Below are 57671 nucleotides of genomic sequence, written 5' to 3'. Positions count from 1 at the left end.
GATGAAGTTAAAATTGAAACCCCTTAAGTACTAATGATTACGATTAAAGAAGCCATTACCAAAGCTGAATTAAAAGAATACATAAAATTTCCCTTTACCTTATACAAAGACAATCCAAATTGGATTCCGCCTTTGATTAATGACGAATTAACCACATTCGACAAAACCAAAAACCCAGCTTTTACAAGTGCCGAAGCCTATTTTTATATTGCTTACCGCGATAATAAGGTGGTTGGACGAATTGCAGCCATAATTAATTGGGACGAAGTAAACGATCAACAAAAAAGAAAAGTACGTTTTGGTTGGTGGGATGTAATTGACGATATTGAAGTAACCAAAGCCTTACTCGAAAAGGTATATGAATTGGGAAGAAAAAACAATTTGGAATACGTTGAAGGTCCGATGGGATTTTCTAATTTAGATAAAGTAGGCGTTCTCACTTACGGATTTGACCAAATGGGTTCGATGATCACTTGGTACAATTCGCCCTATTACAAAGACCATTTGGAGCAATTGGGTTATGTAAAAGAAAAAGAATATTTAGAAAGTATTTTCCCTTTTGAAAATGTAAAACCCGAGTTTTTCTTTAAGATTCAAGAGTTGATTAAAAAACGCTATCAACTCAGGCCGTTGAATTTTACCAAAACCAAAGACATCATGCCGTATGTGGATCAGATGTTTGATTTGTTCAACGAGTCGTATTCGAATTTGTCTTCATTTGTAGCCATAACCGATGTACAGAAGGAGTTTTTCAAGAAAAAATACATTGGTTTTATCAACCCCGAATTCATCAAATTTGTGCTTGACAAAGACGATAAAATGGTTGCATTTAGCATCGTAATGCCTAGTTTTTCTGAAGCATTGAAAAAGGCAAACGGTAAATTATTTCCGTTTGGTTTTTATCATTTATTAAAAGCTCGTAACAACAGCAAAGAAGTGCTTTTCTATTTAATCGGAGTAGATCCAGAATACCAAAACAAAGGAGTTACTGCTATTATTTTTAATGAATATTACGAAGCATTCAAATTAAAAGGAATCAAAACCTGCATAAGAACACCCGAATTAGAAGACAATGTTGCCATTCATAATTTATGGAAACATTTTGATCCGGTGGTAAATAAGCGTAGAAGAACGTATCGATTGGATTTACCAAAATAACTCAACTTCAATATCTTTTAAAATAAAAAAACCATCCCGAAAAAAGGATGGTTTTCTTTTTAAATCTATTTGTTATTACGAAACGTCTACCGTAGTGGCTTCAGCAATTTTTTTGTACGTTCCGTTTACTAATTTCTCACGAATCGCTTCAAAAGCAGCTAAAGTTTCGTTAATGTCGTCTATAGTGTGCGAAGCCGTTGGAATCATTCTCAACAAAATGATGCCTTTTGGAATTACAGGATACACTACAATCGACAAGAAAATACCGTAGTTTTCTCTTAAATCATTTACCATTACCATCGCTTCCGGAATAGAACCTTCGAGATATACTGGTGTGATGCATGTATTGGTATCGCCAATATTGAATCCTCTTTCTTTCAAACCACTTTGTAATGCATTCACATTTACCCAAAGTTTATCTTTAATTTCAGAGGAATTGCGCAATAACTCCAAACGTTTTAGCGAACCAATAGTTTGAATCATTGGTAATGCTTTGGCAAACATTTGTGAGCGTAAATTGTATTTCAGATAATCGATAATGTCTTTATCAGCAGCGACAAAAGCACCAATATTCGCCATTGATTTGGCAAAAGTAGAAAAATACACATCAATTCCATCTTGACAACCTTGCTCCTCACCTGCTCCAGCTCCGGTTTTACCTAAAGTTCCAAAGCCGTGTGCATCGTCTACCAATAAACGGAAATTGTATTTTTCTTTCATCGCTACAATTTCTTTCAATTTTCCTTGTTGACCGCGCATTCCGAAAACACCTTCAGTAATGAATAAAATTCCACCGCCTGTTTCTTCGGCTAATTTAGTAGCACGTTGCAAGTTTTTCTCCATACTTTCAACGTCGTTATGACGGTACGTAAAACGTTTTCCCATGTGTAAACGAACACCATCGATAATACAAGCGTGAGCGTCAACATCATATACAATAACGTCGTTTTTTGTTACTAAAGCATCGATAATTGAAACCATTCCTTGGTAACCAAAATTCAACAAATAAGCCGCTTCTTTCATTACGAATTCGGCCAACTCATTTTCCAATTGTTCGTGAAATGTAGTATGACCACTCATCATTCTCGCTCCCATTGGGTAAGCGGCACCGTAAGCTATGGCAGCATCAGTATCAGCTTGACGTACTTCTGGGTGATTGGCCAAACCTAGGTAATCGTTCAAACTCCAGTTTAGAATATTTTTCCCGTGGAATTGCATTCTCGGACCTAATTCTCCTTCTAATTTAGGAAACACATAGTATCCTTCAGCTTGTGAAGCCCATTTTCCTAAAGGTCCTTTATTGTTTTGTATTCTTTCAAATAAATCTTTTACCATGATAAATATGTTGTTAAAAAACGATGCAAAAGTAGTGATAAATTTCTTGATTTTGCGAAATATTTTTTCAGCATTCAATTGGCTTAAAAATCAAGTCGAAAAATTAATTTCTGTTCCATTTGAACTCAACCAAATTGAAATCAATAGGTTATAGCAGATGATTTTTCAACCTTATAGTTAAGTCCTTTTTTAATAGTACTCGGATTATAATTGGTTTCACTGATTTTTTTGAATACACTTTCGTGAATGACAGAATCGTCGCTGACCTCTCTTTTGGGCCACAGACGCCAATCGAATTTCATTTGAAAAAACCAGCCATTCGGTTTAAAACGAGGACGCGGAATTAAATCGGCTATTTTAAACTTTAACGTACACGAATTATGAATTTCTTGAAGATAATTAGGCGGTTGATAATTAGAACCCACACTATAAACGTATTTATCTACTCGTGATTTATTGAGTAATAATCCAGCCGCAGAAGCTTCTCCCAGCATCCATTCGAGAGCGATTTTTGACAATCCTTCTTCTCTGTAAGAACCACCAACATCAGAATGCACACCTGCAAAAAAAACTTCTTTAAAATTGGCATGTTCATTAGATACAGGGTAGAAATCATAATGCTTTCTTCTTTCATCAATAGCAATAGCATGACGCACCACATTGGCAATGCCTAAACTTTTTGAAAAGGGAAAACTTTTGTACAAACTCATAATTCCGCCTGCAGCAACCACTGTATCCCAAACTCCAATAAAATGTATTCGGATGGTTTTGGAAAATCGCACTCTAAACGAATTGGCAATCTTGAATAAATCGGCTCCTTCACCTTTGGAATAAATCTCTAAAACATAACGTAAATGATTTGAATTGCCTTTGTGCAATAGACCAAACATTTCTATTAAACCGGAAAGCATCCGCACCGTATAAGCGCCTCGACTGAAACCAAAAAGGTAGATTTTATCACCATCTTCGTAATGATTCATCAAATAAATATAAGCATCCATAACGTTGGTTTCTAGGCTAGATGCTGATAATGAATCCTTAAAAATATACCATTGACGCGCTATCCAATTGCGAATACCATTGGGTGCGATTGTCCCAACACCCGGATTGTAATAGGCCATTTGATTAGAGTTAAAATCCAAACAACTGTACAAATGAATCACATTAGTATTTTCATTAATGGTCAATTTATTATCGGTTCCATCGCAACAGATGACTATATTTTTTGGCATTTTTAATGACTTTAAAAGTTGCTACTACAAATATATATATTTGAACTATGATTACTTTATAAAATAAAAATGCCAAGCCTTTCAACTTGACATTTCCCCCAACTTAACTAAAAAAACTAAAATTTAATAACTATTCAAATTTTATTGTGACTTGTAACACTAACAATTTGTGTTACAATGCTTTTTTCCATATTTTCCACCATGTTTTTGATGGCTGTAAGCGTTTCAATATAGAGTCCATTTCACCATTTGAATTAGGAAATAGAATATCACCGCTTCCGCTCACATCATAAAACCCTACTTGGTGTTTTTGCGCCAACTCCAACATAGTTGGATATGCTTTTTCTGCAACCGCCCATTTAAAAGAAGCATAAATAATATCTCTTCCAATAGAATAATCGGTTACAAATTCACTTTCTAAGTCATCAACATCAAGCGGAGAATAAGGTCCGCTGAGCGCCGGAAACTCCTGAATTATCTCTTTGAACCAACTGTGTAATTCGGTAGTCGTTACTATTGGATCAACATAGTTGTGTTGCTCGTTCCATTCTACTTGTTCATCGTACCATTCTAAAAATTTAGTCTCTGATTGAGGCGCTATTTTAGGGTTAAACACCATTAAATCATAGCTCATAGTTGATTTTCTTTTATTGTTAGTAGTTTCTGTTTTGAATTATAATTTTTGGTTCTTCCGCAAAACTAAATCATTGCGATTTATTAGAATACAGGAAAAACACCCTTTTTTGTTTTTTTAACTCTTTTTTTTAACGATTTATAACGCATAAAATTGCCAAGTCATTCAACTTGGCAATTTTCCCCAAACAAAACCTAAACATAGCAACTACTATTCTTTTTTAACCTGATTTTTAACTGTGCTTAATGTTAACGGTTGAATATCACTAAAAACATGACTTAAATCTCCTGGTGCGAGCGAGTTTCCTCCATTATGACAAGCAAAACAACTTCCGTATTGATTATAAATTGTTCCATTTTGCGCATAGGTTTCCATTGTGCTATTTGCTAACTGACTAGTTCCAATAGCTACGCCTGGAGTCGAGTTAGATGGCGCATAACTTTCTCCATTAGGAGCTGCTCCGTTTGCTGTCCACGTGGCACCGATGAAAATATAATTTTTACGAATATCATTACCCACCAACATTTTTTGTAAACTAGCGTTCAATGAAATGATTTCACTATTTGATGCAGCGACTGAGGCATCTTCTGCATTTGGAATTGTATCTGTGGCAACTCCCCAAGGTTTGGTTCTCACCGTATTGCTTGGTCGAATAGAATCACCTGCTCTACTTACGATTGAATTATTTTTTGCATCATACGTCATGTACGATTTATTGTAAGTTGTATCTGCAGCGTTTGAATTCAATAACCAATCATCTCCTGTATCGGCTGGAACGGTTTTTACATTTTTATTGACATCCAAATACGTATAACTCGCATTCGGAGCATTTTTCTTGTGTTCAAAAGTAGCCCAAACCATTTCAGGATGTCCAGCAGTACTTCCTACAATATGCACTCCAATTAGAGCTAATGTTGCTTGCTTTTCTTTCAAAGGAGTCCAAGTTGTAGCGGTTTTAGTATACGTGGGAATGATGGCATTAATTGTAATGTAATCAGACGCATCGGCAAGTGTACTGGCGTCTACCCAAGAGGTTTTCAACTCCATTGTAAGCGTGTTGGCATCATTTAAAGCAACACCGTTGGCTTGTGCATAAGCAACAATTTGAGCTAATTCTGCCTGAGTAGTCGGAAATGTTGCACCCGATAATTTTCCAGCTGCAACACCCGTTAAAAATTGTGCATACACATCATTTACCATTGATATATAATAAATAAGAGATCCATCTTTTGCCATTAAAACATCGTCGGTGGCTTGACCTTCTTCACTATCAATTAAACCGTCTTTTGTTACATTAGAAACGGCTCTCATAAGCTGTCCTTTTACGTGCGGAATCAAAGTTCGTTTTCCTGATGCATCTTTGGGTGAAACCGTATAAAAAGTTGGCGATTCCATTACTGTTCCAGCATTCGGGCTAGACGAAGTAAGCCACAAAAACATTTGAGCCGACCATTGATAAAAATCGCAATTGTCATTATGAACCAATCCGACGCTTGTAGGAGGATTAACTGGACCGTTTTCGGTTGCCGTTCCGCTTACAAACCACGAATTGAATTGTGAAGATGTCAATGGACACGATTGAAATGCATCTTGCGGCAATGAACTTACTGCAAGTAATTCTTCTTCTGTCGAAGCGTTGGGTTTACAACCTCCAAAAAGCGTTACTATAATCAGTACCGCAAAACCAATTTTAATGTTAGAATTTTTCATACTATCTTGTGTTAGGTTAATGGTAAGTATTTTGAATCAGCATTAGTGAGACAAATTTATTTACCTTCTACCACAAGAAATAGAGTAGTTTTACGGGTTTTTCAAAAAAATTAGGCACAACTCTGAATGGTTTCAAACAAAGTATCTTTATTAACGGGTTTGGACAAGTAATGATTCATGCCGATTTCCTTCACTCGATCTTTAGTTGCTTCCATTACATCGGCAGTTACGGCTATAATGGGTATATTTTTATCATTGATACCCGAATTTCCGCTTCGAATGGCAATTGTAGCTTCATAACCATCCATGACAGGCATTTGTAAATCCATCAATATGACATCGTATTTTTGGTTGTGCAAAAATTCCAATCCTTCTTCACCATTATTGGCATAATCGACCTCTGTATTCAACCATTTTTTGGTGATCATTTTCAACACCATTTGGTTCATGGCATTGTCTTCAACAACTAAAATTCGCTTGCCTTTCAAGTCGTATTCTAAAGATGCAACTGGTTTTACTTCTTCTTTAACCACAACTTCTTCAACGTTGAGTTGAACTTTACAAACGGTTCCTTGATTGACAATACTTTGCATATCAATTTCGCCTTTATGAAGATTGACCAAGGCTTTTACAATATACAATCCTAGGCCTAAACCACCGTATTTGCGCTTGTTATCTATAGTTTGTTGCGAAAAGGAATCAAAAATACTGTTCATTTTTTCTTTTGCAATTCCTTCTCCAGTATCCGAAACGATGAAAGTCAAAGTTACTTTACCATTTACATTTTTCGATTCCACTTTAAATTTCACAAAACCTTCTGATGTAAATTTTATAGCGTTGGAAATTAAATTAGTGATAATTTGTCGTATGCGTTCACCATCACCTTTCATCATTTTTGGCAAGTCTGGTGAAGAAATGTATTGAAAATCCAATCCTTTTCCTTGCGCTAAAATGGTACTATTATTTCTAATTTCGTCAAATAATTTATGAGCATCGAATTCGACTAGTTCCAACTTGATTTCGTCTTTTTCTATTTTAGAAAAATCGAGAATATCATTTACCGAACTTAACAAACTCGTTGATGAACTTCGAATCACTTCGCACTTTTCTTGTATCGAATTACTATCGGTTTCACCCTTAATCGACTCAATAAAATTCATTATTGTGTTTAAAGGCGTACGCAATTCGTGACTTATATTAGAAAGGAAATACGTCTTTAATTCATTCATCTCCTCGGCTTTTTGAAGCGCTAAATTTTGAAGGTTTTCTCGATCTTCTTTCAGTTTTTTAATCAAACTCGCCATTGATAATGACAGGAAAATAATTTCCAAACCAGTTCCTAATTTAGAGCTGTTTTCGGTAATGAAATTATTAGGTAATAATCCGAAATTCTTCAAAATAAAAATCACAAAGCCAATTACCAACGACAAAATTCCCAAAGTGAAAAACTGATAGACTTGTTTGGTTTTGGAATAAATTTCAATCAACGATGTGATAATTAAAATCAGCAAAAACAACCCTAATGCATTCATTGCAGGATAACCGTAATGAAACCATTTTGGTACAAAAACAATAACAAAAAACAAAGCTCCAAAACAAGCGTACAATACATTATAGGCTGTGTACAAACGATTGCTGATTTGTTTTACATTCAAATAATACTGAGCATAATTTCCTAAAAAGAATCCCGAGATTACAGCAAACAACAGCACTGATTTATTGGAAAGCCAACCTGAATTAGGTGTGATGAATTGATAAAAATAACCGTCTAGCGAAAATTGCAACAATCCGATAAAAACCACATACAAACTGTAATACAAAAATACTTTTTGCCTCATTGCATAAAAAAAGAAGAAATACAGTATGAACGCAATGATTAAAATTCCGTAGAAAAACCCAAACACAATTTGTTCAAACGACGAATTCACAATCAAATCATCAGTAGTTCTGAGTAATAAAGGAACATTGATTACTTCACCATCGCTACCTAAATGCAAGTAATAATTACCCGTTTCATTAGGTTGGAGGTTGATTTTAAAAATGGTTTTTCGGTGTTGAAAACTGCGTTCTTTAAAAGGAATTACATCGCCACTTTTCTGAAATGAAATTTTTCCATTGGGATATATCTTATAGAAATGAGCAACATCTACTATAGGTCGTGAGGTTTCTAAATAATAGCTTACCGCTTTTGATTTATTATTTTTGATGGAAAAATGCAACCAATAATTGTCGGTTGTGAATCCTAAATCGGTATTTTCAAAAACAAGTGGTTCAAATTTGTCTTTCGGAATTTGGAGTACTTCTTTAATTGAAATATTCTTGTCCTTCACATTCAAAATTGAAGTGTATTTATGAAGTGACTGGCTTGTAAAGTTGGTGTTCTCTTGGATTAGAAACTGCGAATGCCCGTTAAAACTGATTAAAAATAAAACAATAGTTAACCAAAATAATAAGGTATTTTTTGTTTTCATGTAGGTTGTTTTTTGTTGTTTGGGAATTGTATTTACGCGAAAAAAAAAGTTATGGTTTTAAAAAAATAAAAAAAGTTAATTTATTTTTCTACAAGTGATTAGCTTTGTAAAAAAAAAAAATGCAACTCGTTTTCGCTTCCAACAACAAAAACAAAATCAAAGAGATCCAATTATTAGTACCCAATTCCATTCAAATTCTGAGTTTGGAAGACATTGGTTGCTTTGATGATATTCCTGAAACAGCCGATACTATTGAAGAAAATGCCATTTTAAAAGCCAATTACGTAACTGAAAAATTCGGTTACAATTGTTTTGCCGATGATTCGGGTTTGGAAATTGATGCTTTGAATGGTGCACCAGGTGTTTATTCGGCTCGGTATGCTGGTGAACCCAGAGATGACCACAAAAACATCGAAAAAGTACTCGAAAATCTAAAAAATAAAGCGAATCGAAAAGCCAATTTCAAAACCGTAATTTGTTTGAATCTAAATGGTGAGCAACATCTTTTTACAGGAATTATCAACGGTACAATTATCGAAGAAAAAATCGGAACCAATGGTTTTGGTTACGATCCTATTTTTGTGGCCGATGGCTATGAAAAAACTTTTGCCCAACTTTCAATAGAAGAAAAATCAAGTATTAGTCATCGCGGAATTGCCGTGCGTAAGTTAGTGGATTTTTTAAGTTTCTAAGTTTCAAAGTTACAGAGTTTCAAAGTATCGATATAGGTCTACATTAGCCCCGATTGAAGCTAGCTACCTAGCCTGACGACAAGTAGGCTTGTAGCGCGGAAAGCGGGACAACTGTGGTAAGAACGACAACTTTTCTGCTCCTAAAAATCCCACAAAAAGATCTTAAAATTTAACAGAAACTCAGTCAATCAGCTGCTCAGTCACTCAGCCACTTTGTTAAGCAAAAGTTAACTTTCTAATTACCAGCAACTAACAAATTAGTTTATATGGTATTTAAAGACTACCTTTGCACCCAATTTAAAATACTTTATGAATAAATTTGAACAATTAGGTCTGAATGAATCGTTACTGCTGGCGATCAAAGATCTAGGATTTGAGAATCCGTCAGAAGTGCAAGAAAAAGCGATTCCGGTTTTATTAGAACAAGAAACAGACTTAGTGGCTTTAGCACAAACAGGTACAGGGAAAACAGCAGCTTTTGGTTTTCCGCTGATTCAAAAAATTGATGCTGAAGACCGAAGCACGCAAGCGTTAATTTTATCCCCAACGCGCGAACTTTGCTTACAAATCACAAATGAGATTAAACTTTACTCAAAATATGTAAAAGGATTACATACAGTTGCAGTTTACGGTGGTGCAAGCATAACAGAACAAGCCCGAGAGGTAAAACGTGGAGCACAAATTATTGTGGCTACACCAGGAAGAATGCAAGACATGATCAATCGTGGTCTTGTGAACATTAAAAACATCAACTATTGTATTCTGGACGAAGCCGATGAGATGTTGAACATGGGATTTTATGAAGACATCGTTTCGATTCTTTCGGATACTCCAGACGAAAAAAGAACATGGTTATTCTCGGCAACAATGCCTGCTGAAGTAGCGCGTATTGCTAAGAAATTCATGGCCGATCCAGCCGAAATTACGGTTGGAACTAAAAATTCAGGTTCAGCTACTGTTTCACACGAATTTTATTGTGTAAACGCTCGCGATCGTTATGAAGCTCTGAAACGTTTGGCGGATGCTAACCCAGATATCTTCTCAGTAGTTTTTTGTAGAACGAAAAGAGACACGCAAGCCGTTGCTGAAAAATTAATTGAAGACGGTTACAGTGCTGCTGCGTTACACGGCGATTTATCGCAAGCGCAACGTGATGGTGTGATGAAATCGTTCAGAGGTAGACAAATTCAAATGTTGGTTGCGACCGATGTTGCGGCACGTGGAATTGACGTTGATAACATTACACACGTAGTGAATTATCAATTACCTGATGAAATTGAAACCTACAATCACCGTTCAGGACGTACTGGTCGTGCTGGTAAATTAGGAACTTCGATAGTAATTATTACCAAAAGTGAAATTCGTAAAATCCATTCGATTGAAAAAATCATCAAACAAAAATTTGAAGAGAAAACCATCCCAAGTGGTATCGAAATTTGCGAAATTCAGTTGTTACACTTAGCCAACAAAATTAAAGATACAGAAGTAGATCACGAAATTGACAACTATCTTCCGGCTATTAATGAAGTTTTGGATGGTTTAACCAAAGAAGAATTGATCAAGAAAATGGTCTCGGTTGAGTTCAATCGATTCATTTCGTACTATAAAAAGAAACGCGATTTATCGGGTGAAAAATCAGAAAGAAGTTCGTCTGAACCAAGAGAAATTAGAGCAGGCGATCCGGTTCGTTATTTCATCAACATTGGAGCGAGAGACGATTTCGATTGGATGCAATTGAAAGATTTCTTAAAAGAAACGCTTGATTTGGGTCGTGATGATGTATTCAAAGTAGATGTTAAAGAAGGTTTCTCTTTCTTTAATACCGATGGAGAACATACTGAAAAAGTAATGGAAATCTTAAACGGTTTCGACTTAAACGGAAGACGTATCAACGTTGAAATTTCTAAAAATGACGGCGGAAGTCGTGAACGACGTGACCATAACGGAAGAAATTCGGGCGGTGAACGCAGAAGTTCGGGTGGTTTTGGCGGAAGACGTGATGGCGAAAGAAGTTCGGGTTCACGAGGCGGTAGTTTCGGACCAAGAAGCGATCGTTCGGGTTCAAGTCGTGAAGGCGGATTTAAAAGTTCGGCTCCAAAAAGAGAACCAGGTTCGTTTCAAAGAGAAGAAAGAGCGCCACGTCGTTCGGAAGGAAATTCTGATCGTCCGGCAGGTCGTTCATTCGAAGCTGCAAAAAATAGAAGACCAAGAAGAAGTTAGTTGTAAAAGCTTCATATTCTAATGAATAAAAACTCCAATCTGAATTTATTTTGATTGGAGTTTTTTTACATCATTTTGTTAATTTTCTTATAATTGAGATAAAATATCCGTTGACTTTACTACTTTTAACCATTCAAAACTGACAATGAGATATCTACTAGCTTTCCTACTTCTACTTACCCTAAACACTACTTTTGCGCAAGACACTTCGCTCAAAACTAAAGTTTCTGGAACCATTTTAAACAGCGTTAATTTACTTCCACTATCCAATGTGAATGTAATTAACATCAACAAAGTAAAAGGGTCGACTTCGAACAGTAAAGGTGTATTTGAAATTGAAGCCAGTGTGAACGATACGATTCACATTACTTGCATCGGATATCAATCATTGCGGGTGAGAGTCACCAATGACTGGGTTAAAAACGAAACCACTAAAATCCTTTTAACCGAAAAAGCCATCGCTTTGGAAGAAGTTTTAGTACGTAAATACATGCTTACTGGTTATTTGGAAGTGGATAGCAAATTGATTCCATATAAAGAGAATTATTCGTACAGCATTTCGGGTTTATCAAAATCGTATGAAGTTGGAGAGCAGTCACCAAAAGCCTTTTCGAGAGTGATGAACTCCATTTTCAATCCAGCTGATATGCTGTATAATTTCTTCGGAAACAAACCCAAAGAACTCCGAAAGCTGAAGGAAATGCGTAAAGACGACACGGTTCGAAATGCCTTAGAAACCAAATTTGATCGCGAAACATTGGCGGCACTTTTAGGAATTGACAAAGACGAAATTCCAGAGATACTTCAACACTGTAATTATTCTCAAACCTTTATTGAAACCGCTAATGATCTTCAAATCATGGATGCGATTAGTGGCTGTTATGAGGAATATAAGGTGCTGAGAAAGAAATAGAAATAAACTATTCCTTTTTTTGATTGTAATATCTTTCCTCAATCCGCTTGATATCTTTAATCGAATTGCGCGTCCAGGTCAATCGTTTTTGCAAAATTTCATCTGGCGTTAATTTCCAATCTACTTCCGATTGACGTAATCGATTGGTAATGTCTTGAATAATAATTGCCGCCGAAACCGAAATATTCAAACTTTCCGTAAAACCTACCATCGGAATTTTCAAATAACCATCAGCTTGATCGATCACTTCTTGCGAAAGTCCATCGCGCTCGGTTCCAAAAAAAATCGCACTGCGTTTGGAAATATCAAATTCATGCAACATACACGAATCATTGTGTGGTGTTGTTGCAATAATTTGATAGCCTTTTTCTTTTAAAGAATCCATACAATTTTGCATCGAATTGAACCTGTTAATGTCGACCCACTTCTGAGCGCCCATCGCAATTTCAGTGTCGATTCGTTTACCAAATTTTTGTTCCACTACATTCAATTCCTGTATCCCAAAAACCTCGCAACTGCGCATCACAGCACTTGTATTGTGCAGTTGATACACATCTTCCATTGCAATCGTAAAGTGGTTGGTACGATTTTCTAATATTTTTAGAAATTTTTCTTTCCTACTATCGGTTAAAAAACCTTCAAGGTATTCTAATAAGTCCAAATTCATGGCTCAAAATTAGAATTTCTTACTAAAATTCAAAAAAAAGCATCCCTTTTTTAATTTTCTTAACAAAAGTAGAGTAAAGTAGAAATTTATATTTCTTATCTTCGCAAAAACACTAGGTATGACACAGGAAGAAATTGTAGCACAGATACTGAGGAAGGACTCATCTTCTTTCACGTATTTATACGATCATTACTCAAAAAGTTTGTATGGAGTAATTTTCAATCTAATCAAAAACAAAGAAGAAGCCGAAGATGTGCTTCAAGAAGTATTTGTAAAAATCTGGAATAACATTGATTCTTATAATGAATCAAAGGGTCGATTGTACACGTGGATGCTCAATATTGCTCGGAATACGACCATTGACAAACTCCGTTCTAAAAATTATAAGAAGAGTGCTCAAAACCTATCCACAGATAATTTCGTAAATCTATTAGACGACAATTCGAAAGAAACGAGTAAGATTGATGCAATCGGAATAAAAGCGCTTTTACGACGATTAAAACCAAAATGTATTGAACTTTTTGAGTTGTTGTTTTTCCAAGGATATACCCAACAAGAAGCTTCTGAGGAATTGAATATTCCGTTGGGAACAGTGAAAACAAATAATAGAAATTGCTTAAATGATTTAAGAACTTTTGTAAATGGATAGTAAAGAATATATAGAATCAGGAATCTTAGAACTCTTCGTTTTTGGTACTCTCAACGAGCAAGAAAATAAAGAGGTTCAGGAAATGGCATCACAACATCAAGACATTCGTGATGAAATTGAAGCCATTGAAAAGGCGGTAATTAATTTATCGCAAAGTGTTGCTCCGCATTTATCTGCACGAAATTACGAGCAAATCAGACAAAAATTATTGGAAAAACACAAAGTCATCCAAATGAAACCAACGCAGTCAAGAGCTTATTTAGGTTGGGCTGCTTCCATAGTAATGCTTTTAGGCGCAGGATTCATGTACTTTCAAATGAATTCGTCTAAAGTAGAATTAATTAATAAAAATAAAGAATTAGAAAATTCAGTTACCGTTTTAGAAGGCAAAAAGAAAGCAACAGAGTCGATTTTAGATGTCATCCGAGATCAAAACAATACCGTTGTAGCTCTTGCCGGACAAGCTGTTTCGCCTACTTCGTATGCTAAAGCGTACTATAACAAGCAGACCAAAGAAGTATACATTGATGCAGCAGGTTTACCTGAACCACCAGAAGGAAAAGTATACCAAATTTGGGCGTTGAAACTGCAACCTGTATTGACTCCAACCAGTATAGGTTTATTAGAAAACTTTACGGCTGAAGAAACACGAGTGTTTAAAGTTGAAAATGCCGATGGTGCAGAAGCCTTCGGAATTACACTTGAACCTGCAGGCGGAAGTGCTTCGCCTACAATGGAACAATTGTACACTTTAGGAAAAGTATAACATTAAAAACACCATTTCAAAACCTCATCTGATTGTTCATTTGAGGTTTTTTTATTTATTTTTGAAAATGGAAAAAAAGAAATTGGTAGTATTAACTGGCGCCGGAATTTCGGCTGAAAGCGGAATTAAAACCTTTCGTGATGCAGGCGGATTATGGGAAGGACACGATGTGATGGAAGTGGCCTCTTACGATGGTTGGCGAAAAAACAAAGAGCTAGTGCTCGATTTTTACAACCAACGTCGTAGACAATTACACGAAGTGCAACCTAATTTAGGTCATATTATTTTGGCTGAGTTAGAAAGTGATTTCGACGTTCACATCATCACTCAAAACGTCGATAATTTGCACGAACAAGCGGGAAGTTCAAAGGTGTTGCATTTGCACGGCGAACTATTCAAAGTGAGAAGCGATCGTAATCCTCCGCTGGAAATTTTAGATTGGAAAACCGATTTGAAAATTGGCGATGTAGACCGAGATGGATTTCAACTTCGACCCCACATTGTGTGGTTTGGTGAAGCGGTTCCGGCTTTGGAAGAAGCGGTTGCAATCACTCAACAAGCCGATTATTTTGCTGTGATTGGAACTTCACTGCAAGTTTATCCTGCCGCTGGATTACTACATTATACCAATTATAACATTCCTATTTTTTACATCGATCCCAATCCGGCTACTATTTACGATTTGTCCAATCCGTTAGAAGTAATAGCAATGAATGCAACGGAAGGTGTACCAATTTTGAGAGAGAAATTGTTGAAGAAGTTGTAGGTTTTTGGTTGTAGGTCATCGATTTTCAATTCACTTTTAGATTATAGCCGAGAACCTTTATAGATTAAAAAAAATCACAACTTATAACTCACAACTTACAACTAATAACTAAATTTGCACCTTCAAAACAACAACACAACTCATGCAACTATCCGAATTAAACGCAGTTTCTCCAATTGACGGAAGATACAGAAGCAAAACGATTTCTTTATCGCCTTACTTTTCAGAAGAAGCACTCATCAAATACCGAGTTTTAGTCGAAATCGAATATTTCATTGCACTTTGCGAAGCCAATGTACCTCAGCTTTCGGGTGTAGATGTAACTCTTTTTGACGAGTTACGCAGTATTTATACTAATTTTTCTTCGGAAGATGCTCAAAAAATAAAAGACACCGAAAAAGTAACCAACCACGATGTCAAAGCGGTGGAATATTTCATCAAGGACCAATTTGAAGCACTCAATTTATCACCTTATAAAGAGTTCATTCACTTCGGATTGACTTCGCAAGACATCAACAACACAGCCATTCCATTATCCACTAAAGAAGCTTTTGAAAAAGTATATTTACCGAGCTTAATTGCTGTAATTGCCAAATTAAAAGAATTAGCAATGGAATGGAAAGACGTTCCAATGTTAGCAAGAACACACGGTCAACCGGCTTCTCCTACTCGATTAGGAAAAGAAATTTTGGTGTTTGTAGAACGTTTAGAGGAGCAAATGCGTTTGTTGTTCAACATTCCGTTTGCCGCTAAATTTGGTGGAGCAACGGGAAATTACAACGCACATCATGTGGCCTATCCTAACATCGATTGGAAAAAATTTGGGACGCATTTCGTAGAGGAAGTATTGGGTTTACACCATTCATTCCCTACTACTCAAATCGAACATTACGATCATTTTGCGGCCTTTTTTGATGCTTTAAAACGAATCAACACCATCATCATCGATTTGGATCGCGACATCTGGACGTACGTTTCGATGGATTATTTCAAACAAAAAATCAAAGCAGGCGAAATCGGTTCATCGGCTATGCCTCACAAAGTCAACCCAATTGATTTTGAAAACAGCGAAGGAAATCTCGGAATTGCCAATGCGATTTTTGAACATCTTTCAGCCAAACTTCCGGTTTCTCGTTTGCAACGCGATTTGACGGACAGTACAGTTTTACGCAACATTGGTGTTCCCATCGGACATACCTTAATTGCTTTTGAAGCCACGTTAAAAGGCTTAAACAAACTTCTTTTAAACGAAGATAAATTTTCCGAAGATTTAGAAAAAAATTGGGCAGTCGTAGCCGAAGCCATTCAAACGATTCTTCGTAGAGAAGGCTATCCAAATCCATATGAAGCGCTGAAAGGATTGACCAGAACCAACACAGCCATCACTAAAGCATCGATTCACGAATTCATCGGGACTTTAGACGTTTCGGAGGCCATTAAAAGTGAATTATTGGCTATATCGCCAAGTAATTATTTAGGAATATAAAATTTTCAACCGCAAAGTTCGCAAAGCAAAAACACGAAGAACACTATATAATCATTGCGAACCTTGCGTAAATACCTTGCGAACTTTGCGGTTAAACTATCTTGAATAATTCGGTGCTTCCTTAGTAATCGTCACATTATGCGGATGACTCTCGCCTATTCCACTGGTAGTAATTCTAACAAACTTTCCTGTTTCTTGTAGTGTCGGAATGTCTTTCGCACCACAATAACCCATTCCGGCACGTAAACCGCCAATGAATTGCTGCATACTTTCGTTCAATTCACCTTTGTACGGAACACGACCTACAATTCCTTCTGGAACTAATTTTTTAATATCGTCTTCTACATCTTGGAAATAACGGTCTTTCGAACCTTCTTGCATCGCTTCTACCGAACCCATTCCGCGGTACGATTTGAATTTTCTTCCTTCAAAAATGATGGTTTCACCTGGCGATTCTTTAGTTCCGGCTAACAATGAACCCAACATTACACTATCGGCACCCGCAGCAATCGCTTTCGGGATATCGCCTGTATATCGAATTCCACCATCAGCAATCACCGGAACGCCACTTCCACGCAATGCAGCAGCGACTTCCAATACGGCAGAAAACTGTGGAAAACCAACTCCAGCCACAACACGTGTAGTACAAATCGAACCAGGTCCAATACCGACTTTCACCGCATCAGCTCCATTTTCTACTAAATACAAAGCGGCTTCAGGCGTAGCGATATTTCCAACAACTACATCCAAATCAGGAAATTTCGCTTTTACTTCTTTCAACACTTTTACCACGCCTTGCGTGTGTCCGTGCGCCGTATCAATAATGACTGCGTCTACTCCAGCATTGACCAAAGCTGTGGCTCTTTCCAAAGCATCGGCAGTTACACCCAAAGCAGCAGCTACTCTTAAACGACCGTAACGATCTTTATTCGCAATTGGTTTTTGTGCTAATTTGGTAATATCTCTAAAGGTAATCAAACCAACTAATTTGTAATTGTTGTCTACAACAGGCAATTTTTCAATTTTGTTTTCTTGTAAAATGCCTTCGGCTTCTTGTAGTGTAGTTCCTTCGGCAGCGGTAACTAAATTTTGAGACGTCATCACTTCCAATATCGAGCGCGAATTGACTTTTTCAAAACGCAAATCACGATTGGTCACAATTCCTTTTAACGTTCCGTTTTCGTCCACTACCGGAATTCCACCGATACTGAACTCTTTCATCGCTTGTTTCGCATCGCCCACCGTGGCGGTTAACGGAAGCGTCACCGGATCGATGATCATACCGCTTTCCGCACGTTTTACTTTCCGCACTTTGGCTGCTTGTTGCTCGATGGTCATGTTTTTGTGCAGTACGCCTATTCCACCTTCTTGCGCCATAGCAATCGCCATTGAACTTTCGGTTACCGTATCCATTGCAGCGGAAACGATAGGAACATTCAACATAATGTTACGTGTAAATTTGGATTGAATACTGACTTCGCGCGGTAAAACTTCGGAGTAATTTGGGATGAGCAGAACATCGTCGTAAGTAAGACCTTCTCCAACGATTTTAGAAATGTGTGCCTTCATGTTGCAATTTAGTTGTTGTAGTTAAATTGCATGCAAATGTAGTGAAAAAAGTGATTAGTGAATAGTGATTAGTGATTAGTTTTTTTAGACATCGATTTTTAAACGTCTAACTTGTCATGCTGAGAGCTTGTCCCGACTTCTCGGGAAACGAAGCATCTCATTCACTTGGCTCATTTTGGAACGCGGATTAAACGGATTTGCTTGCACAAAACGCTGATTAAACGGTTTTTTTTTTATTTGAAGCAGCAATTTAGTAATTCTAATAACGCCTCGTCCCGCTTTCCGTCGCACGCGGTGCTTCCTCCAATCGGGGCTAGTTTAGACGTTTTGTATTTCAGTAGTACTTTCTGCCTTCTGTGTTCTGCGTTCTGAACACTGAACACTATCAAAAATAACCCAATCATTTCCCCATAAATCCAATAAAAATCACTACCTTAGAGTACCACAACAATTTCATTATGAGCGAATTTAAACCATCAATTACCGGACTTTCCCATCAAGAGGTGCTTTCATCTCGAAAAACGGGAGGTTCTAATTCGTTAGAACATCAAAAAAAGAATCACTTTTTGAATTCTTTACTCGAAATGGTTAAAGAACCTATGTTTTTATTATTGGTGGCAGCAGCGAGTATTTATTATATTTCGGGCGATTTGGGTGATGGTATCTTTATGACTTTTGCAATTTTTTTGGTAGCGGCAATCTCTCTTTTTCAGGAATCACGCAGTCGTAATGCCATTGATGCGCTCAAAAAAATGTCGCAACCCAAAAGTAAAGTCATTCGAAATGGTGAACTAATCGAAATTCAAAGCGAAGAAATTGTGTTGGGTGATTGCATTCAAATCGAAGAAGGAAGTTTTGTTCCCGCCGATGCTACAATCTTACAATCGCACGATTTTTCAGTAAACGAAGCGATATTAACGGGCGAATCACTTTCCGTTTTTAAAAATGAGGATTCCGAAAATAAAATCGTTTTTCAAGGAACAACTGTGGCAACAGGAATGGCAATTTGCGAAGTTACTGCTATCGGAAACCAAACGCAACTCGGAAAAATAGGCAAAAGTTTAAATGAAATTGCCGAAGAAAAAACGCCTTTGCAAATCCAGATTACCAACTTTGTCAAGAAAATGTCCATTATTGGAATCCTCATTTTTGGCATCGTTTGGGCAGTAAATTACTATAATTCGAAAAGTGTTTTAGACAGTTTACTCAAAGCACTAACCATTGCCATGAGTGTTATTCCCGAAGAAATTCCGGTGGCATTTGCTTCCTTCATGGCGTTGGGTGCGTGGCGTTTGATGAAGATGGGAATCATCACCAAACAAACCAAAACCGTAGAAACCTTGGGAAGTGCAACGGTAATCTGCACCGACAAAACCGGAACCATCACCGAAAATAAAATGAGTTTGGCGCAGTTGTATCTTTTCACTTCGGATGCCATTGTCAATACCAACGAAAAACTCAACCCTGAAGCCGAAGAACTACTAAGTTTGGCCATGTGGTCAAGCGAACCTACGCCTTTTGATGCCATGGAAATTGCCATTCATGAGGCGTATACCAATATAGAATCAACTGATGAACGACCTAATTTTAAATTGATTCATGAATATCCTTTGAGCGGAAAACCACCGATGATGACACACGTTTTTGAAGATAAAAATGGTAAAAGAATCATCGCTGCCAAAGGCGCACCCGAAGCGTTGATCGAAGTAAGTCATTTATCGGAAGCCGATCAAAAGAAAATTGTAACCGCAATGGAAACCATCGCCAACGAAGGTTATCGCGTTTTAGGTGTTGGTGTTACCGAATTTTCAGGCAACGATTACCCCAAAACCCAACAAGAATTGAAGTTTCATTTTAAAGGATTGGTCGCGTTTTACGATCCGCCGAAAGCCAACATTCAAGACGTTTTTGAAACGTTTTACAAAGCCGGAATTCAACTGAAAATTGTAACGGGCGACAATGCAGCAACCACCTCAACTATTGCCAAACAAGTCGGATTTAAAGAGGCAGACAAAGTCTTAAATGGCGACGAATTAATGGCCATGGACGAAGCAACGCTAAAAGTGAAAGTAATGGAAACGGCCATTTTTACCCGAATGTTTCCCGAAGCCAAACTAAAAATCATTCAGGCGTTAAAAGCCAACAACCAAATTGTAGCCATGACAGGCGATGGAGTCAATGATGGTCCAGCTTTAAAATCGGCGCACATCGGAATTGCCATGGGCAAAAAAGGAACTGAAATCGCTAAACAAGCCGCCAATTTAATCCTAATTGATGATGATTTTTCCAAAATGACCGACGCTATTGCCATGGGAAGAAAAATTTACATCAACTTAAAAAAAGCCATTCAGTACATCATTTCCATTCACATTCCAATCATATTAATTGTATTCATTCCGTTGGCTTTGGGTTGGATGTATCCCAATATTTTTACACCCGTTCACATTATATTTTTTGAGATAATTATGGGTCCGACTTGCTCTATTATTTACGAAAACGAACCCATGGAACGCAATTTAATGCTGCAACAACCACGACCGCTGACTACTACTTTTTTCAATTTAAAAGAAATTTCCATTAGTATTATTCAAGGCTTAGTAATTACCGCAGGATTACTGTTTGTGTATCAATATTGTGTGGCTGATGGTTGTTCGGAAAACGTCACTCGTACCGTAATCTTTATCGCACTCATTGCATCCAACATCTTTTTGACACTGGCCAATCGCTCGTTTTATTACTCTATTTTCACTACTATTCAGTACAAAAACAACCTAGTTCCACTCATCATTGGAATTACCATTTTGATGACTTCCTTATTGCTTTTTATACCCGTTTTCAGCACTTTCTTTTTGTTTGATTCGGTTACATGGACGCAAGTCGGATTGAGTGTTTTGGTTGGGTTTGTATCAGTAATGTGGATTGAGATTTATAAAGTATTCAGAAGAAGAAAGCTGATTTAATCAGATTTCTTTATTTGAAGCAGACGTATAAAAGTTCTAATAACGCCTTGTCCCGCTTTCCGCTTTACTGCGTGCCGCTTCAATCGGGGCTAGTTTAGACGTTTTGTATTTCAGTTGCACTTTCTGCCTTCTGCGTTCTGCCGACCGCTTTCTGAATTAGCCCAGATTGCAATGGAAAGCTTTTTGAAAGTGAAAACCAATTTTTGTTGCTGTGAAAAAGCGACCAACGGAAGCTCTTTTCGCAGCTTACAAAAATAGTTTGAAGTAAAAAACTTGGAATGAAAAGCTGGATTAGCTACTAAAAATTTGAACCATATAAGGCATATAAGGTCATTGAAGAGAAAACATACATGAACTTATATGTCTTATATGATAAAGAAAAAATTGAAAGTTTTTATGGTAAAAAATTAATGAAACTCGCCAAACAACCGCGAAGCCACATTGTATGCGCTTTCAAAGCTCATCGGACTTGTATTCGTATTTTCTTTCACAGTAGTGAAATAGGAAAGTAATTTTTCGGTGGGCATGTTGCCTGTCAAATCGTCTTTGGCCATAGGGCAACCACCAAAACCTTGAATCGCGCCATCGTAGCGTCGGCAACCGGCTTTGTAGGCGGCATCGATTTTTTCAAACCATTTTTCGGGTGTAGTGTGCAAATGCGCGCCAAATTCAATGTTTGGGTATTTCGGAATCAAATTGGAAAACAAATAGTCAATCACTTCAGGTGTTGAGCTTCCAACAGTGTCGGAAAGCGAGAGAATTTTCACACCCATTTGCGCCAATTTTTCAGTCCACTCGCCTACTATTTCTACATTCCACGGATCGCCGTACGGATTTCCGAAACCCATTGAAATGTAAGTTACAACCTCTTTATTGGATTTATCTGCAATGTTTAAAATTTCTTGTAGCGTCACCAAACTCTCGGCTATGGTTTTGTGCGTATTACGCATTTGGAAATTCTCCGAAATCGAAAACGGAAAACCCAAATAGTTGATTTCCTTGTGAACCGAAGCCATTTCAGCGCCTTGCGTATTGGCAATAATGGCAAGTAATTTACTAGTTGTTTGCGACAAATCGAGTTGCGCTAATACCTCAGCGGTATCTTGCATTTGCGGAATCGCTTTGGGCGAAACAAAACTTCCAAAATCAATCGTATCAAAACCTACGCGGAGCAACGCCTGAATATAGTCGACTTTACGCTCGGTGGGAATAAACGGTTTGATGCCTTGCATGGCATCGCGCGGACATTCGATGATTTTGATATTTTCCATGGAGTGACTGAGTTCCTGAGTGGCTGAGTAACTGAGATTTTTTGCTAATGTACTAAGATTTTTTCAAAATTGCGGTATTGATATCGCGCACCAATTTTGGACCTTCATAGATAAATCCGGTGTACAATTGTATCAAGCTTGCACCGGCTTCGAGTTTTTCGATAGCATCAGCAGCAGTGTGGATTCCGCCTACACCAATAATTGGAAATGATTTATTGCTTTTTTCAGACAGAAAACGAATGACTTCGGTCGAACGTTTAGTTAAAGGTTTTCCGGATAATCCGCCAGTTTCCGACTTATTTTCGGATTGCAAACCTTCGCGTGATAAAGTCGTATTCGTTGCTATTACTCCCGCGATTTTGGTTTCATTGACAATTTCGATGATGTCGAGTAACTGTGAATCCGTTAAATCGGGTGCGATTTTGAGTAGAATTGGTTTTGGAGTTGTATGTTGTAAGTTATCAGTTTGAAGTTGATTGAGCAGTTGTTTTAACGGTTCTTTTTCTTGTAATTCACGTAAATTGGGAGTATTGGGCGAACTTACATTCACTACAAAATAATCCACATAATCGAATAAGGCTTCAAAACAGATCTTGTAGTCGTCTACCGCATTTTCATTAGGTGTAACTTTGTTTTTACCAATGTTGCCGCCAATGAGAACACCTTTGTTCTTTTTGAGACGCTCGACCGCTTCTTTTACGCCGCCGTTATTGAAACCCATTCGGTTGATGATGGCCGAATCTTCTTTCAAACGAAACAATCGCTTTTTTGGATTTCCTTCTTGGCCAACTGGAGTTAATGTTCCGATTTCAATAAAACCAAATCCGAAGTCAGACAGCTCATTGTACAATTTGGCGTCTTTGTCAAATCCGGCAGCAAGGCCAACTGGGTTTTTGAATTTCAATCCAAAAACTTCACGCTCCAAACGTTGATCATTGACCAAATACAACGATTTAAAAAGTGAGGGAAAACCCGGAATTTTACAAAGTGTTCGAATTAATGAAAAGGTAAAATAATGAACTTTTTCGGGATCAAACCAAAAAAGAATCGGACGAATGAGAAGTTTGTACATAGTTTGTTGTGTTGTAGTGCAAAAATAGGAAATTGTTTGCAGTAAGAGAAGTGTAAACAAAAAGAAAACGCACCTAAACTAGATGCGTTTTCTTCAACCCTAACTATGATGAAAAATTACCCTATTTCGATTAAACGTTTTGGTTTTGGAAGTGCTTCTTCTTTTTTAGGAAGTGCTACATGTAAAACACCGTTTTCGTACGTTGCATTAATAGAATCGGTATTTACCGTTTCTGGCAAAGTGAATGCTCTGCGGAACGATGAATAGTTGAATTCTTTCCGAGTGTATTTGCCTTGAGTTTCTTCTTTCTCTGATTTTTCCTCAGAAGAAATGGTCAATACATTGTGATCGATTTCGATGTTGAAATCTTCTTTGGTTTTTCCTGGAGCAGCGAGTTCAATTCCGAAACTTGTGTCGGTTTCTTTGATATTTACTGCAGGAATGTTGTTGTTAAAACTTTGCATTCCGCCCAACCAATCTGGTTTTAATAATTCATCAATAATGGATGGAAATGGCACTGTACTTCTTTTAATTAAGTTCATAATTTTTATGTTTTAATGTTAAACGATTTTTTAATTACGATGAGCAAAAGACAAATTACATACCAATGGAAAAATCAGGTCATTTTGACATCAAAAAAGGGAAAATCCATCATAAAAACTGAAAAAAAGTCCGCTTTAACATTTTGTTAACTGACTAATTTTCAGACTGTTTAAAAACCAAAAGCCATTCAATACTGAATGGCTTTTGGCTATATGAATGTAGTAAAACTAATTATGCTGCTCTTGAAAAACTTCCAACAGAAAATCGGGGTGAACCATTGAAGTGGGCGATTCTTCCATTGCTTTTAACACTCGTTTCATGGCAAAAGGATTCAATCCCATGTTGATGCCGATTTCGCGAATTTTGATTTGTTCGCGTTCGTGTAAAACACCATCACAATGCATCAACAGTGCTAAACGATAGAATTGCTGTATGCGTTCAAACTCACTCTTAATGATTTCACTACGGTGTTCTTCATGAAAAAGCTGATTCAGTTCTTCTTTGCTAATTCCTAATTCAACAGCAATTATCGAAAGAAACATATATTCTCTTTCGTGCAATTCGCCATCTACAATCGCAAAGGCAATCATATCGCACAACAAACTTACTTTTTCTGCTTTTGTATTCATGAAATGATTATTTTTAGCTAAAATATAATTTTTTGTTAAAATGTGGAAATTAATACACTCAAAATTCGCTTTACTCTTTTTAATTAATTTTGGATTCTGCTTCACAAATGCTCAGAACAGTAGTGCAAGCCAGCAAGTTTCATCATTTACTATTGAATCTCCTCAATTGAATTCATCGAAAAAAATCTGGGTGTATTTGCCTAAAAATTATTCCGAATCGAACAAAAAATACCCTGTGATTTACATGCACGACGGTCAGAATTTATTTGATGCGAAAACTTCGTATGTAGGTGAATGGAATGTTGATGAAACCCTAGACAGTATTGCAGCACAAGTAATTGTCATCGGAATTGAACATGGTGGTGATAAGCGAATTGACGAATTAACGCCTTTTAAACACGAAAAGTACAATGGCGGAAATGCGGACAACTATTTGGATTTTATAGTTGCTACTTTAAAACCTTATGTTGATCAAAACTACCGAACCAAATCGAACGCCAACAACACTTGTCTTTGGGGAAGTTCGCTTGGAGGTTTAGTCTCTTTTTATGGAGCATTAAAATATCCAAAAGTGTTCGGAAAAGTAGGTTGTTTCTCACCTTCATTTTGGTTCAACCGGAAAGAAATTTTCGACCTGATGAAGAATACCAAATCTTTTAAAACCAAAGTATATTTTCTGTGTGGCGATAGCGAAGGTGATGATGATATGGTGCGCGATTTAAATGCCATGGAATACGAAGTCAATTCGAAACGTTGTGAATGTCAAAATAAAAATAAAAAAGTCATAGTAAAAGGCGGACAACACAACGAAAAATTATGGCGTGAAGGATTTAAAAAGGCGTATCTTTGGCTTTTCTAACTGTTTGGTAGTTTATGGTTCATAGTTTACTAAAATTATAACCCTAAACAACAAACTATAAACAATAAAAACATTGAATAACAACGATATTTTCAAAAAGCTCCGTGTGGCATTAATGCTTCGCGATGACCAAATAGAAGAGATTTTAAAATTGGTTGATTTCCGTATGTCTAAAGGTGAAATTGGTAACTTTTTCCGCAATGCTGATCATCCAAAATTTGTTGAATGTGGTGATCAAGTACTTCGTAATTTTTTAAACGGATTGGTAATTTACTTACGTGGCACCAAAGAAAATCCAAAAAATCCTATGGATGTAATTGCCATTCACAAAAAAGAAGCGCAACCAAAAGAATTTAGAGAAAAGAAAATAGAAAATAGAGAAAAGACAGCTACAACAACTGCTCCTAAAAAGAAATTTGTTCCCAAAAAACAAGTTAAAAAGGAGCCAATTGTTGAAAAAGTGCAATTCAAAAACGGAAAGAATAAAAAGTAATTTCTGATGGATTTAGCGACTCAAATCAAACACCAATTTCCACATTTTAATTCGGATTTGATTTCGGAAATGCTACAATTTGCCATCGAAAAAGAGGTTAAGAAAGACACCGAATTGTTGCGTGAAGGACAATTCATAAAAGTAATCCCACTAGTTTTTAGCGGAGTGATCAAAGTATTTACCCGTCACGAAGACAAAGAACTCCTACTCTATTACATCAAACCCAATGAAAGTTGCATTATGTCATTTTCGGCTGGAATCAACAATCAGCCAAGTAAAATTTATGCTGTAACTGAAGAAGATTCGCATTTACTCTTAATTCCCACTGAAAAATTAGGGCAATGGACAAAGAAGTTTCCCGACTTCAATTCACTTTTCTTCCTGCAATACAATTTGCGTTACTCCGATTTATTAGACACAATCAATTCACTTCTCTTTGATCGATTAGACAAGCGTGTTTTAGATTATTTAAAAGAAAAAGTGGACGTAACACAACACAATCCATTAAAAATTTCGCATCGTCAAATTGCTAGTGAACTCGGCACTGCACGTGAAGTCATCAGCCGAATTGTCAAAAAATTAGAGATGGAAGGAAAGGTCAAACAAAGCCCAACCACCATCGAAGTTTTGGACTAGTGACCAAAGTCACTGCACACCTTTTTTACACTGCCTAAATTTGTCTCATAATAACTAATTAATCATTTACATTATGAAAAAAAATATGGGTTCAGCAGATCGTATTATCCGATTGATAATCGCTGCAGTGTTAGGTTTCTTATTCTATAACGGAACTATTTCAGGAACATTAGGAATTATAGCTGTCATAGTTGCTGGAGTATTCGCGTTAACTAGCTTAGTTAGCTTTTGTCCGTTGTATCCTTTATTGGGAATTACTACGTGCTCGGTTAAAAAACCCTAGATCTTTTTCACAATCAAAATATAAATCCTATCTGCTTTCAGATGGGATTTTTTTGTTAGCAGTAATTTTAAAAAATACCTAGTAACAATTTTTGACAAGTTAAGACAAACAATAGAAATGATATTTGAAATGCGAAATATAATCAAAACTCTATTTCTTTCGTTTACCTGCATTTTTTCGTTTGCTCAAAATTCAAAAACGGAAATTTTCAAGAAAGACAGTTTAATCGTCATAGAAAAAAATCAAGCAAAAGGATTTTTTAACGATTACATACTTTTTATTCCAAAAGGAGCTCAACTGAATAAAAAAACATTCTTACTAGTAGAACCAAACAACACGGGGAAATTGTCAGATGACATCGAAGTTCATAAACAGCATGCTATCGACTTGGCATCTGTAAGTTCCGTAGGAAATAATATTTCTACTGAATTGAAAATTCCGCTACTTGTCCCCATTTTTCCTAGACCAGAATCAAAACCTTTGACCTACACACATGCTTTGGACAGAGATGTAATGTTAGAAACATCTACCGAATTACTCCGACTTGACTTACAGTTGTTGGCAATGATAAACGATTCCAAAAACGTATTAAAAACAGTACACATTGAAGTTGAGGAAAAATTTTTTATGAGTGGTTTTTCAGCTTCAGCTACTTTTACAAATCGTTTTTCATTTCTGCACCCAGATACAATCCAAGCAATGGCAATTGGCGGATTTAACGGAGAACTTATGTTGCCTCAAAACGAAATTAATAGTTGTAAACTCGACTATCCAATTGGCACTAACGATTTTGAACAATTATTTAAAGAAAAATTCAACTTTGAATCGTACAAATCTATTCCTCAGTTTATCTATATGGGACAGTTAGACGAAAATGATGCGGTTCAATTTGACGATGCTTACAGCAAAAAGGAACGAAATAGTATTAATGACAACATAGGGAGAACCGTTCAAAAAAGGTATTTGGAATGTCAAAAACATTATTTGAATGCAAAAATCAATGCAACCTTTAAAACATATGAAAAAGTGGGACATTGGACCACATCAGAAATGAATTTAGAAGTGATTCATTTCTTTCTTGATCAAATGAAAATGAATGAAAAATAGCATTGATTATAAATTCCAAAAATGATTACACACATTAAACATACCGAATTCATACTTTATGTAAAAGACCAGCAAAAAAGCACTCAATTTTATGAGCAACTTTTCAGAAAATCAGCCGATTTGAATGTGCCCGGAATGACTGAATTCATTATAAATAATCAGTGTAAACTCGGATTAATGCCTAACGACGGAATTGCAAAAATCATCACTCCAGCACTACCGCATCCGAACTTAGGAAACGGAATTCCGCGTTGCGAATTGTACTTTATTGTTGAAAATCTTAAGGTAGAATATGAAAATGTAAAAAAACTAAATACCACTATAATCAGCGAAATTGAACCGCGCAATTGGGGCGACACCGCTTTTTATTTTTCGGATTTGGATGGACATGTAATTGCTTTTGCTGAGAAAATGAAATAAAAAATCCCGAGCACAAACTCGGGATTTATATTTATTTATAAACGGACTAAAGTCCGTTTCAATTCATAAGTCCGTTTCAATTCATAAGTCCGTTTCAATTCATTAAGACAATGCTTTTTGCACTTGATCAGCTGCTTCTTGAAACTGAACCGCAGATAAGATAGGCATACCTGAATTGTCAATTAATTCTTTTGCAATTTCAGCATTAGTTCCTTGTAAACGTACAATGATTGGCACTTGAATCGCGTCACCCATGTTTTTGTATGCATCCACAACACCCTGAGCTACACGGTCGCAACGAACGATTCCACCAAAAATGTTAATCAGAATGGCTTTTACATTCGGATCTTTTAAAATGATTCTAAACGCTAATTCTACACGTTTTGCATCGGCTGTTCCACCCACGTCTAAGAAGTTAGCTGGTTCAAAACCGGCGTATTTAATCAAATCCATTGTTGCCATTGCCAAACCAGCACCGTTTACCATACAACCTACAGTTCCGTCAAGGTCAACATAGTTCAATCCGGCTTCTTTAGCTTCCACTTCAATTGGATTTTCTTCTCTAACGTCACGCATTTCAGCGTATTTCGGCTGACGGTACAATGCATTATCATCAATATTTACTTTGGCATCAACGGCCATAATTTTGTTATCCGAAGTTTTAAGTACTGGATTAATCTCAAACATCGAAGCATCAGAACCAATATAGGCGTTGTACAACGATTCAACAAATTTCACCATTTCTTTGAACGCATTTCCAGAAAGACCTAAGTTAAAAGCAACTCGTCGTGCTTGAAAACCTTGTAGTCCCACTTGTGGATCAATTTCTTCTGTGAAAATTAAATGCGGAGTGTGTTCTGCTACTTCTTCAATATCCATTCCACCTTCAGTAGAATACATAATCATGTTTCTTCCTGTCGCTCTGTTCAATAAAACCGACATGTAAAATTCAGAAGTTTCACTTTCTCCTGGGTAATATACATCTTCTGCAATCAACACTTTGTGCACCGTTTTTCCTTCTGGTGGAGTTTGTGGCGTGATTAATTGCATACCAATAATTTGTTCTGAAATTTCGGTTACTTGCTCTAGGTTTTTAGCCAATTTTACGCCACCACCTTTTCCTCTTCCACCTGCGTGAATTTGAGCTTTGATTACGTACCATTGTGTACCTGTTTCTGTAGTCAATTGTTTGGCTGCAGCAACTGCCTCAACCGGATTATTAGCTACAATTCCACGTTGAACGCGTACACCATATTTCGCTAAAATTTCTTTCCCTTGATATTCGTGTATATTCATAAGTATAAGTTTGTTGTTAAATTCTGAAACTCGTCCCAGAAAAAGTTTCACAAAAGTAATTAATTAGAATGAATCCTAAAAGAAATGTATATCAATTTAGTAACTTTCTTGAATTTGCGAGGAACGAAGCAATCTCAACTTTTTTTTAGCGATTTGGGAAGCGAATGGCTCGGGCCTTCTTGCCATCCATTTTCCTGCTGCCTTTCCATCCCGATAAAAATCGGGATTCCCTTGCATCAGGGCTAGTTTATTATCGTATTGAAAAAAAATTAGTGCAAAAAATAGCAAATCCGCAGAAATGTTAACGCGCTTTGAATTCGTTATCTCAAAAAGTATCTTTGCACAACTTTAAATTTTTAAAATAAATAATATGCAACCCAAAGAGTTACTAGCACTTGCCGAAGAATTTGGCAGTCCGTTGTACGTTTACGACGCTACAACCATCGAGCATCAGTACAACCGTTTGACAACTGCATTTTCAAAGGTAGAGCGTCTTCGCATCAACTACGCCATGAAAGCATTGTCCAACTTATCCGTACTGAAGTTGCTCAAGAAGTGCGGCTCGGGTTTGGATACGGTTTCATTTCAAGAAGTACAATTGGGTTTACACGCCGGATTTACTCCTGATAAAATTATATTTACTCCCAATGGAGTTTCATTCGAAGAAATAGAAGCAGTAGCCGAATTGGGCGTTCAAATCAACATTGACAATCTTTCGGTTTTAGAGCATTTTGGAACCAAACACCCAAAAGTTCCCGTTTGTATTCGAATCAATCCACATGTGATGGCGGGCGGAAATGAGAATATCTCAGTTGGACATATTGATAGTAAATTCGGAATTTCGATTTACCAAATTCCTCATGTATTGCGCATTGTGGAAAATACCGGAATGCACATCAATGGAATTCACATGCATACCGGTTCGGATATTTTAGACATTGAAGTATTTTTATACGCTGCCGAAATCTTATTCGACACCGCAAAACAATTCAAAGAACTGGATTTCCTTGATTTTGGTTCGGGATTCAAAGTGCCGTACAAAAAAGGCGACATCGAAACCAACATTGAAGAATTAGGGAAAAAACTAACCAAACGTTTTTTGGCTTTCGAAAAAGAATACGGCCGAACGCTGACCTTAGCCTTTGAACCTGGAAAATTTTTAGTCAGTGAAGCCGGATTTTTCTTGGCCAAAGTAAACGTAGTTAAACAAACTACCTCAACTGTTTTTGCCGGAATTGATAGTGGTTTCAACCATTTAATTCGACCGATGTTTTATGGTTCGCAACACACCATTGAAAACATTTCCAATCCAAAAGGAAAAGAGCGTTTTTACACCGTTGTGGGTTACATATGCGAAACCGATACGTTTGCCAACAACCGCAGAATAGCTGAAATTAAAGAAGGTGATATCTTGTGTTTCAAAAATGCGGGTGCGTATTGTTATTCGATGTCATCCAACTACAACTCACGTTTCAAACCTGCCGAAGTATTGTGGAAAGACGGAAAAGGTCACTTAATAAGCAAACGAGAAACCTTTGAAGATTTAATTAAAAATCAGATTATGGTTGAAGTCTAAAACTATAAATTTTAAATGGTATACAAAAAGTCACGAATTAACATAATAGTAATTCGTGACTTTTGTATTAATGCAACGGACGTTTTTTGATCATTCCGCCTTTAGTGTCTTTGATGGAATGCTGCACTACAAAAGCTTCTTCGTCAATTTTTTCGATTTCCAATAATAATCGTGTGACTTCCAAACGAGTGACAACACAGAAGAGGATTTTGTTTTCATTGTAATTCACACCCGATTTTCCGTAACCACTTTCCGAATTGTAAACGGTAACACCACGACCTAATTTTTCAATTATGGCTTGTTTTACTTCTATAGCATTTCGGGAAACAATCGTTACACCAATGTATTCTTCGATACCATTGATGATAAAATCGACAGTTTTGGAAGCTGCAAAATACGTCAACATCGAATACATTGCAGTTTCTACACTCACTAATAAAGCTGAAAAAGAAAACAGTATTACATTAAAAACCGAGATAAAATCACCTACAGTCAAACTGGTTTTTTTGCTGACGTAAATCGCCAATACCTCAGTTCCGTCAATTACCGCGCCACCACGAATGGTAAATCCGATTCCTGCTCCAAGAAAAAATCCTCCAAAAACCGAGATCAATAATTTATCAGAAGTTATGGCTGGCAGACTTATGAAATGCACTAAAAGCGATAACGCCAAAATGGCCAAGGTACTTTTAATCGCAAATTCGAGTGAAATTTGTTTGGCACCAATGATTATGAAAGGTAAATTGATGAGTACAATCAAAACGGACAACTCGATTCCGGTCATAATTTCGGTGAGTAGCGACAAACCCATTGCACCACCATCGAGGAAATCATTGGGCAGAAGAAATTCTTTCAAACCGATACTTGCCATCGTCACACCAATACAAATCAAAATAAAGTCTTTGATGTGTCGCGTGTAAACTATTTGAGTAATTCGGCTGCTGTTTTTATAAAGTCGTTCAAAAAATAATTTCATGTTTATTCAGTTTAGCCCAATATAGTAAAATTTGGCTAAAGCGAGAAATCAATTTTGATTTATTAACATTAATTCAGTAACCTAAATCTATAAGACTATCTCAACATATAACTAATGATTGATAATTCTAGTGTTGTTGCCACGAATTCACAAATTTAAATTGGGTCCGAGACTAAAAATTTATTCATCTTCGATGAACATTCGAATAGAATCAAATGTTTACAACAATAGATTCGATAATTCGTGGCTAAAAATTTAATCGAACTCACTGGATAAAAAACTTCAACTATTTTGCATCAACAATCTCCGTCAACACCTTGCCTTTAGTACTATTCGGCATGGAGATTTTTAACAATTGGGTTACTGTAGGAGCAATTTGTGTGATCTCTTTTCTATCGTTGGTTTTGCCTTTCTTGATGTGCCATCCGTAGAAAATAATCGGCACGTGAGTATCATAAGTATAAGGTGAGCCATGTGTTGTTCCTGTAGTTGAATATTCCAAATAACCAGGTTTGTACACAAAATACAACTCACCATTTTGCGTCGGATCGTAACCTTTTGCAACATAATCCAATATAACATCGTTGCCAGTGGCTGAGAGAATCTCTTCTTCTGTAAATACTCGTTTAACGTATTCTTTGGTATACAAATAGTCTTTGAACGATTGCTTAACATCGGTTAAATTCAACCCTTTAGCTTTGATTTTGTCTTTATCAAAATGGACATTAAAACTAGAATAATTCAGAATCAAATCATCGCCAAAAGTAGTTTTAGAAAAGTCTTTTAAATCACTTTCGACATTTTTATAGTTGATGCTATTCACATCGTATTTGTGATCTTTTAAATAGGTTGCATTTTCCGCTCCAGCGTGATCGGCTGTCAGAAAAACGAGGTAATTTCCTTTTCCAACAGTTGTATCTAAATAATTCAGAAACTCAGCAATAGTTTGATCCAAGCGCAAATACGTATCCTGAATTTCGATGGAACGCGGACCAAAAGTATGCCCGATGTAATCAGTAGAAGAAAAACTCAAAGCTAGAAAATCGGTTACTGCATCTTTACCTAAATTTTCCTTTTCGATGGCACGTTTAGCAAAATCCACAATCAAATTATTACCATACGGACTTACTCTCAAAACTCCAGCATCATTGTTATCCAACATTTCCTTCATATTATAAGGAAAGAAGGGTTGTTTTTTGTAGAGTTGACCTTCGTAGGGATTATCATCAGGAAGACTTTCGTTATAGGCTTCTTTGGGTTTGAATAATTCCCAACCTTTTTGAGCGTACGGAATGTAGTTTTTTTCTTTATTGAAATCATCTACCCAAGAAGGCAAAGTGGTTCCGTAATACGAACTTGATATGAATTCACCCGTTTTGCAATACCAAAAAGCCCAGTCTGCAAAATGTCCGGCTGGCAGAATCGCACCACGATCTTTAATACTGATTCCGATTACTTTTCCTTGGAAATTGGTTGACAATTTTAACTCGTCTGTGATTGTTGAACTCTGTAAATTTTTGGGCGACATTTTGCCTTCAGATTCAGTGCCGGGAACTAAAGTAGTTACTGAAGCATCATCGGTACAATACACGTCTTTTTTTAAAGTTCTGTGAAACCACTCGTTGCTTACAATTCCGTGAAGTGCTGGTGTTGTTCCAGTATAAACCGAAGCATGACCTGGCGCAGTGTACGTTGGCATATAATTGTAATGTGCATTTTCAAAAGTATAACCTTGTTGCATCAATCGTTTGAAACCATTGTTCGAAAAATCGCTTTGGAAACGGTATAAATACTCCATTTTCATTTGGTCGACAACTATTCCGACTACTAATTTTGGGCGTTCTTGTGCTTTTGTAAGGATGGAAAAAACGATAGTTACAATCCAGATAAACTTTTTCATTAGGATAAATTATTTGTACAAAAGTAGTATTTTGAATGGAGATAGACGTGAAGAAATTGGTAAGTTTTGTGCGCCACTGATTACACAGATTAACTCTGATTTATTTTTAAAACCTAAAATCTTGTGCTTCTTTTTTAGCCAATTCAAATTCTTCCATCACTTCTTTGATGATGATTTCAACGGGTTTGATGTCGTGAATTAATCCCGCAATTTGGCCAATTTCGAGTTCACCTTCGACTAAATCACCTTCAAACATACCGCGTTTGGCACGGCGTTTTCCTAGTAAATTTTCTAAATCTTCTTTGGTTGGACATTTGGCGTACAACTCTTGAACATCGTTGAAAAATTTATTCTTAATCAATCGAACAGGCGCCAATTCTTTTAAGGTTAATTGAGTATCACCTTCGCCTGTTTCTACAATTGTTTTTTTGAAATTATCGTGAGCTGAACTTTCGGTAGATGCCGCAAAACGACTTCCCATTTGAACACCATCGGCACCGAGAACCATTGCTGCTAACATTCCGCGACCCGTTGCGATTCCACCTGCAGCTATTAACGGAATCGAAATATTTTCACGCACCATCGGAATTAAAGTAATTGTTGTCGTTTCTTCGCGACCGTTGTGACCGCCAGCTTCAAAACCTTCGGCAACAACTGCATCAACTCCGGCTTCTTGTGCTTTGAGAGCAAATTTAGAACTGCTTACCACATGAACTACCGTAATTCCATTTTCTTTCAAATAGCTAGTCCAAGTTTTAGGATTTCCAGCAGAAGTGAACACGATTTTCACGTCTTCTTCTATGATGATTTGAATGATTTCTTCTATATTCGGATACAACATCGGAACGTTAACACCAAAAGGTTTATCGGTAGCTTTTTTGCACTTTTGAATGTGTTCGCGAAGCACATCGGGATACATTGAACCTGCTCCGATTAAGCCTAATCCGCCAGCATTACTGACAGCACTTGCCAATTTGTAACCTGAATTCCAAATCATTCCGCCTTGAATAATCGGGTATTGTATGTTGAAGAGTTGCGTAATTCTATTCATTAATGAGGAATCTATGTGGCATTAATTTTTAATGATTTTTCCTTGGTATACTATATCAGAAGTTGAAATGGTGTAAAAATAAACACCCGAATTCAATCCGTCTAACGAAAGGGTTTGAACTGGATTTTCTATAGTGTTTGTAAGAACCAATTGTCCTAAACCATTGTACATTTTAATTGAATTACCAACAAAATTAGCTGGGCTTACCATTGTTATAGTTGAAGTTGTAGGATTGGGAAAAACCTGATAATTTTCGATTTCAGCTTCATCAACAGAAAGTAATGCACTTTGAAGAGCAGATTGAAAATCGGGAATTCCATAACCAAATTGGTCGGTAGGATTATTGAATCGGTCTGCTGACTGTATAATAAAATTAATTACTTGCTGATTGGTTAAACTGGGTACTGCACTCCAAAAACTAGCGACCATTCCGGCCATAATCGGGCACGAAAAAGAAGTTCCGCTCGCAGTTTGAATATTCCCTGCTGTATTGGCAACTGTGGCTGCTTGACCTTTTGCCATGACTTCGGGTTTGATTCTGTTTTCATAACCTGGACCAACAGAACTGAAGGTTGCATAAGTTTCATCAAATCGTACTGCTCCAACAGCAAGTACATTAGTAGCTTCTGCTGGAACACTTATGTGATTTAAAGGTTCTGCACTAGCGCCTGAATTTCCTGCACTTGCCACTACTATGATTCCTTTACTAAAAGCAATATTAGCGCCTTTTGATGCGAAAGCCTCATTTCCGGTCATATTGGTATACACATGACTGTAGTTAGGATTATCATAAACGTAATATCCTAATGAAGTCGAAATGATGTCAGCTCCTAATCGATCGGCTTCTTCTGCTGCTTCTACCCAATAGCTCTCTTCCACTGGATTTTCATCAACAACATCTTCAGTTACAAAAAGATAATATTGAGCATTGGGCGCTGTTCCAACTAATTCACCATCAACATAGCCACCCATACAAGAAAGTGTCATTGTTCCGTGATTGTGTAGCGAATACACATCTTCATTTTGACTTACATAATTGTATCCGCCAAGGATTAAATTATTGTCAAATAATCGTTGAAAAGGCGCGGTAGAATTCACATTGATAAAACCTGAATCAAGAACGGCAATAATTTTTCCGTTTCCAGTATAATTGGCTTGATGCAACAAATGACCGTTGAGCATTTCAATTTGATTTTGTGAATTCCCGTAATTGAAATTTTCGCTTACATCTAGAGTTTTATTCACTGGATTTATGGGTTTTGGCGATCTGATTTTACCTGATGTATTCAATGCATCGTCGGCAAAAACTATAGTATCCACAAAAGATAATACAGACAAAGCATTGATATCATTGACATTTCCTCTCACATGAACACAATTCAACCATTTTGATTTGGCTTTCACGGTTACTCCTTCAGATGCCATTACCTGATCAATGTAAGGTTGGTGAATTGGAGTATCATTAATCTGTAGAGCTATTCCTTGGTTTGCCCTACGATCCAATGCTCTCTGAGTTAGCATTTCTAGAGGATTGTCTAAATAATATTGTGCATTTGGCTTATCTGTAAAATAAACCCAAGCTTCTTCATCTTGTGAAAAGGATGAGAAAGAAATAGTTAAAAGTAAGAAAAAGTAGATTTTTTGCATAGCATTTTCAATTTGGATTCATCAAAAATACAAAAAAAGACAATCAAATAATTAAATTAAGAGATTACTCCAGATCCAACTAATTCATCATCAATATTCCATGCAACAAACTGACCTTCTGTTATGGCCGATTGAGGTACGTCAAACTCAACATACAAACCACTTTCAAATTGATACAAAGTTGCTTTCTGAAGTTCTTGTCGATAACGAATACGAGCTATAACGTCCATCGTTTCACCATTTTTCAATGCTAAATCTTGGCGTATCCAATGAATTTCTGAAGGCTGAACTCGCAATGCTTTTCGGAACAAACCCGGATGATGATGACCTTGGCCCGTGTAAATTTCATTGTTTTTAACATCTGTAGCGATAATAAATAAAGCTTCTTTGGTTCCACCTACATTCAATCCTTTGCGTTGACCAATAGTAAAGTAATGTGCACCTTGATGTTGACCCACTTTCTTTCCCATTTCTGGAATATAGTGAATTGGTTTTGAAAGGTATTTCAACTCTTCTTCTTTGGAACTAAAAATTGGTTTTTCTTGGGAATATATGGGATGATTGACATCAATTTCAACAATGATTCCTTCTTTGGGTTGGAGTTGTTGTTGCAAAAATTCGGGTAAACGTACTTTTCCAATAAAGCACAATCCTTGCGAATCTTTCTTTTCGGCTGTTACTAAATTGAGTTTCATGGCAATTTCACGCACTTGTGGTTTGGTCAATTCACCAATCGGGAAAAGAGCTTTACTCAATTGTTCTTGTGACAATTGACATAAAAAATACGATTGATCTTTATTGTCGTCTTTTCCTGCAAGTAATTGAAATACTTTCTCTCCATCCACTTCAATTTCACCTTTTCGGCAATAGTGACCTGTCGCTACAAAATCGGCTCCTAAACTCAGGGCGATTTTCATGAACACATCAAATTTGATTTCGCGATTACAAAGCACATCCGGATTGGGAGTTCGACCTTGTTCGTACTCGTTGAACATATAATTGACGATTCGCTCTTTATATTGTTCGCTTAAATCGACCGTTTGAAAAGGAATTCCGAGTTTTTCTGCAACTAAAAGTGCATCATTACTGTCTTCGAGCCACGGACATTCGTTAGAAATAGTCACTGAATCATCGTGCCAATTCTTCATAAAAAGTCCGATTACTTCATAACCTTGCTCTTTTAAAAGATAAGCTGCAACACTTGAATCAACACCACCAGAAAGTCCGACTATAACCCGTTTCATTTTAATTTTTTTGCAAAATTACATTAAATAATAAAAAAAGGTATACGCTTTTGATTATAAAAACATATACCTTAGTAAATTCTATTTATTGAAATTATTCTGTAGGCTCTTTGGTGATTTTTTTCTTCACAAACTTTTTGCCTTGCAGATTCATGTTCTTTTTCACCATTTTACCATTTTCTAAAAACTCCCAAATTCCGGTTTTCTTTCCATTAGTAAAAATTCCTTTAGCTGTAACTGCATTATCTGGATTTCTAAAAATAGCTTGTCCGTGGTAGAGATCGTTTTTATACGTTGCTTCTTCTAAAACAATCCCGTTTTCAGCGTATTTTTTATAAGCTCCTTCTTTTTTACCGCTTTTATAAGTTGTTTCTTCGGCAATAGCACCTTCTTTATAATATACTTTTCGTATTCCTTCTAATTTTCCTTTAACATAGGTTTCGGTTGTCATTATTGAAGGTGAATCAAGGTGATAGTACTTCCATTCTCCTTCGTAAACTTTATTGATTAATTTCCCTTCACTTACTTTAAATCCTTTTTGATTGTAGAAAATAGTGTAGCACGAATTGTCTTTGGTGTTGAATTCGCGAGTTGCAATTACAGTATTGGCTTTGGTATCGTCGAAGAATCTAAACATGCCGACTTCTTTACCGTGCTCAAAATTACCTTCATAACGCAGTCGTTTCGACCCTTCATGATAACCTTTCCAAGAACCATGTTTTTGACCTTTATCGTCTAATTGATTGATGTCTTGAGCGTTTAAATTAAAAACTATAAAAAATAATAGCAGTACGATTCTCATAAAATTGTTTTGAATTACTATAACTACAACTTAACTAATTTATTGTAGCAAATGTAATTCCTATTTCACATTAATTTTCAATATTTTAAGAAAAAAACTACTAAATAAGGTTGTTAAATATATATTAAAAGCTGTTTTTTTGTTTAACAATTATATAATTACATAAAACAAAAAAAAGGTTTTTCAATATAAAATGATTAAACAAATTTGTTAAAAAATAATTTGCTCTAAATTTTGTTTATGTTTTTGTCGTTATCTTTAAACGAAATAATAACAAATAAAACAAAAAAACTATGAAAACAATCAATTTAAAAATGTTCGCATTAATTGCGATGTTAGCTTTTGGATTTTCATCATGCGATGATGACGACACAACAACTGCACCTGTAGACAATACTATAGCAGGAATAGCTTCAAGAAATTCAAACTTGACGACCTTAGTATCTGCTTTAGATAGAGCAGGACTTGTAAGTACATTACAAGGTACAGGACCGTACACCGTTTTTGCCCCAACAAATGCCGCATTTACAACTTTCTTACAACAAAATGGTTTTGCAAATCTGGAAGCTGTACCGGTTGCCACTCTGAGAGAAATTCTTTTGAACCATGTTGTAAGTGGATCTGTTCAGTCAACAGGTTTAACAAATAACACCTATATTAAAACTTTAGGGAAAGGGACAGCATCTTCTACTAACACCTTAAGCATGTATGTAAATACAACAAGTGGTGTACGATTAAATGGTGTTTCATCAGTTGTAACAACAACTCCTGGAGAAACGTTCAACATTATAGCTACTAATGGTGTTATCCATGTTGTTGATGCAGTAATAGGTTTACCAACAATAGTAACACATGCGGCTGCTAATCCTAACTTTTCTATTTTGGCTACTGTAGTAACAAGTACTTCAACAAATGGAAATGGTTTTGGCGATCAGACTGCAGTGGCTGCTGCTTTGTCAAATGCAACTACTAAAACCGTTTTTGCTCCAACAAATGCAGCATTTACAGCAGCAACGACAGGATCAGGTTTTGCAGTAGGAGCAACACCAGCACAAGTAACCAAAGTACTACAATATCACGTAACTACCGCAGGAAATGTATTAGCTTCATCGCTAACAAATGGACAAGTCATTCCAACAATTACTTCTCCTGTACAGAATCTAACCATCAATTTAACGGGTGGTGTAAAAATTAATGATACAACCACAACACCAAGTAACATCATAATTACTGATGTTCAATGCAGTAATGGTGTTATTCACGCTGTAGATAAAGTATTACAACCATCATTGTAAAAAAGTTAAGTTGGGATAATTTCCACATCCTAGTTTATTGATTATTTGGTTTGTTTAGGGAGACTCTCATTAACTTGAGAGTCTTTTTTTATGCAAAAAACAAAAAAATAGTTAATTAATTTTGAATATTTTTAGACAGATTAATACTGTTAATTTAATTGGTCTTTTAAGTGTATTTCACATTATTTTATATATTTGTCTCATAATTGATTATTTAACATAAAACTACTCATTATGAACCTACTAAAAAATAGAATTTTACTTATTCTTTTTGTAAGTATTAGTGTATTTACATCTTGTGATATGGAAGATGATGCTAATGCAAAAAAGGATACTTTGAACGGATTAATCTCCGACAATAACGAGTTTGACTCATTACAAAAAGCGATTGAAATTACCGATTTAAGTTCAACTTTAAGCGGAACTGAAACATTCACTTTATTTGCTCCAACGGATACTGCTTTTGAAAACTTTTTAGCTGAAAATGATTTTGCTACAATCGAAGAAGTTCCAACAAGTGTATTGAGACAAATCCTTTTAAATCATATTATTGTTGGAAAAATCAAGCTAGAAGATTTACCAATTAATACCTATATAAAATCACAAGCTACAGGGTTTGCATCAAATTCTGCTAATTTGAGTATGTATTTCAGAAACGTAGATGGTGAAACAGAAATTAATGGCATTGCCTCTGTCACTAATGGAAATATTTTTGCATCTAACGGAGTAATTCACAAAGTGGATGCTGTTCTTAAATTGCCAACAATTATTGATCATATTTTAGCCAATCCTAATTTATCAACTCTTTCTTCTGCTTTAGCTTCGAATGATCAATTTGACTTTGTAGCTGAATTGTCGAGTGTTAACAATGGCCCGTATACAATGATTGCTCCAATGAATACTGCTTTTTCTTCTTTATTAGTAGAATTAAATCAACCCAATTTAGCTGCTATTGGAAACAGTACATTGGCTCAAGTTTTGAAGTATCATTTTGTGATTACCGCTAATACATTCTCATCATCTCTTACAGATGGAGCAACAGTAAATACGTATGCTGGTGATCCTTTTTCAATTCAATCAACGCCTGCAAATTTCAGAATTGTTGATATGAATGATCGTTTGTCTAACATTACAACTAAAGACATTCAGTGTTACAACGGTATGATTCACATGGTTGATAGAGTTCTTCTTCCTAATTTAGATTAAGAAATCAATAATTTTATTCCATAAAAAAAGTCCCGAAACTACTCGGGACTTTTTATTTTATACTGCTAATTATTTTTTCTTCTGTTGTGCTTTTTGAGCTTCGGCTTGCTCCATCATCTCTCTCATTTTCTTTTGGAACTTGCTTTCAGTTTTGGGTTTGGCTTTGTTCTCTTGAATTTGAGCGTGTATTTTTTCACTATCAATAAAATACTTCTTAATAACAATCATGATTCCAATAGTGATTAAGTTGGAAATTAAGTTGTATAAACTCAAACCTGAACCATAATTATTAAAGAAGATTAACATCATGATTGGCGACAAATAAATCATTATCTTCATGATTTTAGCCATATCAGGCATGCCTTCTTGTGGTGGTTGTGCCATAGCTTGATCTCCAGAAGTCATTTTCATATAGAAGAAAATGGCGATTGATGCTAACAAAGCAAATAAACTGATGTGGTCACCATAAAGCGGAATGTTAAATGGCAATTTCAATACCGAATCAAATGAGGATAAATCGTCAGCCCAAAGGAAACCTTTTTGTCTTAAATCAACCGAAGTTGGGAAGAACAAAAACGAAGCATACATGAACGGAATTTGAATCAATGCCGGAATACAACCAGCCATTGGATTTACTCCAGCTTTACTGTACAACTTCATGGTTTCTTGTTGTTTCTTCATTGGGTCTTTTGCGAATTTCTCTCCTAATTCTGCAATTTCAGGTCGTAATACTTTCATTTTCGCTTGAGATAAAAACGATTTGAAAGTAATAGGCGACATTGCTAATTTGATAATAATAGTGAAAAGAATAATTGCAATTCCTAATCCCATGAACGAACTTAAGAATCCGAATAACGGAACGAAAATTAATTTGTTGATCCAACCAAAAATTCCCCATCCCAACGAAACAATTTCATCAAGATTGCGATCGTATTTGCTTAATAATTTATAATCGGCTGGCCCAAAATACCAATTCATTTGATAGTTCAATTCGCCGTTGTTAAACGTTAAAGGCGCAACCGTTTTGAATTGTTTGGTATAAATAGTATCTTTTTTGGCGTCTTTTACTAAATCAAATGACTTGATGGATGCCTTTTCTAATGGAGTTTTAGTCAATAAAACCGTAGTAAACAAGTGTTGTTTGTAGGCAACATAAGTCACCTTTTCTGGGTTTTCTTCTTTCTCAGTTCCTTGACCTGTGTAATCGTCTTTACCATCTTCGTATTCAAAAACTGATTCGGTATAACGATTTTCGTAGGAAATACTTTTTTCGTTGCGGTAGGTTTTCAAATCCCAGTTCAAATTAGCTGGTTTTGAAGTATTCACGGCTTTACTTAAACCTTGTGAACGCACATCAAAATCAAGCATATAATTATCCTGTTTTAGAACGTATTTGTATTCTAAGAACTCATTAGCACCCGATTTTAATTTCATCGAAAGAATTTGATCTGCTCCTACTTTGGTTAAAGTGGGTTCAAAAAACAAGTCTTTAGTGTTTAAGATTCGGTTATCCGAAGTTTGCAATTCAAGATTAAAATTGGCGTTGTTGTTTTTGATTAACGAAACCAATTCGCCCGAATTCTTTTTGAATTTGTCGTATTTTTTAAGTGTAACTTCTGAAATAGCTCCACCTTTGTTAGAAACCGAAATTTTTACTAAATCATTTTCAAGTACAGTTACACCCTCTTTTGCCGTTGGTAAAGTTGCTGAATAAGCAAATGTTCCTAAAGTAGCTTGTAGTTTTTTGATTTTTGCAGTGTCTGATACTGAAGTATCGGTAGCAATAGTAACGATTTCTTTGGCAGCAACTGTTTTGGCTTTTTGTTGCTTTTGAAGTTTTTCTTGTTTTGCTTTTTCGAGTTGTTCTTTTTCGGCTGTTTTTTGGTTGCTGTACATCATCCACATTACAATACCAAAAATCAAGGCAAACCCGATGATTGAATTTAGGTCAAATTTTTTTTGTTCCATAGTATACTTCCCAAAAAAGGGATTTTATCAATTTGTATGTATGTCGCTGTTGCGACGGTTTTGTTTCAATTTTAGAATAGTTGGGTTAGAACTATTATTTTAGAAGCCCAAAAGTTGGCCTTCTAGCCCTGATTGACGCGATGCCATGCAAAGCGGAAAGCAGGAACAAGGAATACAATGAAGCCAACTGATTCGCTCCTCTCTTTTTCAATTAAATACCTAACAGGAAAAAACCTGTTAGGATAATTTATTTTTCACAATTGCGGCTACAAAGCTAACAAAAATTGGCTGTGGATTTGCAACTGTACTTTTGTATTCTGGATGGTACTGCACTCCGATGAAAAACGGGTGATTTTTGATCTCGACAATCTCAACCAAACCAGTATCCGGATTGACTCCAGAACTGATTAAACCTGCATTTTCCAATTGTTCTGCGTACTTATTATTGTATTCATAACGATGACGATGGCGTTCTTCAATTTGTGACTTACCATAAATTTGATGCGCCAAAGTGCCTTCTTTAATATCGCATTTCCATGAACCCAAACGCATTGTTCCGCCTTTATCGGTGATGGTTTTTTGACTTTCCATCAAGTCGATAACTGGGTTTGTCGTATCCGGATTCATTTCGGTTGAATTGGCGTCTTTCAACCCTAAAATGGTTCTAGAATACTCAATTACCGCCATTTGCATTCCGAGACAAATCCCGAAAAACGGAATGTTATTTTCGCGTGCGTAACGTACCGTTTCGATTTTACCTTCAATTCCGCGTTCGCCAAATCCCGGTGCAACAAGTATACCATCAATACCTTCGAGCATTTTTCCTGCCGAATTGGCATCGATGTGTTCGGAGTGAATACTAATTACATTTACTTTCGTTTCATTGGCAGCGCCAGCGTGAATAAAAGCTTCTAAGATCGATTTATAGGAATCTTGTAATTCAACGTATTTTCCAACCAAACCAACATTTATGGTGTGTTTTGGATTTTTTAATCGGTGTAAGAAATCGTTCCACTGTGTTAAATCGGGAGCCGATTTTTCGGGTAAATTTAATTTTTTCAATGCTACGACGTCCAAACCTTCTTCGAGCATTAAATTCGGTACTTCATAAATGGTTTTGGCATCGATTGACTGGATTACTGCTTCGCGTTTTACGTTGCAAAACAATGCCAATTTCTGACGCAAATCATCTGACAATTCGTGTTCAGTACGACATACCAAAATGTCAGCTTTGATTCCGCTTTCCATCAACGTTTTTACCGAGTGTTGAGTCGGTTTTGTTTTTAACTCACCCGCAGCCGATAGATACGGAACTAATGTTAGGTGAATTACGATTCCGTTGTTTTCACCTAATTCCCATACCAACTGACGCACTGATTCGATGTAAGGAAGCGATTCTATATCACCGACAGTTCCGCCAATTTCAGTAATAACAATATCAAAATTGCCTGTGTTTCCAAGCAATTGCATGCGTTCTTTGATTTCGTTTGTGATGTGAGGAACTACTTGCACCGTTTTTCCTAAAAATTCGCCACGACGTTCTTTTTCAATTACTGAAAGATAGACTCTTCCTGTTGTAACGTTGTTGGCTTGTGAGGTTGGAACGTTTAAAAAACGCTCGTAATGACCTAAATCTAAGTCGGTTTCAGCACCATCATCGGTTACAAAACATTCTCCGTGTTCGTAGGGATTTAAAGTACCTGGATCGACATTGATGTAAGGATCAAATTTTTGAATAGTCGTTCGATAACCTCGTGCTTGAAGCAATTTTGCTAACGAAGCCGCAATGATTCCTTTTCCAAGAGAAGAAGTCACACCGCCTGTAACAAAAATGTATTTCGTTTGATTCATTGTATTGGTTGTTGTGTTGTTGTTGTTGTTTGTAAAAAACGATGCAAAAGTACAATTTAATTTGAAGATTTGAAGATTTGAAGATTTGAAAATTATTATTTTTTACGATTAAGAAAATACCGTTATAGCATCTTCAAATTTTCAAATTACTACATTTTCAAATCGGTTTTGGGTATTGCTTTTTAATATTCCGAACCAGCTCTTCCAAACCGTTTAGTTTGAGTTCGTAAACCAATTGAAGTTGTTCTCCTAATTGACCTTTGGGAAGATGATTGTTTTTGAGCCACACCAAATAATATTCGGGTAAATCAATAAGAAAACGCCCTTCGTATTTTCCGAAAGGCATTTTGGTATGAGCTAATTTGATGAGAAGTTGTTGTTGGTCGTTCATTTTTTTTAGAGAAAAGAAGAAAGATGAAAGAGAAAAGACTTCAACATGTCTTATAACAAAGCTGTCTTGCTTCTTGCAGCGAAGCGGTCTTGACTCTTGCAGCGAAGCGGTCTTAATTACTTCCAATTGAAAGTGACTTCTTTCTCGATATCGGGATGCAAACTCAGTAATACCGGACACGTCATCGCACTTCGTTCCAAAATGGTTTTATTTTTATCTGAAGTTTCAGTTGACATATTCAATTCAACAATAATCTTAGCGATTTTGCGTGGTTCAGCTTGCATGATTTTGGTAATTGAAAGAGTAGAATCTTTGAGATCAACGTCTAAATCTTTGGATTTAATGGCCATGATTGAAACCATACAACTTCCCAATGCGGTGGCGACCAAATCGGTTGGAGAAAACGCTTCACCTTTCCCATGATTATCGGTAGGTGCGTCGGTTAGAATTTGAGTTCCTGATTGTAAGTGAATACAAATCGTACGTAAATCACCTACATATTCTATACTTGATGTAGCCATTATTGTGCTTCTTTAATTGTTAAATCAGATTGATAAGTTAAAACATAAACTCCTTTGTTAAGGTAACCACCATTTGAATTTTTTATGTAATCAAATTTACTTTCTACTTGTTCCGAAGCCGCATTTAGAACGGTCTCTTCGAATGATTTGTCTTGTGAGAGACGAAGCATCGTATCGAAAGTTAAATCAAATCCGCGAGTAGCAAATTGATTCGGAAGCACTTTATTTTTGATACGATAAGCTTTTTCAAACTGAATGGCTTCATTCGATTCATTTTCTCTGTACAACGAAGGATAGGTTAGCTTTGATTTCACCAAACTGTTGAGAGAAATTTCTTCAAAATCGAGCATCTCATTGGTTTCTAACACCACTAATTGTGCTGAATACTCTTTAAGAGACGAATTAATTGCCGTTAATGTGGTCTGAATCGTCTCGTATTTTTCGGATTCCATTACTACAAAATTCAATCTGTCTTTTACAAAATGTTTTTTGATACTATCGCTGACAAAAGTTCCTTTACTGGATAGCCCAACCCATTTTACATTTTTCTCATATTCAGAAATAAATGCTTTACTATTGGTTTTATCGGCATCGACTAAAGCAATAACATTTCCGTTTTTGCCATTCATATAATCAAAAATTGCTTTTTTCTGAGCATATTCTGATGGCATTGAATTATATAAATTAGCATACGAAGTGGCTACTTCTTTGGACAATGGCGAAATGACAGGTACTTTTTTACTTTCGAGTGATTGGGCAACTTTTTCGACATTCGCTTGAAAAAACGGACCAATTACGGCATCGGCATTTGAAGCTTTATTTTGCAATGTTGATAACGCAGAAGTCGTTGTTTTGGTTTCTTCCGAATCAAAAATACTCACATCAACATTCAATCCTAACACTTTGGCCGAATCAATTGCCATCATCACTCCCGAATAAAAATCGAGTGTCATGTTGAGAAATTTATCGTCTTTGAATTTAGAGTTTAGCGTTTTGACAGTATCCATTTCAATTTTGGAAACATTAAACGGAATCAATAGTACTAAATGCTTTTTGTCTTTTTTTGAAATGGAATTCACCAAATTAGTCGAAGCTTTTGAAGGCGAACTCATATTAGATAAATCAACAGGCACTTTCAACATCATTCCTTCCTTCAAACCATCCGACAATTCAGGATTAAGCTTCGTCAACTCTTCTTGTGTCAAACCTAATGATTTAGTCAAACTGTAAAAAGTATCGCCGTCTTTAACCGAATAATTAAAAAGTGGTTTAGCGGCTACTTGTTTGACTTCTTTTGGTTTTTCAGGTTCGGAAGGCGTTGTTGCTTTTCCGTTTTTATTGATTTTCAAAACAAATCCGATGGGCAAATTATCAACTACATCAGGATTTTGTCGTTCCAATTCCTCTACGGTAATTCCATATTTAGTAGCAATTCCGTATTTGGTTTCTTTGGGTTGTACTTGGTGTGTAATAATTCCAGATGAATTTGAAGCTACAGGTTTTACAACTGGAGCTGGTTTTACTGCGTTGGCGCCTTTTTTAATAACCAAAACTTGTCCGGGTTGCAATCCGGTTTCTTTTAAAATGGGATTGTTTTTTTCCAACTCGTCTATGGTGATACCGTATTGCTTTGAGATTCCGTAAACACTTTCTTTTGCTTTTACAGTATGCGTTTTTTGAGAAGATGTTGCTGCTGCAGGCTTTGTCTCTGTTGGTTTAGTTACAACTGGTTTTACTTCAACTGCTTTGGTTTCAATGGTTCCATCTTGCGCTACTGATTTTGGAATTGCCAAGACCATTCCGGGCTTAACACCCGTTTGTGCATCGGGATTCAACTTATAAATATCAAATGGAGTTACCTTGTATTTTTGAGCAATTTTAGAAATGGTTTCGCCTTCTTGCACCGTATGATTGGTTTGTTGCGCCAAAATACTTTGCAGAAAAACAAGAAAGAAAATACTAAAAAAACGTTTCATAATTACCATTTATTACATTAAAACACCGTGCCTAACCGAATCGAAAAGAGGATTAAAAGTATAAAATTAGTAATTAAAAAACGTTCTTTACGTAGATTTATTATTACAATTTATTCCCACTCAATCGTAGCCGGTGGTTTTGAACTGATATCATACACTACTCTATTGACACCTTTTACTTTATTGATGATTTCGTTCGATATTTTCATCAAAAACTCATACGGTAGATGTACCCAATCTGCGGTCATTCCATCGGTAGATTCAACAGCTCTTAAAGCAACTACTTTTTCGTAAGTACGCTCATCGCCCATTACTCCTACACTATTCACAGGAAGCAAAATCGCTCCCGCTTGCCATACTTTGTCGTACAAACCGTGCGTTTTTAATCCGTTGATAAAAATCGCATCCACTTCTTGTAAAATGCGAACTTTCTCTGGAGTAATATCGCCCAAAATACGAATCGACAAACCTGGGCCAGGAAACGGATGACGACCTAATAATTCAGCATCAATACCTAAAGTCGCTCCTACTCTTCGCACTTCATCTTTAAACAACATTCGAAGTGGTTCTACAATTTGCAATTTCATAAAATCAGGCAAACCGCCTACATTGTGGTGTGATTTGATAGTAGCACTCGGACCTTTAACCGATATGGATTCTATCACATCCGGATAAATCGTTCCTTGCGCCAACCATTTCACATCCGTCAATTGATGTGCTTCGTCGTCAAAAACCTCAATGAACACGCGACCGATGATTTTTCGTTTCGTTTCCGGATCATCAACTCCAGCCAGTTCACCCAAAAAGCGTGCCGAAGCATCTACACCTTTTACATTCAACCCCATATCTTTGTATTGGTGCAATACATTTTCAAACTCGTTTTTGCGCAATAAACCGTTGTTAACAAAGATACAGTATAAGTTCTTGCCAATCGCTTTATGCAATAAAACGGCAGCTACAGTCGAATCAACTCCGCCCGAAAGTCCTAAAACTACTTTATCGTCTTTTACTTTTTCTTTTAGTTCTTTCACACAATCTTCCACAAAAGCATTCGGAGTGAAATTCTGTGGCACTTCGGCAATTTTGACTAAGAAATTCTCTAACATTTGCTTTCCATCGGTTGAATGATAGACTTCAGGATGAAACTGAATCGCATAGGTGGTTTCACCTTCAATTTTGTAAGCAGCGTTTTCAACATCGTGCGTCGAAGCCAATTTTACACCATTAGTAGGAAGATGTTTAATCGTGTCGCTGTGACTCATCCACACTTGTGAATTGACATTGACATTCTCAAAAAACACTTCATTTTCTTTGATGTACGACAAGTTGGCTCTTCCGTATTCTCTGATGTTGGAAGCCGCAACTTCACCACCTGAAAAATGCGCCAAATATTGTGCACCGTAACACACAGCAAGCAAAGGTAATTTACCTCTGATGGCCGACAAATCAATTTGCAAAGCATCTTCAGCGCGCACCGAATACGGACTTCCGCCTAATATTACTGCTTTGTACGAGGATAAATCTTCGGGAACATGGTTGTAAGGAAAAATTTCGCAGAATATATTCAATTCGCGAACGCGGCGTGCAATTAGTTGTGTGTATTGCGAGCCGAAATCTAAAATAAGTACGTTGTGTTGCATGCGCAAAAGTACTATTCTCGATTGAAAATAAAAACTAGATTTTGGAAATTATTTTCTTTTTGTAGCTCATCCAGCCATCCGTTTCAATCTTTTGCGCTTCAGTTCTTTTTTCTAAGCCATGGCAAGCGCTTTCGTTGGTCGCGTTGCCATGCCAAGAAAAAAACAAACTTCCAACGCAAAAGGATTTCCACTACTGTCTGGGCTAGAAAAACACGTTGCATCAGAAATAAATTAAATTTTATTACATTTGAATTCAAATCTACAACATGCTCAAAACCATCATTTACATCGCCATCGGTGGCGCCATCGGAAGTGTTTTACGTTACCTTACTACGGTTTTGGTTTCAAAATATTGGTCAAGTAATTTCCCTTTGGCCACTTTTATTGCTAATGTTTTAGGGTGCTTTTTGATTGGTCTTTTCATCGGAATTTTAGAAAAAAACAACTTTACGAACTCCAACTTAAAATGGTTATTAATTACTGGTTTCTGTGGCGGTTACACTACGTTTTCTACTTTTGGAGTTGAGAATTATTCACTTTTTCAAAATCAAAACTCATTGTTGGCTTTCGCTTACATCGGATTGAGTGTTATCGTTGGACTTGCAGCTATTGGGTTAGGGATGTATATTTCAAAATAATCCATATAATTCATATACATATAAATCAACAATCTGCATTAATTTGCCCAACCTACAGTAAACATAAAAATCTGTGTTAATCTGTGTAATCTGTGTTCGATTTTTAGTATTTTCGCAGCCTATGAATGAAAATGACATCCAAGCGATTCAAAAGCTATTAGCTTCGCCCAAAAAAATTGCTATTATTCCACACCGAAGTCCCGATGGAGACGCCATGGGTTCTACTTTGGGTTTGTATCATTTTTTACTAAAACTTAACCACCAACCTACGGTAATTGCACCTAATGATTTCCCTGAATTTTTGGCTTGGTTGCCTGCGTCTGAAACCGTTTTGATTTATGAAAACGACCGCGAAAAAAGCAGTGCCGTTCTTCAAGAAGCAGAATTGGTTTTTACCTTAGATTTTAATGCGTTGCACCGAACAGGCGAAATGGAAAACGTATTGAACAAACTCACCGTTCCAATGATTATGATTGATCATCACGAACTGCCGAGTAATTATGCAGCTTATACGTATTCTGATACAGCTTTTGGTTCGACGTGTGAAATGATTTATAATTTTATCGGTTTTTTGAATCATAAAAGTCTTATTGACAAAACGATAGCCACTTGTTTGTATACCGGCATAATGACCGACTCAGGCCAATTTCGTTATCCAAAAACAACGGGAGCCACACACCGAATTGTAGCTGAATTCATCGATTTGGGAATAGAAAACACCGAAATTCCTACCTTAATTTTTGACAACAATTCGTTTGAACGTTTACAATTATTGGGAAGAGCATTGCAAAATATGATTGTTTTTCCTGAGAAAAAAACTGCGTACACGGTTTTATCTCAAAAAGAATTAGACGAATTTAACTACGTAAAAGGTGACACTGAAGGCATTGTCAATTATGGTCTAACAATAAAAGGCATTATTTTTGCCGCAATCTTCATCGAGCACAGAGACGAAAATATCATCAAAATTTCGTTCCGTTCTCAAGGTGGATTTGACGTAAATCAATTTGCAAGAGAACATTTCAATGGAGGAGGACATATTAATGCTGCTGGAGGAAAATCGAATGATTCGTTGAAAAATACCATCAAAAAATTTGAAAAAATAGTTAAAAATCTATCCCACTAAATGAAAAAAATAACCTACATCCTTTTACTCTTTTCTTTACTACTGAATCTAGTAAGTTGTAAAGAACCACAAGCTCGGAAACCGATTTCACATTCATCGGGAACTTTCTTGAAGGAATCGGCTGAACGCAACAAAAAACTCATCAAAGGCGAAGAGGGAAAAATTGATTCCATCATCAAAAGTAATCCAAAAATTAAGTACTTAGCTTCTCAAAAAGGCTATTGGTATCATTATGAGATCAAAAATGATACGGATACCATTCGTCCAAAAAAAGGCGATGTTGCTTATTTTATTTACGATGTAAAAGACTTAAATGGCAATGTAATTTATTCTGAAGCCGATTTAAAACCACAAACCTATTTAGTAGATAAACAAAACATAATGATGGGTTTACGACACGGAATCAAACTGATGAAGAAAACAGAAAAAGTCACTTTCCTTTTTCCTTCTCACATGGCCTATGGTTACCACGGCGATAATGATAAAATTGGCACTAATGAGCCACTTATTTGCACTGTAACATTAACTAATTTTGAACCAGAAAAAAAACAATAATTAAATGAAATCTAAAGTCGTTTTAGTAGTTGCTCTTATTACTACGTTATTATTTTCTTGCAAAAAAGAAGAAAAAAACAACAATTTACCCGATGGCTTATACGCCGAAATTGAAACCAATAAAGGAACAATAATCGTCGAATTAAATTACAAAAAAACTCCAATGACTGTGGCCAACTTCGTTTCTTTAGCAGAAGGCAAAAACACACGAGTAACTGAAGAGTTTAAAGGAAAACCTTTTTATGATGGGTTAAAATTTCATAGAGTTATCTCTAAAACAAATGGGGATTCGGACGATTTTATGGTGCAAACAGGTGATCCGCTGGGAACAGGATCTGGTGATGCGGGCTACAAATTCAGTGATGAAATAACCGATTTAAACCACGATACACCTGGAATTTTATCGATGGCCAATTCAGGTCCAGGAACCAACAGTAGTCAATTTTTTATTACCATTGTACCTACTCCTTGGTTAGACGGAAAACATACAGTTTTTGGAAAAGTAGTACAAAATGGAATGGAAGTAGTAACAAAAATTGTTCAAGGAGATTTTATTAAATCGGTGAAAATCATTCGAAACGGCAAAGAGGCAGAAAATTTTAATGCCAATAAAATTTTTGATGATCAATTCAAACTAAAAGTCGAAGCTGAAACTAAATTAAAAGCACCTTATGTTGCAATGATCAACAATGCTAAAGCAACCGGAACAAAATTACCAAGCGGTTTGATTTATAAAGTCATTCAACCAGGATCAGGTAATAAGCCTGCTGCAGGAACAACAGTAAACATTAATTATGCAGGATTTTTAGAAGATGGAACACTCTTTGATAGTAGCATCAAATCTGTAGAAGAAAAGTTTGGAAAATACAACACCATGAAAGACCAACAAAACGGCTACAGCCCAATTCCATTTCAAATTGGAACAAAAGAAGGATTAATTCCTGGCTTTATAGAAGCGATAGAACAAATGAAAATTGGTGAAAAAGCAGTTTTTGTAATTCCGCCTCAACTCGGTTATGGTGCTCAAGGCGCAGGAAATGTGATTCCGCCCAATGCAACTATCGTTTTTGAGTTGGAAATGCAATCAAAATAAATTAGAAACAATCATTAAACTAGTATAAAATTAATCATTATGAAAATCAAATTATTAGCACTTCTTTTTTTGAGCACTACAATTACTTTTGCTCAGGGTGCAAAGAAAACTACTACCACTAAAAAAGCAGTCACTACCACTGTTGCACCAAAAACTCCAGTTACATTACCTGTTGTGAATGATAAAGAAGGAATTTTTGCAGAAATTGAAACTTCAAAAGGCAAAATTGTAGTTCAATTAGAATACAAAAAAACACCCGTGACTGTTGCTAACTTCATATCATTAGCTGAAGGAACAAACCCAAAAGTGAGCGAAAATTTAAAAGGAAAAAAATTCTACGATGGATTGAAATTCCACCGTGTGATTAAAGATTTTATGATTCAAGGCGGCGATCCTGCTGGAAACGGTTCGGGCGGACCAGGGTATGCGTTTAAAGATGAAATTACCGATTTAAAACATCACAACTCTGGAATTTTATCAATGGCAAATGCTGGACCAAAAACGAATGGTTCACAATTTTTCATCACCCATAGAGCAACTCCACATCTAGATGGAAAACACACTGTTTTCGGAATTGTGGTAACAGGAATTGAAGTGGTAAATGCCATTGCTCAAGACGATTTAATCAAATCTATTACTATTGTAAGAAAGGGTGCCGCTGCAAAGAAATTTGATGCTCCAAAAGTATTTGCAGATTATTTTGCTAATAAAGATGTTGAGGAAAAAGCACAAGCTGAGAAAGAAGCCAAGGAAAGAGCTATTGCCAATGCCGCTGCTTTGAAAGAATTTGAAAATGGAAAAACAACTGCAAGCGGATTAAAGTATATTGTACTTCAAGAAGGAACTGGAGCAAAACCAACTGCAACAAGCAATGTAAAGGTACATTATACAGGAACATTAACCAATGGAACTGTTTTTGACAGTAGTGTCAAAAGAGGTCAACCAATTGATTTTGGTTTAAATCAAGTAATTCCGGGTTGGACAGAAGGTTTACAATTAATGACGGAAGGTTCAAAATATAAATTCTTTATTCCTTACAACTTAGCTTACGGAGAAAGAGCAATGGGCGGAGTAATTCCTGCGAAAAGCGATTTGATTTTTGAAGTCGAGTTAATCAAAATTAACAATTAATACTACATAAAAAACCCTCATATGATTGAGGGTTTTTTATTGCTTTATTTTCCTTTGAACTTCCAGTCAAACTCGTCGTTATCATTAATGATGGCGCCAATTTCTATGCGAATGATTTCTTCGTATTCCGATTGAAGAATCAACCAATTACTCTCATTAAAATGATTTTCAGTCGAATCAAACCATTCCGTCTCCCAACTTTTAAAAGGCAATTCATTTTTCACTTCTTCTACCTTTCTTCCAATCACTTTTTGATCTAACAAAACACTATCTGGATTGGAGGTGATCAGATAGCCCAAACGAAAATTCTCATCTTCATAAAAAGTCAGACGCAGTTTTTTTTCATTGTAAAGAAAGATGATATTGCTATCGTCGTCTTCAAATTGATTATTGGGCTCACCATAAAGCGCGATAACATCGCTTTGCTTCATTCCGAACAACAATTGATCAATGCCGTTTTTAGGGTTTACCTTCATTATTTTTTTTTCAAAATTAGAGATAACTTTTTAAAAAAGAATGATTATCAGTTAAAAAAAGAGGATCGTTAAAACCGCATGGCTTAGTTTTCCGTAAATACAATAGATGGTAACTAAAAACAAAAAAAATGAGAAAAAAAATTACTTTGATTATTCTGTTCGCTTTAACTTTATTCTTAACTGGAGTTAATTCATTTGGACAGATAGTAACGAGCGGTGCAGACGATGGATCTGCGGGAACTTTAAGAAGCCAAATCACTGCTGCTGCAGTGGGCGGAACTATTACATTTGATCCAGCAGTAACTAGCGTAATCTTGACTGGTGGTGAAATCAGCATTAACAAATCATTAACCTTGACCGGAAACGGTGCTGCAAACACTACCATTAACGGTAATGCCAATGGCCGAATTTTCAATGTTACTACAGGTGATTTTACTGTTAACGCACTAACACTTACCAATGGATTGGCCGACAATGGTGGTGCCATTCAAATTGCCTCAGCAAACGTTTTCATCAATAACTCTGTTCTTTCAAACAACAGAGCCAATGGTGCAAGCGGCAGTGGCGGTGCGGTTTTGGTGGGAGCAAATGCTAATTTGACAGCAACTTCTACCACTTTTTCGAGCAATATTTCAAACCGTGCCGGTGGTGCTATTGAAGCAATTGCCGGAACAACTACAACACTAACTAATGTTGATCTAATTTCCAACAATACTGGAGTCGCTCCAGCAACTGCAGCTCCAGGAAACGGTGGTGGATTACACATTACAGGAGCAGGAATGGCAACAATTACTGGCGGAACGGTTGCAAACAACATCGCTGCTGCAGAAGGTGGCGGATTATGGAATGGTTCTGGAATGATGACCATCACAGGAACAACAATTACATCCAATACTGCTTCTGGTCCAGCTGCTGATAATGGTGGTGGTGGAATTTACAATTTAAACAATGGTACTTTAACTATTTTAAATGCTACCATTTCAAATAATATTGCTGATGGAACAGCTGGATCGGGTGGCGGAATCCTTTCGGACGTTGGAACTACTTTAAACATAACCAACACAACTATTTCTGGTAACCGTTCGAATCGTGCGGGTGGCGGAATCGAAACCGTAGCAAATTCTAATACAACATTAAACAACGTAAACTTAACTAATAACAATACAGGAGTTGCTCCTGCTGTAGCTGCTCCAGGAAACGGTGGTGGATTTCACATCACAGGTTCTGGAAATGCTACTATAAACGGAGGTTCAGTTACCAATAATATGGCCGGAAATCAAGGTGGAGGTTTATGGAATGGCTCTGGAACGATGAACGTAATTGGAACTGCTATTAATAATAATATGGTTTCTGGAAATGCTGCAACTAGTGGCGGTGGTGGACTTTACAATCAAGTGGGAATATTAAATGTATCCAATGCTACTGTAAACGATAATGATACAACTGGAACTTTAGGTAATGGTGGCGGACTTTTAAATAATGGCGCATCGGTTACTATCAATAATACTTTAATAAACAGTAATGCTTCCAACTTAAATGGTGGTGCAATCTATACCAATAACGGAACAATCACTATAGACAACAATTCTACCATCAACTCCAATACAGCTATGGGCGCAACGGCTCCAACTGATGGTGGTGGCGGAATCTATGTTGCTGCGGGCACTGTAAATGTAATCGGTGGTGCTATCAACAGTAATACAGCAATTTCAGGTGGTGGTTCTGGTGGTGGAATATTCAATTTTGGAGGAGCTTTCTCTGCCAATGGAACATCTATCAGTCAGAATATTGCAAACCGAGCTGGTGGCGGAATTGAAGCAGCGAGTGGTTCTACTACCAATTTAACTGGAGTAGCATTGAATAACAACGTAACTGGGGTAATCGCTTTAGGATCAACTGCTGCTAATCCAGGAAATGGTGGCGGATTGCACTTAACCGGAACTGCCAATGCTTCAGTAACTGGCGGAACTGCTAATGGAAATTCAGCAGGAAATCAAGGAGGTGGATTATGGAATGGTGCCGGAATGCTAACCATAGACGGTACAACCATCAACGGAAACATGGTTCCAGGAAATGCTGCAACTAGCGGTGGTGGTGGATTATACAATCAAGTGGGTACATTAATGGTTTCAAATGCTGTTGTAGCTAATAACATGGCAAGTGGTACATTGGGAATTGGTGGTGGACTTTTAAATAACGGAGCTTCGGTTACCTTAAACGCAACAAATTTAAATAACAACACTGCAAACCTCAATGGTGGTGGAATTTTCACCAATAACGGAACAATAACGATTCAGAATAATTCGGCTCTAAATACAAATATTGCTTTAGGCTCAATTGCTCCTACTGAAGGTGGTGGTGGAATCTATATCAGTGCTGGAACTGTTTCGGTAATGGGAAGTTCAATCAACTCTAATAAAGCAATTACTGGTGGTGCTTCTGGTGGAGGTGTATTCAACTTTGCAGGTACATTCAATGCCGATGGTACAGCTATAACTGAAAATATCTCTAACAGAGCAGGTGGCGGAATTGAAGCCGCTGCTGGTTCAACTACTAATTTAACAAACATCACTCTAAATAATAACGTAACCGGTGTTGTTGCTTTAGGATCAACGGCTGCTTCTCCGGGAAATGGTGGTGGATTTCACATAACAGGTGCCGGAAATGCAACAATTTTAGGCGGAACTGTTAATAGTAACTCTGCCGGTTTAGAAGGTGGCGGATTATGGAATGGTTCAGGCATGATGACTGTTACCAATACCGTTGTAAGT

Annotated in this window: 50 protein-coding genes (2 of these 50 cut by a window edge); 25 read left to right on the top strand and 25 right to left on the bottom strand. The window is 36.6% G+C overall.

The annotated features are described in order from the left end of the window. Window positions 1-27: the end of a transporter gene (locus VK161_RS13180; RefSeq protein WP_324215252.1), read on the top strand. The gene continues 945 nt to the left of window position 1, outside the view; only the last 27 of its 972 coding nucleotides appear in the window; its start codon lies beyond the left edge, outside the window; its stop codon occupies window positions 25-27. Between the two features lie 6 nt (window positions 28-33). Further along, complete coding sequence (locus VK161_RS13175) at window positions 34-1158, top strand: GTP cyclohydrolase (protein WP_324215251.1); 1125 nt, start codon at window positions 34-36, stop codon at window positions 1156-1158. A gap of 75 nt (window positions 1159-1233) precedes the next feature. Here the strand turns inward: VK161_RS13175 and VK161_RS13170 are convergent, their stop codons facing one another. The 5 genes from VK161_RS13170 to VK161_RS13150 form a co-directional block, all read right to left on the bottom strand. Continuing rightward, the gene (locus tag VK161_RS13170) at window positions 1234-2493 is read right to left on the bottom strand and encodes an aminotransferase class I/II-fold pyridoxal phosphate-dependent enzyme (protein WP_324215250.1); all 1260 of its coding nucleotides are present in this window, start codon (window positions 2491-2493) and stop codon (window positions 1234-1236) included. A 140-nt stretch (window positions 2494-2633) separates the two neighbouring features. Then, on the bottom strand, window positions 2634-3725 hold the full coding sequence (locus tag VK161_RS13165; protein WP_324215249.1) for a DUF2235 domain-containing protein: 1092 nt from the start codon (window positions 3723-3725) through the stop codon (window positions 2634-2636). A gap of 172 nt (window positions 3726-3897) precedes the next feature. Beyond that, on the bottom strand, window positions 3898-4359 hold the full coding sequence (locus VK161_RS13160) for a hypothetical protein (protein WP_324215248.1): 462 nt from the start codon (window positions 4357-4359) through the stop codon (window positions 3898-3900). A gap of 210 nt (window positions 4360-4569) precedes the next feature. After that, on the bottom strand, window positions 4570-6069 hold the full coding sequence (locus tag VK161_RS13155; protein WP_324215247.1) for a hypothetical protein: 1500 nt from the start codon (window positions 6067-6069) through the stop codon (window positions 4570-4572). 110 nt (window positions 6070-6179) lie between these two features. After that, window positions 6180-8540 carry a hybrid sensor histidine kinase/response regulator gene (locus VK161_RS13150; protein WP_324215246.1) on the bottom strand — a complete coding sequence of 787 codons (2361 nt, stop codon included), beginning with the start codon at window positions 8538-8540 and terminating at the stop codon, window positions 6180-6182. A gap of 119 nt (window positions 8541-8659) precedes the next feature. Between VK161_RS13150 and VK161_RS13145 the strand changes: the two genes are divergently transcribed. The 3 genes from VK161_RS13145 (at window position 8660) to VK161_RS13135 (ending at window position 12365) form a co-directional block, all read left to right on the top strand. Next, entirely contained in the window at window positions 8660-9232 is a 573-nt protein-coding gene (locus VK161_RS13145; protein WP_324215245.1) for a non-canonical purine NTP diphosphatase, read from the top strand. A 309-nt stretch (window positions 9233-9541) separates the two neighbouring features. Next, the gene (locus VK161_RS13140) at window positions 9542-11452 is read left to right on the top strand and encodes a DEAD/DEAH box helicase (RefSeq protein WP_324215244.1); all 1911 of its coding nucleotides are present in this window, start codon (window positions 9542-9544) and stop codon (window positions 11450-11452) included. A gap of 145 nt (window positions 11453-11597) precedes the next feature. Continuing rightward, entirely contained in the window at window positions 11598-12365 is a 768-nt protein-coding gene (locus VK161_RS13135) for a carboxypeptidase-like regulatory domain-containing protein (protein WP_324215243.1), read from the top strand. Window positions 12366-12372: 7 nt separating this feature from the next. Here the strand turns inward: VK161_RS13135 and VK161_RS13130 are convergent, their stop codons facing one another. Then, entirely contained in the window at window positions 12373-13032 is a 660-nt protein-coding gene (locus tag VK161_RS13130; RefSeq protein WP_324215242.1) for an RNA methyltransferase, read from the bottom strand. Window positions 13033-13150: 118 nt separating this feature from the next. On the opposite strand from VK161_RS13130, the gene VK161_RS13125 reads away from it, so the two are divergent. The 4 genes from VK161_RS13125 to purB all read left to right on the top strand — a co-directional run bounded on the left by VK161_RS13125 (window position 13151) and on the right by purB (window position 16699). Next, on the top strand, window positions 13151-13681 hold the full coding sequence (locus tag VK161_RS13125; RefSeq protein ID WP_324215241.1) for an RNA polymerase sigma factor: 531 nt from the start codon (window positions 13151-13153) through the stop codon (window positions 13679-13681). After that, entirely contained in the window at window positions 13674-14447 is a 774-nt protein-coding gene (locus VK161_RS13120; protein ID WP_324215240.1) for an anti-sigma factor, read from the top strand. The genes VK161_RS13125 and VK161_RS13120 overlap by 8 nt, the downstream gene beginning before the upstream one ends. 67 nt (window positions 14448-14514) lie before the next feature. Further along, a complete protein-coding gene (locus VK161_RS13115; RefSeq protein ID WP_324215239.1) occupies window positions 14515-15213 on the top strand; it encodes an NAD-dependent deacylase in 699 nt (232 codons plus the stop codon). A gap of 142 nt (window positions 15214-15355) precedes the next feature. Continuing rightward, a complete protein-coding gene (gene purB / locus VK161_RS13110; protein ID WP_324215238.1) occupies window positions 15356-16699 on the top strand; it encodes an adenylosuccinate lyase in 1344 nt (447 codons plus the stop codon). Between the two features lie 96 nt (window positions 16700-16795). Here purB and guaB read toward each other — a convergent pair whose 3' ends face one another. After that, a complete protein-coding gene (guaB, locus tag VK161_RS13105; RefSeq protein WP_324215237.1) occupies window positions 16796-18268 on the bottom strand; it encodes an IMP dehydrogenase in 1473 nt (490 codons plus the stop codon). 458 nt (window positions 18269-18726) lie between these two features. Here guaB and VK161_RS13100 point away from each other — a divergent pair, with 458 nt between their 5' ends. After that, entirely contained in the window at window positions 18727-21228 is a 2502-nt protein-coding gene (locus VK161_RS13100) for a cation-translocating P-type ATPase (RefSeq protein WP_324215236.1), read from the top strand. A 407-nt stretch (window positions 21229-21635) separates the two neighbouring features. Here VK161_RS13100 and VK161_RS13095 read toward each other — a convergent pair whose 3' ends face one another. The 4 genes from VK161_RS13095 to VK161_RS13080 form a co-directional block, all read right to left on the bottom strand. After that, complete coding sequence (locus VK161_RS13095) at window positions 21636-22499, bottom strand: hydroxymethylglutaryl-CoA lyase (RefSeq protein WP_324215235.1); 864 nt, start codon at window positions 22497-22499, stop codon at window positions 21636-21638. Between the two features lie 52 nt (window positions 22500-22551). Next, window positions 22552-23571: a quinone-dependent dihydroorotate dehydrogenase gene (locus VK161_RS13090; RefSeq protein ID WP_324215234.1), complete on the bottom strand. Its 1020-nt coding sequence runs from the start codon at window positions 23569-23571 to the stop codon at window positions 22552-22554. A gap of 116 nt (window positions 23572-23687) precedes the next feature. Then, on the bottom strand, window positions 23688-24113 hold the full coding sequence (locus VK161_RS13085; protein ID WP_324215233.1) for an Hsp20/alpha crystallin family protein: 426 nt from the start codon (window positions 24111-24113) through the stop codon (window positions 23688-23690). A 228-nt stretch (window positions 24114-24341) separates the two neighbouring features. Beyond that, window positions 24342-24743: an excinuclease ABC subunit B gene (locus VK161_RS13080; protein ID WP_324215232.1), complete on the bottom strand. Its 402-nt coding sequence runs from the start codon at window positions 24741-24743 to the stop codon at window positions 24342-24344. A gap of 40 nt (window positions 24744-24783) precedes the next feature. Here VK161_RS13080 and VK161_RS13075 point away from each other — a divergent pair, with 40 nt between their 5' ends. The 6 genes from VK161_RS13075 to VK161_RS13050 all read left to right on the top strand — a co-directional run bounded on the left by VK161_RS13075 (window position 24784) and on the right by VK161_RS13050 (window position 28541). After that, entirely contained in the window at window positions 24784-25602 is an 819-nt protein-coding gene (locus VK161_RS13075) for an alpha/beta hydrolase (RefSeq protein WP_324215231.1), read from the top strand. A gap of 73 nt (window positions 25603-25675) precedes the next feature. Continuing rightward, the gene (locus tag VK161_RS13070) at window positions 25676-26095 is read left to right on the top strand and encodes a DUF1456 family protein (RefSeq protein WP_324215230.1); all 420 of its coding nucleotides are present in this window, start codon (window positions 25676-25678) and stop codon (window positions 26093-26095) included. A gap of 6 nt (window positions 26096-26101) precedes the next feature. Beyond that, the gene (locus tag VK161_RS13065) at window positions 26102-26731 is read left to right on the top strand and encodes a Crp/Fnr family transcriptional regulator (RefSeq protein ID WP_324215229.1); all 630 of its coding nucleotides are present in this window, start codon (window positions 26102-26104) and stop codon (window positions 26729-26731) included. A gap of 73 nt (window positions 26732-26804) precedes the next feature. Then, window positions 26805-27014, top strand: a complete 210-nt coding sequence (locus VK161_RS13060; RefSeq protein WP_324215228.1) for a DUF2892 domain-containing protein — start codon at window positions 26805-26807, stop codon at window positions 27012-27014. A 129-nt stretch (window positions 27015-27143) separates the two neighbouring features. Beyond that, the gene (locus tag VK161_RS13055) at window positions 27144-28121 is read left to right on the top strand and encodes a hypothetical protein (RefSeq protein WP_324215227.1); all 978 of its coding nucleotides are present in this window, start codon (window positions 27144-27146) and stop codon (window positions 28119-28121) included. A gap of 21 nt (window positions 28122-28142) precedes the next feature. Continuing rightward, complete coding sequence (locus VK161_RS13050; protein WP_324215226.1) at window positions 28143-28541, top strand: VOC family protein; 399 nt, start codon at window positions 28143-28145, stop codon at window positions 28539-28541. 102 nt (window positions 28542-28643) lie between these two features. Here the strand turns inward: VK161_RS13050 and sucC are convergent, their stop codons facing one another. After that, window positions 28644-29837: an ADP-forming succinate--CoA ligase subunit beta gene (gene sucC / locus VK161_RS13045; protein WP_324215225.1), complete on the bottom strand. Its 1194-nt coding sequence runs from the start codon at window positions 29835-29837 to the stop codon at window positions 28644-28646. 370 nt (window positions 29838-30207) lie between these two features. Here sucC and lysA point away from each other — a divergent pair, with 370 nt between their 5' ends. Beyond that, the gene (gene lysA / locus VK161_RS13040; RefSeq protein WP_324215224.1) at window positions 30208-31413 is read left to right on the top strand and encodes a diaminopimelate decarboxylase; all 1206 of its coding nucleotides are present in this window, start codon (window positions 30208-30210) and stop codon (window positions 31411-31413) included. A 67-nt stretch (window positions 31414-31480) separates the two neighbouring features. Here lysA and VK161_RS13035 read toward each other — a convergent pair whose 3' ends face one another. The 6 genes from VK161_RS13035 to VK161_RS13010 form a co-directional block, all read right to left on the bottom strand. Next, window positions 31481-32389 (bottom strand): YitT family protein, encoded by a 909-nt coding sequence (locus VK161_RS13035; protein WP_324215223.1) that lies wholly within the window; start codon window positions 32387-32389, stop codon window positions 31481-31483. Window positions 32390-32675: 286 nt separating this feature from the next. After that, the gene (gene pafA / locus VK161_RS13030) at window positions 32676-34289 is read right to left on the bottom strand and encodes an alkaline phosphatase PafA (protein WP_324215222.1); all 1614 of its coding nucleotides are present in this window, start codon (window positions 34287-34289) and stop codon (window positions 32676-32678) included. 106 nt (window positions 34290-34395) lie between these two features. After that, entirely contained in the window at window positions 34396-35340 is a 945-nt protein-coding gene (locus tag VK161_RS13025; protein ID WP_324215221.1) for an NAD(P)H-dependent flavin oxidoreductase, read from the bottom strand. A 21-nt stretch (window positions 35341-35361) separates the two neighbouring features. Continuing rightward, window positions 35362-36987 (bottom strand): S8 family serine peptidase, encoded by a 1626-nt coding sequence (locus VK161_RS13020; RefSeq protein ID WP_324215220.1) that lies wholly within the window; start codon window positions 36985-36987, stop codon window positions 35362-35364. A 56-nt stretch (window positions 36988-37043) separates the two neighbouring features. Next, window positions 37044-38231, bottom strand: a complete 1188-nt coding sequence (mnmA, locus tag VK161_RS13015; RefSeq protein ID WP_324215219.1) for a tRNA 2-thiouridine(34) synthase MnmA — start codon at window positions 38229-38231, stop codon at window positions 37044-37046. Between the two features lie 94 nt (window positions 38232-38325). Then, window positions 38326-39033, bottom strand: a complete 708-nt coding sequence (locus tag VK161_RS13010; protein ID WP_324215218.1) for a hypothetical protein — start codon at window positions 39031-39033, stop codon at window positions 38326-38328. A 293-nt stretch (window positions 39034-39326) separates the two neighbouring features. Between VK161_RS13010 and VK161_RS13005 the strand changes: the two genes are divergently transcribed. Then, a complete protein-coding gene (locus VK161_RS13005; protein WP_324215217.1) occupies window positions 39327-40328 on the top strand; it encodes a fasciclin domain-containing protein in 1002 nt (333 codons plus the stop codon). Between the two features lie 234 nt (window positions 40329-40562). Beyond that, window positions 40563-41534 (top strand): fasciclin domain-containing protein, encoded by a 972-nt coding sequence (locus VK161_RS13000; protein WP_324215216.1) that lies wholly within the window; start codon window positions 40563-40565, stop codon window positions 41532-41534. Window positions 41535-41603: 69 nt separating this feature from the next. Here the strand turns inward: VK161_RS13000 and yidC are convergent, their stop codons facing one another. The 6 genes from yidC to guaA form a co-directional block, all read right to left on the bottom strand. Next, window positions 41604-43502, bottom strand: coding sequence for a membrane protein insertase YidC (yidC, locus tag VK161_RS12995; protein ID WP_324215215.1), 1899 nt, complete (start codon window positions 43500-43502; stop codon window positions 41604-41606). A 237-nt stretch (window positions 43503-43739) separates the two neighbouring features. Continuing rightward, window positions 43740-45353, bottom strand: a complete 1614-nt coding sequence (locus VK161_RS12990; protein WP_324215214.1) for a CTP synthase — start codon at window positions 45351-45353, stop codon at window positions 43740-43742. Window positions 45354-45510: 157 nt separating this feature from the next. After that, window positions 45511-45744, bottom strand: coding sequence for a DUF3820 family protein (locus VK161_RS12985; RefSeq protein WP_324215213.1), 234 nt, complete (start codon window positions 45742-45744; stop codon window positions 45511-45513). Window positions 45745-45860: 116 nt separating this feature from the next. Continuing rightward, a complete protein-coding gene (locus VK161_RS12980) occupies window positions 45861-46265 on the bottom strand; it encodes an OsmC family protein (RefSeq protein ID WP_324215212.1) in 405 nt (134 codons plus the stop codon). Further along, on the bottom strand, window positions 46265-48241 hold the full coding sequence (locus VK161_RS12975) for a LysM peptidoglycan-binding domain-containing protein (RefSeq protein WP_324215211.1): 1977 nt from the start codon (window positions 48239-48241) through the stop codon (window positions 46265-46267). Before VK161_RS12975 ends, VK161_RS12980 begins: the two co-directional genes overlap by 1 nt. A gap of 110 nt (window positions 48242-48351) precedes the next feature. Further along, window positions 48352-49881 carry a glutamine-hydrolyzing GMP synthase gene (gene guaA, locus VK161_RS12970; RefSeq protein WP_324215210.1) on the bottom strand — a complete coding sequence of 510 codons (1530 nt, stop codon included), beginning with the start codon at window positions 49879-49881 and terminating at the stop codon, window positions 48352-48354. Between the two features lie 266 nt (window positions 49882-50147). Here guaA and crcB point away from each other — a divergent pair, with 266 nt between their 5' ends. From crcB to VK161_RS12945, 5 genes are all read left to right on the top strand, one after another. Continuing rightward, on the top strand, window positions 50148-50519 hold the full coding sequence (gene crcB, locus VK161_RS12965) for a fluoride efflux transporter CrcB (RefSeq protein ID WP_324215209.1): 372 nt from the start codon (window positions 50148-50150) through the stop codon (window positions 50517-50519). Window positions 50520-50640: 121 nt separating this feature from the next. Continuing rightward, window positions 50641-51645: a bifunctional oligoribonuclease/PAP phosphatase NrnA gene (locus VK161_RS12960; RefSeq protein WP_324215208.1), complete on the top strand. Its 1005-nt coding sequence runs from the start codon at window positions 50641-50643 to the stop codon at window positions 51643-51645. Continuing rightward, window positions 51646-52200 (top strand): gliding motility-associated peptidyl-prolyl isomerase GldI, encoded by a 555-nt coding sequence (gldI, locus tag VK161_RS12955; RefSeq protein ID WP_324215207.1) that lies wholly within the window; start codon window positions 51646-51648, stop codon window positions 52198-52200. A 4-nt stretch (window positions 52201-52204) separates the two neighbouring features. Then, entirely contained in the window at window positions 52205-53293 is a 1089-nt protein-coding gene (locus tag VK161_RS12950; RefSeq protein WP_324215206.1) for a peptidylprolyl isomerase, read from the top strand. A gap of 39 nt (window positions 53294-53332) precedes the next feature. Further along, window positions 53333-54424, top strand: coding sequence for a peptidylprolyl isomerase (locus tag VK161_RS12945; RefSeq protein ID WP_324215205.1), 1092 nt, complete (start codon window positions 53333-53335; stop codon window positions 54422-54424). Between the two features lie 44 nt (window positions 54425-54468). On the opposite strand, the gene VK161_RS12940 is transcribed toward VK161_RS12945, so the two are convergent. After that, window positions 54469-54900, bottom strand: coding sequence for a hypothetical protein (locus VK161_RS12940; RefSeq protein WP_324215204.1), 432 nt, complete (start codon window positions 54898-54900; stop codon window positions 54469-54471). Window positions 54901-55028: 128 nt separating this feature from the next. On the opposite strand from VK161_RS12940, the gene VK161_RS12935 reads away from it, so the two are divergent. Beyond that, window positions 55029-57671 carry the 5' portion of a choice-of-anchor Q domain-containing protein gene (locus VK161_RS12935; protein ID WP_324215203.1) on the top strand. It continues 1365 nt past the right edge of the window, so only the first 2643 of its 4008 coding nucleotides appear in the window; its start codon is at window positions 55029-55031; the stop codon falls past the right edge of the window.

Origin of the sequence: Flavobacterium sp. (assembly GCF_035299245.1) — a bacterium.
Lineage (GTDB): Bacteria > Bacteroidota > Bacteroidia > Flavobacteriales > Flavobacteriaceae > Flavobacterium.
This window is presented reverse-complemented; position numbering and strand designations above follow the sequence as displayed.

What these genes read in the sequence shown, in the direction of transcription:
- VK161_RS13175 (WP_324215251.1), top strand. Translation starts at nt 34, where the DNA reads ATGATTACGATTAAAGAAGCCATTACCAAAGCTGAATTAAAAGAATAC.
- VK161_RS13170 (WP_324215250.1), bottom strand. Translation starts at nt 2,493, where the DNA reads ATGGTAAAAGATTTATTTGAAAGAATACAAAACAATAAAGGACCTTTA.
- VK161_RS13165 (WP_324215249.1), bottom strand. Translation starts at nt 3,725, where the DNA reads ATGCCAAAAAATATAGTCATCTGTTGCGATGGAACCGATAATAAATTG.
- VK161_RS13160 (WP_324215248.1), bottom strand. Translation starts at nt 4,359, where the DNA reads ATGAGCTATGATTTAATGGTGTTTAACCCTAAAATAGCGCCTCAATCA.
- VK161_RS13155 (WP_324215247.1), bottom strand. Translation starts at nt 6,069, where the DNA reads ATGAAAAATTCTAACATTAAAATTGGTTTTGCGGTACTGATTATAGTA.
- VK161_RS13150 (WP_324215246.1), bottom strand. Translation starts at nt 8,540, where the DNA reads ATGAAAACAAAAAATACCTTATTATTTTGGTTAACTATTGTTTTATTT.
- VK161_RS13145 (WP_324215245.1), top strand. Translation starts at nt 8,660, where the DNA reads ATGCAACTCGTTTTCGCTTCCAACAACAAAAACAAAATCAAAGAGATC.
- VK161_RS13140 (WP_324215244.1), top strand. Translation starts at nt 9,542, where the DNA reads ATGAATAAATTTGAACAATTAGGTCTGAATGAATCGTTACTGCTGGCG.
- VK161_RS13135 (WP_324215243.1), top strand. Translation starts at nt 11,598, where the DNA reads ATGAGATATCTACTAGCTTTCCTACTTCTACTTACCCTAAACACTACT.
- VK161_RS13130 (WP_324215242.1), bottom strand. Translation starts at nt 13,032, where the DNA reads ATGAATTTGGACTTATTAGAATACCTTGAAGGTTTTTTAACCGATAGT.
- VK161_RS13125 (WP_324215241.1), top strand. Translation starts at nt 13,151, where the DNA reads ATGACACAGGAAGAAATTGTAGCACAGATACTGAGGAAGGACTCATCT.
- VK161_RS13120 (WP_324215240.1), top strand. Translation starts at nt 13,674, where the DNA reads ATGGATAGTAAAGAATATATAGAATCAGGAATCTTAGAACTCTTCGTT.
- VK161_RS13115 (WP_324215239.1), top strand. Translation starts at nt 14,515, where the DNA reads ATGGAAAAAAAGAAATTGGTAGTATTAACTGGCGCCGGAATTTCGGCT.
- purB (WP_324215238.1), top strand. Translation starts at nt 15,356, where the DNA reads ATGCAACTATCCGAATTAAACGCAGTTTCTCCAATTGACGGAAGATAC.
- guaB (WP_324215237.1), bottom strand. Translation starts at nt 18,268, where the DNA reads ATGAAGGCACACATTTCTAAAATCGTTGGAGAAGGTCTTACTTACGAC.
- VK161_RS13100 (WP_324215236.1), top strand. Translation starts at nt 18,727, where the DNA reads ATGAGCGAATTTAAACCATCAATTACCGGACTTTCCCATCAAGAGGTG.
- VK161_RS13095 (WP_324215235.1), bottom strand. Translation starts at nt 22,499, where the DNA reads ATGGAAAATATCAAAATCATCGAATGTCCGCGCGATGCCATGCAAGGC.
- VK161_RS13090 (WP_324215234.1), bottom strand. Translation starts at nt 23,571, where the DNA reads ATGTACAAACTTCTCATTCGTCCGATTCTTTTTTGGTTTGATCCCGAA.
- VK161_RS13085 (WP_324215233.1), bottom strand. Translation starts at nt 24,113, where the DNA reads ATGAACTTAATTAAAAGAAGTACAGTGCCATTTCCATCCATTATTGAT.
- VK161_RS13080 (WP_324215232.1), bottom strand. Translation starts at nt 24,743, where the DNA reads ATGAATACAAAAGCAGAAAAAGTAAGTTTGTTGTGCGATATGATTGCC.
- VK161_RS13075 (WP_324215231.1), top strand. Translation starts at nt 24,784, where the DNA reads ATGTGGAAATTAATACACTCAAAATTCGCTTTACTCTTTTTAATTAAT.
- VK161_RS13065 (WP_324215229.1), top strand. Translation starts at nt 26,102, where the DNA reads ATGGATTTAGCGACTCAAATCAAACACCAATTTCCACATTTTAATTCG.
- VK161_RS13060 (WP_324215228.1), top strand. Translation starts at nt 26,805, where the DNA reads ATGAAAAAAAATATGGGTTCAGCAGATCGTATTATCCGATTGATAATC.
- VK161_RS13055 (WP_324215227.1), top strand. Translation starts at nt 27,144, where the DNA reads ATGCGAAATATAATCAAAACTCTATTTCTTTCGTTTACCTGCATTTTT.
- VK161_RS13050 (WP_324215226.1), top strand. Translation starts at nt 28,143, where the DNA reads ATGATTACACACATTAAACATACCGAATTCATACTTTATGTAAAAGAC.
- sucC (WP_324215225.1), bottom strand. Translation starts at nt 29,837, where the DNA reads ATGAATATACACGAATATCAAGGGAAAGAAATTTTAGCGAAATATGGT.
- lysA (WP_324215224.1), top strand. Translation starts at nt 30,208, where the DNA reads ATGCAACCCAAAGAGTTACTAGCACTTGCCGAAGAATTTGGCAGTCCG.
- VK161_RS13035 (WP_324215223.1), bottom strand. Translation starts at nt 32,389, where the DNA reads ATGAAATTATTTTTTGAACGACTTTATAAAAACAGCAGCCGAATTACT.
- pafA (WP_324215222.1), bottom strand. Translation starts at nt 34,289, where the DNA reads ATGAAAAAGTTTATCTGGATTGTAACTATCGTTTTTTCCATCCTTACA.
- VK161_RS13025 (WP_324215221.1), bottom strand. Translation starts at nt 35,340, where the DNA reads ATGAATAGAATTACGCAACTCTTCAACATACAATACCCGATTATTCAA.
- VK161_RS13020 (WP_324215220.1), bottom strand. Translation starts at nt 36,987, where the DNA reads ATGCAAAAAATCTACTTTTTCTTACTTTTAACTATTTCTTTCTCATCC.
- mnmA (WP_324215219.1), bottom strand. Translation starts at nt 38,231, where the DNA reads ATGAAACGGGTTATAGTCGGACTTTCTGGTGGTGTTGATTCAAGTGTT.
- VK161_RS13010 (WP_324215218.1), bottom strand. Translation starts at nt 39,033, where the DNA reads ATGAGAATCGTACTGCTATTATTTTTTATAGTTTTTAATTTAAACGCT.
- VK161_RS13005 (WP_324215217.1), top strand. Translation starts at nt 39,327, where the DNA reads ATGAAAACAATCAATTTAAAAATGTTCGCATTAATTGCGATGTTAGCT.
- VK161_RS13000 (WP_324215216.1), top strand. Translation starts at nt 40,563, where the DNA reads ATGAACCTACTAAAAAATAGAATTTTACTTATTCTTTTTGTAAGTATT.
- yidC (WP_324215215.1), bottom strand. Translation starts at nt 43,502, where the DNA reads ATGGAACAAAAAAAATTTGACCTAAATTCAATCATCGGGTTTGCCTTG.
- VK161_RS12990 (WP_324215214.1), bottom strand. Translation starts at nt 45,353, where the DNA reads ATGAATCAAACGAAATACATTTTTGTTACAGGCGGTGTGACTTCTTCT.
- VK161_RS12985 (WP_324215213.1), bottom strand. Translation starts at nt 45,744, where the DNA reads ATGAACGACCAACAACAACTTCTCATCAAATTAGCTCATACCAAAATG.
- VK161_RS12980 (WP_324215212.1), bottom strand. Translation starts at nt 46,265, where the DNA reads ATGGCTACATCAAGTATAGAATATGTAGGTGATTTACGTACGATTTGT.
- VK161_RS12975 (WP_324215211.1), bottom strand. Translation starts at nt 48,241, where the DNA reads ATGAAACGTTTTTTTAGTATTTTCTTTCTTGTTTTTCTGCAAAGTATT.
- guaA (WP_324215210.1), bottom strand. Translation starts at nt 49,881, where the DNA reads ATGCAACACAACGTACTTATTTTAGATTTCGGCTCGCAATACACACAA.
- crcB (WP_324215209.1), top strand. Translation starts at nt 50,148, where the DNA reads ATGCTCAAAACCATCATTTACATCGCCATCGGTGGCGCCATCGGAAGT.
- VK161_RS12960 (WP_324215208.1), top strand. Translation starts at nt 50,641, where the DNA reads ATGAATGAAAATGACATCCAAGCGATTCAAAAGCTATTAGCTTCGCCC.
- gldI (WP_324215207.1), top strand. Translation starts at nt 51,646, where the DNA reads ATGAAAAAAATAACCTACATCCTTTTACTCTTTTCTTTACTACTGAAT.
- VK161_RS12950 (WP_324215206.1), top strand. Translation starts at nt 52,205, where the DNA reads ATGAAATCTAAAGTCGTTTTAGTAGTTGCTCTTATTACTACGTTATTA.
- VK161_RS12945 (WP_324215205.1), top strand. Translation starts at nt 53,333, where the DNA reads ATGAAAATCAAATTATTAGCACTTCTTTTTTTGAGCACTACAATTACT.
- VK161_RS12940 (WP_324215204.1), bottom strand. Translation starts at nt 54,900, where the DNA reads ATGAAGGTAAACCCTAAAAACGGCATTGATCAATTGTTGTTCGGAATG.